Genomic DNA, 57,671 nt, shown 5'->3' with positions numbered 1-57,671 from the left:
AAAACAACACTATTGAAAGCGATTGCAGGCTTGTTGCCATTAAGTTCTGGCGTGATGAGCCTAAATTGCATGCTGATCGATGATGGCAAAAACTGGCTTCCTCCCGAGCAGCGTAATATTGGTATGATCTTTCAGGATTATGCGCTGTTTCCACATCTTACTGTGGCTCAGAACGTTGCGTTTGGGTTACGTGAACTGTCGGTTGCTGAACAGCAAGCCAAAGTGGAAGAGATGCTTGAGTTAGTGCATCTCAATGGTTACGGTGAGCGATACCCACACCAACTCTCAGGTGGCCAGCAACAGCGGGTGGCAATAGCGCGTTCACTAGCGTACAAACCGGATCTTTTGCTGCTCGATGAACCATTTTCTAATATTGATACGCAGGTGCGCCATGAGTTAATTGGCGAGATTCGTAAGATCTTTAAGAAACAGGGTGTCACTGCCATTTTCGTTACTCATAGCCGTGAAGAAGCCTTCGCCTTCGCTGATAAAATGGCGGTGATGAATCATGGCGTGATTGAGCAATATGGTACGGCTAGCGAGCTCTACTATCAGCCTTCAAGTAAGTTTGTTGCTGACTTTTTGGGTGGTGGTAGCTATCTCAAAGCGACTCGGGCTTCTGATTCAGAATATGAGACGCAGCTAGGTATGGTAGAAGCGAAAGCACAGCAGAACATTGAAGTCGGTCAGCATTGCGAGTTATTACTTCGCCCTCAGCATGTCCAGATCAGTGCGGCAGAAGAGAGCAGTGTGACCGTGCTTGAGCAACAGTTTATGGGAGATCATTGCCGTTATGTGATTGACGCGGGTGGTCACCGTTTACTTGCCAGCTCATCTGAACCTTTGAGTATTGGTCAGCAAGTCTCTGTTAAAGTGGAAACGCAAGGCGTACTGGCGTTTTAGCCATTTAGGTTAAATCTGAATCCGTTTGCCACCATTTAGATAGGTGGTACACGCGACACGCAGCAAAGAGGTGAAGTTACCTAACTCACCTCTTTGTTGTATCACTTCATTGTAAATCCGAGTCAAAAATTCTGCGACAGAGATATCCGCATCGCTCGCAATGTCCTCTATTATCTTCCAAAATACCGCTTCCAGCCTGATACTAGTGACGACACCATCGATACGGACTGAACGAGACTTAATGCCCAACCATTTGTAATGCTTGAAAAGGCACCATCAGTTCATAGTCTTCAACAAAGTCACCGACGAGATATGACCAAATCGAGATTTAAAACTGGCATAAGGATCAAGTATTTATGATCCAATAGACCCAATGGGCAAGATGTTCTTTAATATTTTAGCTACTGCTGCTCAGTTTGAAACAGGTTTGATTTGTTTGAGAACTCGTGAAGGAATGAGCGATTGCTCAAGCTAAAGGAAATCAGCCCAAACTTTCAGTTAAACAGCAAAAGGAGCGGTGTCGAATGCACGGAATAAGACAATACTCTAGCCGAGCTGTTTTCCGTATCACGGCCAACAGTATCTAGAACGCTTTCTCGCTATAAAGCCGAATCATAATGAATAAAAACAGGCAGGTATTGTCAATTAACGTAGGATATTTTCCGAATTCCAAATGCCCTGATGGGCGCAAATAGTCAATAAGGAACTCACAATGTCAGCACAAGCAGAAGGTCGAGGTTTAATACACAAAGGTGATAGAACGACGACAGGAGGTGTCGTGACATCGGGTGTCGGTAATGTCATGCATGTGGGAGAAGGAGTCACGCAGATAAAAATGATAGCGACGTGTCCCGCTTGCGAAAAAGGGCAAGGTGAAATCATTCCTTTAGAAACGATTGCGGTCTTTGTCGATAATATTCAGGCCGCATTGCATGGTGATATCGTCGCTTGTGATTGTTCTTGGGGCTCAAATACGCTCATTGCTTCTGCTGGAGCGATGAAATTCTCTCAAAGTAATGGGCAGGTTTATGGATTTAAACCCCATGCCAGTCCACAAGAAATGGAGGCAACTTATCAGAGTGTCGCAAGTTCAATGGGAGGGCGTTATTTAAATGCGGGAACAACGGTTGTAGAGAAAAGAAAGCTAGATAATGAAGTTCTTAAAGCCACAGAAGAGCTTTTGATTTTTCTTCCTGCGCTGAATTTGGAAACGTCAGTACATAGCCAAGCGGTAAAAGAATTTAGTCAAGCATTCGACGTTATCTTGAAAGGGTATAACGGGGGAAATATTTCCTATGAGACTGGATATGACCTCATTCATCAAATCAAAAATGGCTTTATTGATGGGGGTGGCACGCTTAAAAAGCTCGAAGAAAATCGCTTATCACGCCGCACAGAAACGGTAGGTGATTTCTCTCAAGGCGGCAGCTATCGACGTAATCTAGTGGTGAATAATGAATCGTTTAACGTTCGCTTTAAAGCGAGTTGCGCCACGCCTGAATGTCTAATGAGAAATGCCCACATCGACATGGAAGATGATGCCTTTCAGGATTACATCGAGGCAGCGACACAAGATAAACGTTCGGATGTGATGCAGACGATAGGCGTTGCTTTAATTGCTAATCCTTACTTAGCTCTTTTGCAAAGAACGGTTTTAGCTGATGTTGCCTATTCTGGTGTGTTTGAAGGTAATTTTGACCCCGCGTGGGCTTATGCAATGGGGATGGGTACTGCATATCGTTTGAGATTGCTTAATCTACCGAAGCGAGTCCAAGATACATCAGAAAGTGTTGTTAGCTATTTTTCTAGTAACTTTTTAAGTGGCGATAACGATGATGATTAATAAAGGGAAAGTTTGGAGATATATGAATATCTCCGATGGCATATTTATTTTTTGCGTTATTTTAGGCGTGCTGTTTTTTCGTGAGCATGCATTAAATATTGCGGTTGGTTGGTTGGTGGCTTTTCTTTGTTCTGGATTAGGGCTTCGGCTTTATTGCAAAGGGAAAGGGATGATGAGGTATGGGACAATAAATAATGTAGATTCAGACGATCATGATGCTGTTATGAGTTCATATTATTCTCATCGATGGACCATGGTTATATGCACTATTGGAGCTGTAGTTTTTACAATCTATCAAATATACAAAAATTGGATGTAACTACTCTATCTCAACAATAAAGGCTCCTAAAAGCAGTAAATGAGGTTAGATTCCAAAGTGAGGAAAATTCGACTATTTACCAACTTAGTTTTTGGACGGAACCAATGAAAAAAGAAATTGAGAGATTGATTGATGAAAATTAACCGTTTTCGCTCAGGACTATTTTTGGTGTCATGCATTGCATCATCATTACTTATAGTCCCTTTCTCCACAAGTAGCTTTTACGGCTCAGAAAGTCTCCCGAGTGTTGTTAAAATATACAGCCCATTAAATGATGCATCGTTATCAGCTCTTAGCTACGCAATGATCATGGCGTCGTTATTTTCATTGATAGTATTCGTTACGGGCAGATGCTTAAGGTGGCTACCTAAAGTTGTTGTTATAGTTTTAAGCTGCTTATTTTTGGTTTCTTTTGCATATGGTTGGCATATAAATGTATCAACAAAAAAAGAACTTAATGAGAAAGGCTATATAGAATGCACATCTGAGAGAGAGTTTACATTGAAGTACTCAAGCAGAACGTACGTTCTTCCACCGGAAACATGTGATTAACGTTATCTTGAGGATAATCATGTTCTTCTTAACCACTACAGAAGACGATTTAATTGACTAATCATGTTAGATATTTTTAAAAAACTTACATTTTTAATATTCTTTATAGGGTTTGCGGCATGGTGTGGGTTGGGAGTTTATGATTTGAGTCATAGCGTGAAAGGTGTAGGAATTGAACCTGTAATAAAGGTGTCGGGATACCTTAACAATACATCGTCATTTGTATTATTTGGTTTTTTCCTTCCTTCTATCCCAATGGCATTACTCAATGTTGTTACAGGTATTCAACTCCCTAGATTAACTCTAAGGTTAATGCTATTTGGTGCATTAATTGGTGCTCTGATAGGACATTATGTAGATACCTCGTTAAGGGATAAAGTAAAAATATCAAACTACATAGAATGCACATCTGAGAGAGAGTTTGCATTGAAATACTCAAGCAAAACGTACGTTCTTCCACCGGAAACATGTGATTAAAGCTGTGAACTCGGTTGACTATATGCTTCATGATGAAAAGACACTAGGTGAAGTCGTCGGGCAATTTACGGCGGATATATCTAAGGGCGTAGTCGCTGGCGTAGTTGCTCAAGGGGTAACTCTAGTCGCCAAAGGAGCTGTAAGTTTTCTTTTTGCTACACCACCCACAGCAGCCGTATTAGGTTTTTTTGTAATAATGGCTTTTGGTATCGGGTTAGCTGTTTCTGCTATTGACGAACAATATAAATACACTGACCCTATGAAGAGAGAAGTTGAGAGATTAATTGATGAAAGTTAGTCGCTCAAAAGCATTTGTCTTCTTGTTAATTTTTGCATCAATTTTCTTTCTATCAATAAATGATGTTATGGGGATTTTTGATGTTTATACATTACCCAACAACAGAATTGTCATAAGTGGAGCAATCAACGACGCATCTACATTTGCTTTTTCTTGGTCAATGTTTGTTGTTTCTATATTAATGTTTATCTGTTTCATTACTGGGAAAAAGCTACTCTGGATACCTAAAATAGTTTTAATTGTACTAGGAGGAATAACAGTGTTGGCTTTCTTTCTAGGCTGGAGAATGAATGTAACATTAAAAGAAAAGCTCTACGAACAGGACTATATCGAATGTACATCTGAACGAGAGCTCACACTTAAATACTCGAGCAGGACGTACGTTCTTCCACCGGAAACATGTGATTAAAGCTGTGAACTCGGTTGACTATATGCTTCACGATGAAAAGACACTAGGCAAAGTCGTCGGGCAATTTACGGCGGATATATCTAAGGGGTTGTAGCTGGCGTACTCGCTCAAGGGTTTACGTTAGTTATTCGTGGGGTAGCTACCTTTGTTTTTGGTGCATCTTTGCCTATAGCTATAGGTTTAAGTATTTTTGCGGTGTCTGCATTTGTCATAGGGAATAAGGTTACAGAGATAGATGACCATCATGAGTACACAAAGCCAATTAAAAAGAAGATAGAGGAGTTAATTGATGAGAGTGAGTAGGTTCAAAGCTCTTCTTTTTATGTTGGCTTGTAGCCCAATGGTTTGGATTTCTTGGGAGCAATCTGTAAAAGTCATAAGTAATTTTAACCACCAAAGCGATCTAATCAAAGTTAGTGGGGCTATTAATGATGCCTCTTCTTTCGCTGGGTTTATGATATCAACCATAGCATTCACATTTTCAACTATCCCGTTAATTACAGGCCGGCAGGCCAAATGGATTCCTAAAATAGTCTTTATTGTTCTAGGGTTCTTAACCATGTTTGCGTTTGTAATAGGGTGGAATATGAATACAACCTTAAAAAAGAACCTCTACGAACAAGGCTACATCGAGTGTACATCTGAACGAGAGCTTACATTGAAATACTCGAGCAGGACGTACGTTCTTCCACCGGAAACATGTGATTAACGTTATCTTGAGGATAATCATGGTCTTCTTAACCACAGAGCAATAGCCGTTGGCTCAAATAGTTAATGATGATGGTGTTATTGAAGTTGGCAAAGATCATGAAAATATCAGAGCGGAAATTTCGGCGGTTTCGGTGTAGAACATCCAAGATGTTGCAACAAAAAAAGCCCGGCGATTAAGCCGGGCAAGTGTTCTTCACCTATAGGGTAGGATGGGTCATGAGAGCATTACAATTGCAAAAACTCTTTGACTTGTTGAAGAACACATTCCGCTGTCTGTTTATCTTCCATTTCGGCAAAAATGCGCAGTAGTGGCTCAGTTCCAGAGAAACGTGCAATCACCCAACCACCGTTTTTAAAGTAAACTTTTGCCCCATCCTCGTAGCTCACTTTATCAATCTCGAACTCAAATTGAGGCAGTTGCTTTTCTACGTAGATTTTGTCGTACAGAGCTTGTTTCTGCGCTGGTTTAAATGTGCAATCGCCTTCCGCCGTGTAGGCATAGCCGTACTTACCATAAATTTCGTTAAGCAGCTCAGAAAGCTTTTTGCCTGTAACGGAGATCATTTCGACCAGTAAGCTTGAAGCAAAAACGCCATCCTTGCCCTTGATGTGACCACGAATCGTTAAACCACCTGAGCTTTCGCCACCGATAAGAGAGTCATCGGCTTCCATCTGTGAGCTAATGTGTTTGAAACCAACGGGTACCTCAAAGCTCTTCTCTCCATGATCAGCCGCGATCTTATCGAGCAGATGAGTGGTTGCAATATTACGCACGACAGAGCCTTTCCAGCCTTTGTATTCGAGCAAGTAGTAGTAGAGCAGCATCAGAACTTCATTTGGATGAATAAAGTTCCCTTTCTCATCGATAATGCCTAAACGGTCTGCGTCACCATCGGTACCAATGCCGATATCGTATCCTTCAGCCGCGACTAGGTGTTTTAGACGGTACAAGGTTGCGGCACTTGGAGACGGCATTAATCCACCAAAGTCTGGGTTTTTACCGTCGTTGATCACATCAACATCACATCGACCGTTGATCAGTACGGTTTGCAGCGCATTCTTAGCCACGCCAAACATGGGATCGATCAACACTCTTAGATTGGCTTTTTTGATTGCCTCGATGTCGATAAAGTCGATGATCGAGTCAACGAATTCGTTCATCGGATTGATAATTTCGATCAACTTGTCTTCCACGGCTTGCTCAAAGTCGATGGACTGAACTTGTTGTTGAGTCAAGGTGGCGACTTGAGACTCGATCTTTTCAGTAATGATCTCATCCGCATCACGTCCGCCTTCAATAAACACTTTGATGCCGTTGTAATCGGCTGGGTTATGAGATGCGGTAATACATGCAGAGTACGCACAGCCCATCTCTTTAGCTTTGAACATGACGATTGGCGTCGGAACGAACTTGTCGATAAAGCTAACCTTGATGCGGTTAGCCGCGAGAACTTCCGCGAACCAGCGTCCTGCTTTGTCGGACAGGAAACGTCGATCGTAACCGATAACAAAGCCACGTTGGGCAACGTTCTCGTGGTTAATAATATTGGCAACCGCTTGTGCCACTAAACGGACATTATCTTTGGTGAACTCTTCGCCTATGAATGCACGCCAGCCACCAGTACCAAATTTGATCATATGAATAATCCTTTATTGAAAGTAATGAGCCTCTCGAAAGAGGCTCATTGCTGGTGATTAACCAAGCACAACCACCACGTCGTTTACACTGCCTTCAGGCTGAACCGGTACAGATCTTCCTTCCACGGCCTGACCGTTCACTGTGATTGACTTGATGCCTTTGCTTACAGAGCTCGGGTTTTCAACCTTGATGTTGTAGGTTGCGCCAAGCCACTGACGAGTTACTTCGAAGCCTGGCCAGTTAGTTGGAATACAAGGGTCAATCGTTAGACCATCGAAGCCAGTGCGCACACCCAGAATAAAGTTGGTCACGGCAAAGTAAGCCCAACCAGAAGTCCCTGTTAACCAAGGGTGGTTAGCACGACCATGATTTTGGTGGTCTCGACCCATGATGAATTGAACGTACGAGTACGGTTCAGCGATACGTTTTTCGATAATGTCATTCTGGTTATATGGGTTCAGTGCGTCGTAGAACTTCATTGCACGGTCACCGCGACCTAGCTTAGCTTCAGCAACCCATGCCCAAGGGTTTGGATGCGAGAAGATCGCACCGTTTTCCTTCACGCCTTGGTAAACGCGAGTAACAAAACCGATATCGTCGTTTGGCGTTGCAAATGATGGTGAGTTTAGGTGTAGACCGTATTCAGAGAACAGGTTCTCATCTACGGCGTCCATTGCTTTTTTACCACGTTCTTGCGATACCGCGCCAGATAGAACCGCGAGTGTGTTTGATTCTAGGTGAACACGGCCTTCTTTCTGTTGTGCCGTACCAATCTTGTCGCCGTTCTTAGTTAGACCACGGATGTACCAACCACCTTCTTCATCCCACAGGTGAGTTTCACACGCTTCACGTACGTTAGCTGCCATTTCAGTGTACTTAGCCACATCAGCGTCTTTGCCAAGGTATTTAGCAAGGTCGATAAACTCTTGCAGTGCCCAGAAGTGGAGGAAAGAAACCATTGAAGATTCACCGCCACCTAGGTTTAGACAGTCGTTCCAGTCTGCTCGCAGACCTTTACAGATGCCAGTTTGACCTACGTACTCAGCAGAGAAATCTAAAGCGGCTTTCATATGGTCGTAAACACTTGCTTCACCGCCATCTGCGTATGGGATGACTTGATCAAAGAAGCTGTGTTCACCTGTTTCCATTACGTATTTACAGATGGTAGGAACGAGCCATAGATGATCGTCAGAACAAGTATCTTCGATGCCATGGATCTTATCTTCATCTGATGGTGTCGGTACGACTGTTGGTGATTTTGAAGGCTTAACGTCAGCTTTTTCAGGATCAAACCAGTCTGGATCGAATAGGTGCAGACCGTATCCCGCTTTTACCTGACCGCGAAGAAGATCAACAATGCGTTTGCGTGTCATCGCAGGGTTGGCATGTGGGACTGAAATTGCATCCTGAGCGGTATCACGATAGCCAAGACCAGTACGACCACCTACTTCGATGAAGGAAGCAAAACGAGACCAGACAACACATGTTTCAGCTTGGTAAAGAGTCCAAGCATTGATCATGGTATCGAGGCCTTCGTTTGGTGACTTGACTTGGAACTTAGCACAACGTTCGTCCCAGTGAGCTTTGATACCAGCAAATGCTGCATCAACGTTTGCTAGATCCTGATACTTAGCACGTAAGCGCTCGCCGTTGCCTTTACCGATACCCAGAATGTAAGCAAAACGGACTTCTTCACCCGGTTGAATCGTGAATTGTTTATGCAGTGAACCACAGTGGTTGTAACAGGTTTGAGCGCTGTTCGAACATTTACCTGTCTCTACAGCAATCGGGTTTGCTTCGTCGCGGTATAAACCTAGGAAGCTGTCACGCTGACCATCGTAAGAGTCTGGTTCAAATGTAGAAGCTAGGTAGTAGAATCCTTCAAAATCGTTGGTGTTGTAATACAAGTCGTATTCAATCACACCATCTTTGTATGCCGTACCTGCCGAGTATAGAGACATCTGGTGGTTCTGATTGTCCGACTGAATGTGGCTAAATGAGAATTCAACAAACGAGAAGGCGCTGATAGTGCGAGGCTTGTCTGAAGTGTTCTTAATCACAACATCCCAAATTTCTGCATCTTCACCTTTAGGAACAAATAGTGTCTTGGTTGCAGTGATGTCGTTGTACTCACACTTGAACTTCGAGTATGAAAGACCATGGCGAACTTCATAGTTCGCCTCGTCTAGGCTTTTCGCGACTGGTTGCCATGAGATTGACCAGTAATCACCAGTTTCGTCATCACGCAGGTACACATAGTGCCCTGGGCGATCAAATGTCGCGTTCGGGCGGAATTTAGTAACACGGTTATATTCAGGCGAGTTGTAGAAAGAGTATCCCCCCGCGTTATGCGAGATAACCGTACAGAATTTCTCTGTGCCTAAATAGTTCGTCCATGGTGCAGGGACGTCAGGTCGAGTAATGACGTATTCACGATTGTCGTTATCGAAATAGCCGTATTTCATGTTAATTTCCTTTTTACCAAGCTACCACTTTGGTAGCCAAAACTTTAATGCTAGAGAAAACTGCAAATGCCATGCATTTGCACCTTTGTTAATTCCACGGTTGGCGATATTCGATTTGCTGTTTGTCGAGCAAAGGTAAATGGCCTTTCAACCGTGATAGATAGTCGAGCCAATCTCGGCCTGCTCTGTCAGTCCAGCAGGCTTCAGCCAGCGCAGTGAGTCTTGGGAATATCATGTAATCCAATCGTGACTGGTGAGTGACAATTTCACTCCACAGCGCACACTGAATTCCTAGAATACGTTTGCGAATCGGATCGCTATCTGGCACTTGTGCCAATGGCTCATAGCGGTAGGCGTTCTCCAGTGGGATCACTGCCGCCCAATCAACGCCAGGCTCTTCTGGACGATAATCTTGAGTCATGTCGAGATAAGTGGATTGACCCGGTTGGAGAATGACGTCAAAACCTTGCTTAGCGCAGTTAAGAGCCGCTTCTTCACTCAGCCAAGAGTAGATAACCGTGTCTTTGCTGACTTTATTACCGTGTTGAGCCTCTTCCCATCCGACCATACGTTTACCCAGTGAACGCAGTTTCTGTTCTGCATAACGGAGTAGGTGTCCTTGCAGCTCTTTAGCGTTTTGGTAGCCCTCTTGAGCCATCAACGCCTGACAGGCAGGGCTTTCTAGCCAGACACCAGCAGGGACTTCATCAGCACCAATGTGTACCCAAGGAGAAGGGAAGAGTTCAGAAACTTCTTCTAGTACCTTGTCTAAAAACTGATAAGTGCCAGGCAAAGCTGGTGATAGGACGTTATCGTCATAATGTTGAATACTGTGATATTGGGATTGATCAGTAGGATCACACAACAACTCTGGTAGTGATTTGATTGCCGCACGGCAGTGACCAGGGATATCAATCTCCGGAATGACGTTGATGCCTCGTTCTTGCGCGTAAGCGATGACGTCCTTAATCTGCTCTTGGCTGTAGTAACCGCCATAACGTTGATTTAAGTGACTGTATTGTGGTTCCAGCACGGTACCTGGCCCGCGGTAGGCTCCCGACTCGGTTAGTTGAGGAAATGCCTTTATTTCAATTCGCCAGCCCTCATCATCAGTGAGATGCCAATGGAAGGTATTAAACTTGTAGTGTGCCAATTGGTTAATCAGCCGTTTGACCATATCCACCGAGTGAAAGTGACGTGCACAGTCAAGCATCATGCCACGGTATTTAAAGCGTGGTTCATCATGAATTTTCACATAAGGTACCGATAACTCTTTGTTTTGCTCACTGAATTGAATGAGTTGAAGCAAGCTGGCACTGGCATGAACAAAACCTGCATGTGACCCTGATTCTAGTCTGATCCCCGTTCCACTGACGGTAAGATGGTATTCACCTTCGTCAAGGGTTGGATTGTTGCGAAACACGATATCGCTTTGCCCGATGGTCTGTACTGTAAACTCAAACAATCGCTCAAGTTCAACTTGCAGCCACGTCGCGGCTTTTTCAGCCAGCGAAGTTTGCAATGTTATTTGGCTGGAGCGAGTCAGTCGAAAACTTCCGTCCAGTTGCTCAATTTTGTGAGGTCTAGGAATCAATGCAATTGACCTACTCTCGACCTCTGGCAATTGGGTGCGCTCTCTATAGGGAGAGGCAAGCGCTATCGGCGTTAAGGTTACTGGGTACTGCGTTGCACCGTCGTTGGCAATGATCAGGGCATCTTTGAACCCATCAGTGTAAAAACGCAATGGCGCCGTATTGATGCTGAACTCGCAGTAGTAGTGTTGATTAGCCGTCAGAATGTCACATTCAGGCACTACGGTGCAGAAACTACCGATCTGCTTGATCGTCCCGTTAGTGAAACTGTCTGGCAGAATATAGCGATCAGTAATGAATTGGATCTGCCACTGAGCAAGATCCTGATCAGAAAGGTTATGGACAGTTAAGCCAAAGCGACAAAACTGTTTTTGTTCAGCTAGAACGGCGAGTTCGACACGAAAGCTCATGACAGATCCTTAATACAAGTTATGTTCGGGTTTAGCCGCGAACATAAGGGCACCTTCAATGGCATCAAACTGAGCGTCAACCACCCAAGCTTGTACCGGAGGTGATAGCCAAGCCTTGATTCGCTCAGCAATGCTACCCATCAAGCAGATACGAGTGGCTCCTTTTTGGTGTAGAGCGACTAGGAACATCTCAATGTCAGCAGCCGTCTGCTTAAGCATTGAGATAGCAAGGCTGTCGCCTAGGGTTGCATAGTGGAAAATCGCAGGGGAAAACTGACCATAGTCGCGTGGTAACGCGCTTTTAGACCATGTGACGATTTGGTCGATATCATGGTTGAAGTGGTCAAGAACATGCTCGGCAAGTGGCGTTTTCTCGACGATACCATCGTCAGCCAGCAATACTTGTTGAATTAGACGTAGACCCATAACTGCGCCACCACCTTGGTCAGATATCGGAAACTCACGACCTCCAACCACATGCTGCTGATTACCGCTAAGATAGATACCGCACGAACCCGTACCTGCAATCATAATGGCGCCTTCGTCACCGTTATGGGCACCGATACAAGCACCGTATGCATCGGTATTGAGTACGACGGAAGCAAAAGGATGAGGTTGTGCCATAAAGTCTTGCCATGCAGACTTTTGCTCAGCCCCTGCTAAAGCTAAACCCACATGCATCTTGCTGAAATCGGCTTCTGTCAGGCCACCAAGCGTGGCTGCCTGAGCAATCGCATCGATAATCGACTCCATGGCGACGTTGACACCCAGTAAGATATTGGCACTGCCGCTTTTGGCTTCACCGACCAACTGACCTGCCGCATCGCGAATGCGTGCTCGACATGAAGTACCGCCACCGTCTATCCCGACATAGTAAAGCGTCATGTTACTGCTCCTCTTGCTGAGAAAAGTGGCTAAATTGAGTAATTACAGCCAATAGGTACCAAGCACCATGTGGGATCCATTGCTCCCCCCAACGCCAGTTCTGCAACATGTCGTCTTTTTGTCCCGGCGGATTAAAAGCGATATCTTGTGCATCTTCAAAGCCAGCGGTGATACCGTTACAGACACCACCTTTTGCGTTAAAAAATCCATACTGAGGAAGGTAGTCAGGATTGTTGTGTCCGTGTCCATCAAGCATGCACATGTGGTATGGGTTGAGACCAAGGATCCAGTTCAAAGCGTTTTGAGAAAAACGCAGCAGTTGTTGTTTGGTTTCTTGGTTTTGGATATGCGGTAGTGCGAAAAATGCCATTGCACATAAGGACCCTAAACGGGCGTTTTCACCTTGCCACCAGTAACCTGTTTCGTTGTTCTGGGCGACAAAGAAAGCATCGCGTTTTTGTTCTCCCACACCTTTTACATATTGGCGTGGGTAACCAAATGGGTTGGCTGTCGCTTGAGTAATCGCCAGTTCAAACTCAACACTTCGCTGCACAACAGATTGGCTGATAGCCGCCTGTTGTGGGTCGTTTTCAATCGATAAATAGTGGCATAGAGCAAGGGTGGGTAAACCTGCTTCTGCGGCATGGTAATAAGGGCGAGAGCCGTCTTGGTTTGCTGACCAGAAATGTTCAAAGCGGTCATCGCTACACTGCCTGTTGTGAAGCTTTGCAGCCCATTGACGACTTTCACTTAAGTACTCTGATTTCTGTGTCGATTGGTACAACTCAACGGCGGCAAGCAGGGCGCAATATTCATCAATGATGTTCTCTTGCTGATCATTGAGATATTGCGTGTTGCATTCGCGTAAATGCCAGTAGCCTTTTTCTGCGGCTTCAAGGTAATCATTCGATGAGTATTCACCGCTTTCATCAAGGCGTGACGCGGCGGCTAAAGCGGCAATTGAAACGCCGCCACCTTGTCTGAAGCCGGCTTGGAAATCGTCTGATTTATGCCCTTGCTGTGTTTCGTATGCACAGATTTCGCGTTGCTTGGTGTCTTTTGACCACTTATCAAAAATGGTCATATAGAAAAAGCCTTGTTCATTTTGCATTCGAACTAAGAAGTCTGCGCCAAACAGCGCTTCTTCTGTCATGCGTACTTTAGTAAATGCAGCGACTTGCTCATTCTCTTCGAGTTGTTCTAACCCTTGAAGTAGATTCCAGACCACCATAGGGGTTTGCTGAGGGTTGAGATAGTTGGCATAAGAGAGATGACTAAGGTATTTGCTCACATCTCCGGATGCATCATACCAGCCACCGTGTACGTCAACGCGAGTCTCTGAGCCCAGCAGAGGGATCGAATGATCTTGCTTGTCAAAGCGTCCGCCGCAGCGCTGAGACTTAAAGTAGTGCAGGACATCTGAAAGCGTGGTGTTCAACAGTAATCCCTGTGCAATGCTAAAAACTTCAGAGCGTAGGTTATCGACACGCAGGTAGTAACGACCTGAGCGTTCGAATGATGAGAACTCGATGCGGAAAAAATTCCCTTGGTGCCAATTGGCCACTTTTGTGCCTTTTTCGACAGCAAAAGTTGCGACAGTTTGGTGACTATCAGCACAGACTAACAGCGCAGTGGTAGATGAAAGACGTGCTTTACGTGTCATCAAAACAGCCTGCTTTGGCCCAAGGGCTTCATAACCAATATGGTTAGTAAGTAGCAGCATCAAAATCTCCGAAAATAGGGGGTGATTGAGTTGTTGAGCCAAGAGCTTGCGCTCCTGGCTCTTATGGCATTATTTTTCGTATAGGTAACAACGCACAAAGTGGTTGTCAGACAATTGAGTGACTTCTGGTAACTTCTCACTGCACTTATCAGTAGCGTGTTGGCAGCGTCCGGCAAATGGACAGCCCACTGAGGCTGGTGTCCACAACGGAATCTCGCCTTTGTTACCTTTGAGTTTTTCGTGAATCGACTTACTTGGATCTGGTACTGCTGAGACCAAGAGTTGCGTGTATGGGTGTTGAGGATCGTGGATGATCTCGTCAGTATCTCCCCATTCAACCATGTGTCCCACATACATAACTGCCAGATCTTCGGCAATGTAACGAGCGGTTGCGATATCGTGAGTGATGTAAAGCAGAGACATCTGCTTTTCGAATTTCATCTCTTCCATCAGGTTTAGGACACCTGCACGAATCGATACGTCCAGCATTGATGTTGGTTCGTCGGCGAGCACAACTTCTGCACCTACCGCGATGTTACGTGCAAGGTTGACACGTTGACGCTGACCGCCTGATAACTGGTGCGGGAATTTTTGTGATGTCTCTTTTGGCGGGATCAGACCAACTTGTTCAAGCAGGTCATAAACGCGCTCTTCCAGTTCCTTCTTATTGCCAGGTGACACCTTCTTGTGGATAAGCAGTGGTCGTGCAATATGGTGAAAGATATTATGAGTAGGGTTTAGAGAGCCAAATGGGTCTTGCCAAACCATCTGCACGCCTTCACGGTATGCCATCAGATCCGAACGAGAATCGATGGTTTGAATATCACGGCCTTTGTACTCAATCACACCTGATGTTGGTGCGTACATTTTTGCGATCATCTTCGCTGTAGTGGATTTACCCGAACCTGATTCACCCACCACGGATAGGCCGCGGCTTTTGTACATTTTGAACGATACGTCGTTGATCGCACGCATCATAGGTTGGTTTAAGGCATTACTGTTGATCGGGAAATCCTTTACAAGGTTTTTTCCCTCAACAAGTAGTTGGCCAAAATCTTTGCTCATATTTGTCTCCAGTAATCTTTTCTTTGTTTCTCAGCGTCTTGCTAGAGTTTTCTCTGTGCAATCGGCTCGCCATAGAGGTGACAGTTAGAGAAACGATTTGGCTCAATTTGTCTTAGTGCAGTTGGGACTTGAGTACATGTTTCATGCACGCGGTCACAACGAGCTTGGAAGCGACAACCTTGTGGTATCTCTAGAAGATTAAGTGGGTTGCCTGGAATACCAGTAAGCTTCGTTTTTGGGCCAGTTAATGGAGGGAAAGAGCTACCCAGACCTTTGGTGTAAGGGTGGTAAGGACTTTCCAGAATCTGCTTTGATGGTGCGACTTCAATCAACTCACCGGAATACATGATGCCGATGCGATCTGAGAACTCGACCATCAAAGAGAGATCGTGAGTAATGAACAGAATAGAGAAACCAAACTCTTCTTTTAACGCGTAGATCTTTTGCAGTATTTCACGCTGAACCACTACGTCGAGAGCGGTGGTTGGCTCATCCATAATGATCATTTTGGGATTTAGCGCCAGTGCAATCGCGATAACCAGACGTTGACGCATGCCACCAGAGAACTGGTGAGGGTAGTCATTCAAACGGCTAGGGTGAATATCTACGATTTCAAGCAATCCTTCTGCGCGTTTACGAGCCTGCTCACGTGTCATGTTCGTGTGGCGCATGATTACGTCGCAGAACTGATCTTCCATGGTCAATACTGGGTTAAGCGCATTCATCGCACTTTGGAAGACCATAGACATCTCGCTCCAACGGAACGATTGCATGCGTTCATCGCTGTATTTAAGGATGTCTTCACCATTGAAGATAACCTCGCCACCGGTGATAAACGCTGGTGGCTTATGTAGGCGCATCAGAGAGAAAGCAACGGTGGATTTACCACAACCAGACTCGCCTGCTAGGCCGAATACTTCGCCAGGTGCAATATCAAAGCTGACATTGTTACAGGCACGTACGTCACCTGCATCAGTAATGTAGTCAACGCAAAGGTTGCGGATAGAAATGAGTGGTGCTGTCATGATTATTTATCTCCGCTCCATAGTGCATTTTGTGGTGGCAGTTCTGGCTGACGCTCTTTCTTGTCCTGCTCAGCCAGTTTTTTCCAGCGTTTCATACCTTTGTGAGAGCGAAGCTGCGGGTTCGCAATTTCGTCAACTGCAAAGTTCAGTAGAGCAAGACCTGTTACGAGTAGAGTTAAGGCTGCACAAGGTGCAAGAACTTCCCACCAAGCGCCGATTAGCATTGCTGAAGAGGTCTGTACGTTGTAAAGCATGATGCCCCAACTGATGGTGCTAGGGTCGCCTAGACCTAGGAACGAAATAATAGATTCCATGCCGATTGCGTACATAACCGAACCAATGAAGCTCGCGCCTACGATTGGGATAAGGTTTGGTAGGATTTCAACAAAGATGATACGGAACGATGATTCACCGAGAACTTCTGCCGCTTTTACAAACTCTTTTTCACGTAAAGACAGAGTTTGAGAGCGGATTACCCTTGCCCCCCATGCCCAGGATGTACAGCCGATGATGATGGCAATGGTTAACGGGCCTGCTTCACCGATAAAGGCGGCGAGTACGAACAGTAAAGGATACTGAGGAATAACCAACATGATGTTCATTGCTGCGGTCAGGAAATCGTCAACACGGCCACCGAAGTAACCCGCAGAGATACCAATGACCGTCGCTAGGAAACAAACAGTGATACCTGCGCCGAAGCCAACACCTAGAGAGATACGAGCACCGTAAACCAGTTGTGACCAGATGTCGCGACCCATACGGCTAGTACCCAGTACGTGATCTGCTTTTTTCGACAACAGCATAGTACGGCGATCGGTAGCTAGGTTTTGTGCGATCCAGCCATCTGGATTTGCTTTGGCTGACTTAACGACGAAACCTGGGTATTCATGTGGATTGCCCGTGCGCTTATCTGGCGCGTGTTTGGTAATCAAAGGTGCGGCAATCGCCATGAAAATGAACAGTACAACAATGGTTAAGCCCGTACGAGCGTAAGCGTTACCTAGAATCAGTTTAAATAGATCTTTCATAATTATTTCCCTCCCTTACGAAGGCGAGGATCAAGTACTACGTAAAGCATGTCGGCGATAAGGTTAAATGACAGCATAAACATCGTCATGATGATCAATTGACCCTGAAGAACTTGGTAGTCACGAGCGTTGATAGCGTTAAGTAATACAGTACCTAGACCCGGGTAGTTGAAGATGATTTCAACGATTAGCTGACCACCGATGGCCATACCTAGCGACATTGAAAGTGCAGTAACACTAGGAAGTAGAGCGTTACGCGCTGCGTAGTTGAATACCACACGGTTCTCACTCAGACCCTTACCTTTGGCCATCGTGATGTAGTCTTCTGCAAGCAGGTTGATCATGTTGTTACGCATGTTGACTAGGAAGCCACCAATTTGAATGATCGAAGCACAGAATAGAGGTAGCACAGCATGATATGCGGCATCCTTATAGAACGCCCAGCTTGTCCAATCAGGCACGGTGCCTGCGGTATATGCATAGCCAGTTGGGAACCACTTTAGGCCAATCGCAAAGATAAATAGCGCCAACATTGCGATTACAACTTGAGGCACGGCCTGAATAATAAGCATGCCAGGAGTTACGAAGGCGTCATATTTGCTGCCACGTTTCCATGCAGCAAAGATACCTAGTATCGAACCTATTGAGAATGAGAGGATAACGGCGCTACCAGCTAGGAATAGTGACCAACCAAATGCTCCACCCAAAAGTTTGTTAACAGATAGTGGGTAGAACTGGATTGATGTTCCAAGTTCCCAGCTTAGGATGTTTTTCATGTAGGCGATGTATTGAGTAAACAACCCGCCATCAACAAAGCCTAATAGCTCTTTCATTGCAGCGATACGTTCCGGCGTTACTTGGACCGAAGCGTTAGCAAACATCATGGTAACCGGATCACCCGGCATTGCACGAGGAATAATAAAGTTTAATGTCGCAGCAACTAACAATGCGACCAAATAGAACGACAAACGTCTTAAAAAATAACCCATAACTCACCTTACTTACCCAGATTTTCCCTGTTTCTGGTTTCAGGTCGCTCCTAGCGAAAACAAAATTTAGAGCGAACAATCCCCTGACGACTGGCGCCATATAAAGAACACATCAAAACGTTGGGGGATTTTGCGGCATACAGAGCGTATGCCGCATCGTTAGAACAACTACTTATTTAACTGGTTTTAGGTCCAGTACGTGTAGTAGACGCTCTGGGATACCAGCCCAAATGTTTGGACGGCCTTTTGGATTTTCTTCGTTCCACCAACCAGTGAATCGAGTTGTATTGTATTGGTACATGTAAGCACCAGACATTACAGGAATCGTAACTTGGTCAGAAGCGATGATTTGCTGGATGCCGTGAGCGATTTCTAGCTGCTCGTTCTTATCAGCTGTTTTGTAGAAGCTGTTTAGTAGGCCATCTAGCTTGTCATTTTTGTAGAAGTGCATCGCGAAGCGAGGCATACCTTCACCAGATTGAAGTGCTGAGTTGTAAGCACTGTTCCAGTAAGTGTATGGGTCTGCACCGTGGAAGTAGTTTGTGTAAGCTACGTCGTACGTACCTTCAAGCATTGCTTGGTTGTAAACAGAGAAATCTGGAGTACGTGCTTTCGCTTTAATGCCTACGTCAGCAAGTTGCTCAACTGCAAGTTGAACGGTGTTGTTGAAGTCAGTCCAACCGTTTGGAGATTGGATTAGTAGCTCGAAAGACTTACCAGATGGAGTGTCAACGAAACCATCTTTGTTTACATCTTTAAAGCCCGCTTTCTTCAGTAACTCTTTAGCACCTTCAACGTTGTATGTGTTGTAGCCTTTGTACTTGCTGTGAGTCTTTTCGTCAGACCAAGCTTCGAATGCATAGCCAAGGCCAGATGCGAAGTCGTTCACTGTACCGCCACCGTAGAACGCGATGTCGATAATAGTTTGACGGTCTAGAGCCATAGAGAATGCACGACGGAAGTCTACGTTAGTAAGTGCTTCGTTCTTCGCTGCATCAGGGTTTTTGAAGTTAACAACGAATGCCTGAGTACCTGCTGGCGGGTACCAGTACTGGTGATTAGGGCTTGCCGCAGCGTAAGTACGGTCAATGTCAGGAATGAATGAAGACGTCCAGTCCATTTCACTGTTAACAACTTTACCTAGGAACTGGTCGTTGTTTGCAATTTGAGGAACACGTAGACAGTCAACATCTAGGTTGTCTGCATCCCAGTAATTCGGGTTAGCACACTGGATGTATAGCTGAGCAGTGAACGTATCGATTTCTGTAAATGGACCAGAGCCTACAGGGTTCTCGTTAGTGAAGGTTGAAGGATCTTTCACGTCTTTCCAAATGTGCTCAGGTACAACTGGTACTTTAGCAATTTCGTAAGGAACGTTTGAGTTCGCTTCTGTTAGGTTAAATTTAACTTGGTAGTCATTTAGTTTCTCAACAGAAGATACCCAAGAGTTGATACCGCTTTGGTCTAGCTCTGATTTCTCTTTAACTAGGTTGAAAGAGAACACGACATCGTTAGCATCAAATGTTTCGCCGTCAGACCATTTCACGCCTTTACGAATATCGAAAGTTACGCTCTTTAGGTCGTCAGCCATTTTAAAGTTTTCTGCTAAACGGAATACTGGTGTGTTACCGTGCATTTCGTTGAACACAACTAGAGGCTCGTAGATGAAGTCCCAAGTAGTGTGCAAGTGAGTTGCACCTAAGTATGGGTTAAAGTTACGAACAAAAGTTGTGAACTCTTTAGGGTGGATAGTTAGTTCACTACGTTCAGCGGCTGTTGCTACCGATGCGAATCCGGTAGTTGCTGTAGCAATAATTGCTGTTGCTAGTGCTGTTTTTTTTATGTTGGCAAGCATAGCTGTTCCTTACTATTTGCTTTCATTTCACTTATGGAATGGAATGTCATCAATTGATAAACACTCACTAAGGCCCACCTCTTGTTAATGATTTTCAATCGGAGGTGATATGAAAATCCAGAGTGGCCTGTAGGCCTTAGGCACACTAAGAAAACACCTTAACGTCAATTTTCGCAATTGCTATTCCCGTTAAAAACGTCAAAACCATCACCATCTCCGTTAATACTGTTAAAAAAACCAAATTTGATTAAATTGTAATCACGAAAAGGCCTTTGAAGTGAGTCGCAATAGTCCATGTGCACCAGTTTGTTTGTGAGTGGTTGCTAACTTCATTTTCTTTATTTTATAAGGCTTGCTTTTATGGAAGTAAAATGTGAGATGTGGGTCACTTGGAGGTTTTCTGTTAATTTTTGGGGTTAAATTAAAACTGCCGTCTTGTTGTGATTGGCTTCGCAAACTGAGTTCTTTTTACGCATTGTTGGTGGTTTTGTATCAATTGGGGTACCTGCTAGACAAAAAATAGCGGCTAAATGGCGGCAAGCAATAGGTTGTTTTACGAGTCGTAATAACTGTATTTGAGTATTAATCAAGGCAAAATGATGAGAATCAAAAGCCCGCTTACTGCGGGCTTTTTAGTTTGGCATTGAAGGTGTATTAGCTTGTCAGTAAGTGCTGAAGTTTATCTCTTAGCCCTTCAATATGCGTTCTCTCTGGGCCTTGTTCATTGCAGTGCTCTAGGATGTAATCCAGTGAGCTTAGAACCGTTCTCCAGCGTGGTGTTTTCGGTAGCGTCTCGGCACGTAGATATTTGTCGAGTGTGCGCGTTTGCAAAGTACTGCGGTCGAGATAGACGCGCCATAAACCACTTTGTTCTGCGAACGAGAACTTGGTTTGTCCTGTGACGGACTCCCAGTAGTTGAGTGCGCTTGTCATCGCGTCAACTAACACTTCGCGCATAATATCTTGTTTGGATTTACTGTCTCCGGCAACTCGATCAGCCAATCGCGTAAACTCTCCTCCCAGCTCTTTGAGTTCTTGCAGTTTGGCTTTATCACCTTCAAAGGCAAAACTGGACAACGCTTCAATTGCGCTTTCCAAGTTATTAATGCGGCTTGCATTGATGCTGCCGCCAACGTTGAAGATGTAAATCGAACGCAGGCCTGAACCTTGTGGAAGTTTCAAAATATCCGCAGAAAGGTGCTGTCGGACATCTTCGACGTAAACATCAATCGTACCGCAGTAATGCTCTTGTTCAACATTAAGGAATTTGGGTGCGATAAGTTCGTCAGCGCTTGAGCGTTTTAGCTGTTCGGTGGAACGTTTAAATAGCTTTGAAGCCGCCTCATTGGCAAAGCGAATCTTGTTATCTTCACGAATACAGATGATGGCTTCTGGCGCCGTTTCTAGTTGCTCTAGTAGGCGTCCTTGTGTTTCTAACAGGCTGGCTTCAACCATTGCTCGGTGCTTGAGTTCAAGCTGGAGTTGCTGGTTCTCAAGTCGGCGTAGTTCAGCTTTGCTGGCCGTTAGATGGGCAACGATACGGGCAGCAAGCTCTTGCTTGTTAAATGGTTTCGACAGGTAATCGTTAGCCCCAGCGTTAAACCCGCGAATTCGGTCATCCGTTTGATTAAGAGCAGTCAGCATGATGACAGGCAGGGCGGCATGATCGTACTTTTTACGAACCGTTTCACACACCTGATATCCGCTCATACCTGGCATCATAATATCCAGTAACAGTAGCTCTGGTTTCTCTTTCTCAATCGATTCCAGTGCTTCGTGACCATCTTTAGCCGTGCGTACGCGATAGCCTTCCAGTCTTAGGAAACTATCCAAGACTCTAAGGTTCACGGGCTCGTCATCAACTACGAGTAGCAGAGGACCTTCAGGGTTTTCTGGTAGGCTAACAGGTTCGGCTAACTCTATCTCTCCGCTATCCGGCGCGATAAAGTGGGGCGCTTCATAGTGGTTTGCTTGCTGAATTTGCTCTTCACTCGCGATAGGTAATGTAAAGCTGAACGTGGTGCCAACCATAGGCTGACTACTCACATACAAAGAACCTTGCATCAGTTCGATCAACTGACGACTGATAGACAAACCTAATCCTGCGCCTTGACGGTATCGGCTTGAGTCGCTGCCTGCTTGAATCAGAGGCTCAAAAATATGTTCGAGCTGGTCAGCTGGAATACCTTGGCCAGTATCAACGACCTGAACACGAATATGATCGTCGATAACGTTCGCGGAAATGACAATTTTGCCTTCGCTGGTGTATTTGATTGCATTGCCAACCAAGTTATATAGCACCTGTTCAAGTCTTTGCGGGTCGGCACTGACCCACACGGGTTCACTAGGTACTTGGTTGATAATTCTGATGGGTTTGTTGCCTAGCAGATGGGAAGAAAGCTCAAGTACTAAGCGCGTTGAACCGGATAAATCTACGGCACTGGTGTCGATATCCAAGTTTCCATAACGCATCTTATGGTAATCAAGTAAGTCATCAACCAAGGTAGCAAGACGCTGACCACTGCTGATAATGATATCTAACTGGTATTTGTGTTCTGCTGTGATTGGGCCGTTAGCTCCTGAAGTGAGTGCTTCGGCTATCCCCACCATACCGTGTAAAGGCGTTCGTAACTCATGAGAGGTTGTCGCTAAGAATTCATCTTTGAGTTTATTGGCGAGCTGTAACTCATCATTTTGTTTTTGAATGAGTTTGAGGTTGCTTTCTAGCTCTTCATTTTGCTCTTTGATTAAGAGGATCTTTTCGCGAATTGAGCGTTGCATTCGCTCAAAACTGACCGCAAGACGTCCGATTTCATCTTTACGCTGCGTGTTGATCATGGTGGCATCAAGATCGCCAGCAGATACCTTCTCGGCAGCCCAAGTCAATTTAAGAAGTGGGGATGTGATGAAATTGGACAGGTAGTGGGAGGCCATAACAACCAGTAAGATTGCCGTTAACATCGCGAAAATAAACACAGTTTCAAGTTGATGAATGCGAGCAAAGGCAACACTTTCTGGTACTTCAACGACCAGTGCCCAGTCGATACCTTTAACCGAAATCGGGGCGTAGGCGGCAATGATGGCCTCTTTCTCTGAGTTAGAGTAGGTTCCAAAGCTGGTTAATCCAGACAAGGCGAGCTCCACCACTTGTCGACTTTTATCAATATCTTCCTGCTCGTATGCGAGAGTACGGGATTGATGATCGGCACCAACCAAAAGGGTCTTCATCGAAGGGATGTTTTTGGTATCAGCTATGAGCTTGGTGATGCCGTTATTCGGCAGACGAAACATGGCATAGCTGTGCAGATAACCTTGCTGCACAATGGGTGCGCCTAGCCATGCAACTGACTTGCCTTGCTCTTGGGCAAAATCTGAAATAATAACCGGCGTAAAGTCTTCGTTCGTTTTACGTTTTTCAGTGACCAGATTTCTTAGTTTGGTAAAAGTGTGTCCTAAGTTGGCATCTTTATATTTGCCAGTTAGCAAGTTAGTGCCGAAATTGTCATATTTAAACGCCGAGTAAGTGACGTTTCCTTCTCGATCAACCAATAAGATATCATCGAAATCAGAGCGCTTGAGAAGTTCCAGATAAGCCCAGTGATAGCGTTTATGAAGCAAGCGGTAGCGTTCTGTACCATTAAAGAGGCTAGACTGAGGCAAAATAGAGGTTTTGATTTGATCGCCCGAACCTTGGATATAACGCTTTTGTGCGTACTCGCGTGCCTGCTCAATATCAAGGCCTAAGCTGCCAAATGCGTTGACCAAGCCGTAGAATCGACCACCACTCGCATACGCTAACTCTGAGCGTACAAACCCCATGACTTCCGACTCTTTCGCATATAGGTAGTCAACGACTTGCTGCTGCTTGCTATCGCGAACAGAAACCAAATGCAATGTGCTCTGCTCTTGTAAGTCAGTGGTGTGTGACTGCAAGAAGAAGATAGCGATAACGGTAAGAGGCGTGATACTTAAGACCAGAAATGCCAGCATCAGAGTGTTTTGAAGACGCTTAAATTTCTGTTTCCGATACAACTTAAACATGATCTAACTAGAGTTTCCAAGAGTTCGGCTTAAAGGTTGGGGCCTAAAAACCTGTAAGCGGGATAAAAACGTTATTTTCCTATAGTGACAAAATTAACGAGTTTTTTTACTTTGACAAGTAAGTTGCAAGGAAAGCGTGGAGAAAAGCGCAGTTTTTACTTTGGCAGGGGAGATGTTGCCCAATCCTTGGCAAGAATTGGGCAAGTCGACTACTTCTTAGCGTGATAAATCGCGAATTTATTGGTCTTATTTAGCGTCTCGCAATTACTGAAGGCTTGCTCAATAATCGGCTGATATTTAAGAAAACTATTAGCAACGATAAATAGTTGTCCCTGTGGGTTTAGATATTGTGGTGCTTTTGCCAACAGCGTCTCCGTTGCGCTGTAGCTAGTATCGAGACCAGCATGGAAAGGAGGATTACTGATAATGAAGTTGTAATCCTTGCTGGTATCTGAATAAACATCAGAGGCAAACACACGACCAGTCAAACCGTTAGCTTCGAGTGTGGCTTGGCTAGACGCGACCGCGAGTGCGCTGATATCACACATTTCTAGCTCTATGTCTGGATTAAGGAGCGCCATCACGCTGCCGATGACGCCCGCTCCACAGCCAAAGTCTAAAACCTTGCCAGTCAGATCGGGTAGGGTATCGAGCAGCAGTTTACTGCCAATATCAAACTCTCCGTGACTGAACACGCCCGGTAAGCTTTTAATGGTCAGAGTGCGCTCTTTGTAGTTAACCTGATAGGTTTTATACCATTCATCTAGTTGGAAAGCTGCGGGTGTCTGAGTACATTGCCCCCAGTAGAAAGAACAACGGCGTGCGGAGTCGTATTTGGTAATCGGGCCATAGTCCTTAAACATTTTCTCAATGCTTTTAATACCAGAGCGATTCTCACCCACAACCACGATTTCAGTTCCGGTTCCTAGTTTGGACATCAACATGGCCAGCAGATACTCGGCTTCAGCTTTCGCTTTTGGCCAGTAGAGCAGGACCAAATCTGCCTGAGTTTGTTGTGTGAACTCTGCACCAAAGACACGGGTAATTTGCGAATAGGATTCAAGCTGACGATGATAACCATAGTTAGTGGTAAATACTGTTACAGACTGACAGTGTTTCACCAGTTCAACAGGAAATAGGTCTTCAGCTTCACCAGCAACAAGAACGTGTTTACCTTCGAAGTAAGCAAGTTGTCGCTCGGCAATTTGACTTGGCGCGATATAGGCAGACATAGAGCACTCAGTAGAAAAAAATGAGGGGGGATTTTCGCACAATCCTCCCTCATCTTGAAGTATTAAACCGTTTTGCTGTTTAGCTGCGATCTTGTTGATCTAAGAAGCCTTGAAACTCCTCTTCATAGATGTTGAACAATACCATGGTCACAGCAAAGATGATCGGGCCGTAGATTAGGCCAATTAAGCCAAATAAGTGTAGACCACCTAACAAAGAGAAGAAGATCATTAGCGTGTTCATTCCAGCGCTACCTTGCATTAGGAATGGACGGAGCAAGTTGTCTATCGAACCTACCACAGCTACGCTCCAAACGGTCAGGAAGATAGCCCACGTAGTATCCCCTATGAGGAAGAGGTAGATTGCTGCTGGGATCCAAATGAGCGCAGTACCAACAACCGGAATAAATGAAGCAAAGCCCATCATGGTTCCCCAGAATAGACCTGGGAATCCGGCGAGCCACATACCGAGTCCACCCGCGATACCTTGAGCAATTGCAGTCAGGAATGAACCCATGACGGCAGACTTCGCCACCTGCTCAACTTCATCTAGTAGTTTATCTTCTTGGCTGCGTGACAAAGGAAGGATATGGCGGATAGCACTGATGATCTTATCGTGATCTCGAAGTAAGAAAAATAGCACGAATAACATCAGGAGAAAGTCCATTAGGAAGTTAGTCGCATCACCTAAAATCTTCGCGCTGATACCGACCAGATTACTGCCAAAACTCGTGGCAAACTGAGCGACTTTCTGAGCAATCTCTTGAGGCTCTACCTTATCGAAAGGTAAGTAAGTGTTCGCTAAAGACAAACCTTTCACAACCCAAGGGTGTTCGAAGAGTGTTTGGATGCCCCCTTGAGTGACCCATTGATAAACGTTTTGAGAAAATGCAGAGCCTTGCTGAACGATAGCAGCAAAGACAAACAACAGTGGGACGACAATGATAAAGGTCAACACAATACAGGAGAGCAGAGAAACAACATTTTTATGATTTGGCAGTTTGCTCTCAATCCAATCATGAATAGGGAACATCAACAGCGAAATGATAAACGCCATTACGATCGAATTGATGTAAGGCTCTACCAATAAAAAACACGCGAACGCTGCAGCCAACAGGGCTATCACTAGTACCCAGTGACTGGAGGTGATTTTAATTTTATCTGACACAATCTTGTCCAATTGTTTGACGATGTATCAGTATAATGGCTTTAAAACAGGCAGTTATCAATCAAGAATCAGATTTGTATCAGAGGTGAGTCAAAACATGGGATGCTGTAATAATGACAAAGGCTGCAAGTCAGCATCAAAAAGCAAACCTTCTATACCTTGGTTTGCCTTGGTAATGGCAGGATTGGTTTTGTTAGTCTTGTTTAACTGGCAATAAAAAAGGCTGCTCAATGCAGCCTTTTCCATATGCAGTAGAGGTTAAGCTTGTTGTGCGATGATAGCAAAACAGCGATCTGCCGCTTCCAGCGTTGCTTCAATTTCTTTGCTGCCGTGTGCCAGAGAAGTAAAGCTCGCTTCGAAAGCCGATGGCGCAAGATAAACGCCGTGATCCAGCATTAGGTGGAAGAAACGTTTGAAGCGCTCGATGTCGCACTTAGTCACGTCTTCGTAGCTGGTGATGCTTTCTTGATCGGTAAAGAAGAAACCGAACATTCCGCCAACTTGATTGACGACAAGAGGGATACCGTGGTTGTCTGCTAGTTGCTTAAAGCCATCTGCTAGCTGTTTAGTTTTAGAAGCAAGGCGCTTTTCGTTACCTTCTTGTTTGAGTAAGTTCAGACAAGCGAAACCTGCCGCCATCGCTACAGGGTTACCTGATAAAGTACCCGCTTGGTAAACAGGGCCTGTAGGTGCAATGTACTGCATCACTTCTTTGCGACCACCGAACGCACCCACTGGCATACCACCACCAATAACTTTACCTAATGTTGTTAGGTCTGGTTTGATGTTGTAGTAAGCCTGAGCACCACCTAGAGCCACGCGGAAACCTGTCATTACTTCATCAAAAATCAGCAGCGCGCCTTCTTCATCACAGATTTGACGTAGCCCCTCATGGAAACCTTCCACTGGCGGAATACAGTTCATGTTGCCAGCAACAGGTTCAACGATAATACATGCGATTTCACCTTTGTTTGCCGCAAAGAGTTCGCGCACTGAGTCTAGATCGTTAAATGTTGCCGTTAGTGTGTGCTTGGCGAAATCCGCTGGAACACCTGGTGAACTTGGTTGACCAAGCGTTAGAGCACCCGACCCCGCTTTAACTAGCAGGCTGTCTGCATGACCATGGTAACAACCTTCAAACTTCATGATTTTGTCACGACCTGTGTAACCACGAGCAAGACGAATTGCGCTCATGGTTGCTTCAGTGCCTGAACTCACCATACGAATTTGTTCCATCGATGGGACAAGTTCTGAAACCAGTTCAGCCATCGCAATTTCCATTTCGGTTGGTGCGCCAAAGCTCAAGCCGCGCTGCGCTGCGTCAATAACCGCTTCACGAATTACCGCGTGGTTGTGACCAAGAATCATCGGACCCCAAGAACCCACATAATCAATGTACGCTTTGCCGTCAGCATCAAAAATCAACGGGCCGTCAGCTCGTTCAACGAAAATCGGTGCGCCACCAACGCCGTTAAAAGCACGTACAGGAGAGTTCACGCCACCAGGAATGGTTTGCTGTGCTTTCTCAAATAGATCTGCGGATTTGGTCATGGGATATCCTCTTTTGATTGCTCGGACCAATTTGGCACGCATTGTACCTGTCGATTCCCATACAATAAAACGCTTTGCTGCACATTCTGCGTACTTTCACAGCAAATAAAGAAGAATTGGCATAAAAAGTTGCTTCAAAAGTGGTGAATACTTGAACGCTTCACTCAGGTATTAGATAATCCCCCTAATATTAAAAGATGAAGTTCCAGAAAGTTCAGTCATTCTGGAGCCAAACGACTGAGAGAGATCATCGTGAGCGAAGTAAATATTCCACTAACATTTTCAGATGCAGCGGCTCAGCGAGTAGGTGCATTGATTGCTGAAGAAGAGAACCCGAACCTGAAACTGCGAGTTTACATTACTGGTGGTGGTTGCAGTGGTTTCCAATATGGTTTCACTTTTGACGAGAACGTGAATGAAGGAGACACAACCATTGTCAACAGTGGTGTGACTTTGGTGGTTGACCCTATGAGCCTTCAATATTTAGTTGGTGGCCAAGTGGATTACACTGAAGGGCTTGAGGGCTCGCGTTTCTTTGTGAATAACCCAAATGCGACCACAACATGTGGCTGCGGTGCTTCATTCAGCGTTTAAATATCTCTTTCTAGGCTGCAGTCCCTCTGCAGCCTATCGCCTATCTACTATTGGCTTTTCCTTCCTTATTTATCCAGAAACTGAGACCCCAGATAAATAGTTATCAATGTCATTTTATTTTTAGATGGTTAATTTATATCCTAATTGATACATTCGCAGTAGAACACTGTGAATTGCTATATCCACAACGTGTAGCCGTAAATCGCTGCTGTTGTTTGTTTTGGATGTGATATAGAAATAATAAGGATAGTTATGGCGAGTATTTCTCCTCTGCGTTTTCTTGCGGTTAGACCTTATCTTGTGTCACTGATATTGGTATTACTCCTCTCTCTTTGGTTAGGGGTAGGAATGTTGAAAGCACAAGACACCGCGCCTCACCAAGAGACTGAAGACATTCCATTAGCCAAAGTTCAGTTCACCTCCTTTGTCGCCGAATCCACACACAAAACCATTGAGCTTTACGGACGGACTGCGCCGAATAAAAAGGCCAGACTCGGGGCAGAAATTGCCGGCAAAATCGTCCAGTTAAAGGTAAACAAGGGTGAAAGTGTTAAGCAGGGGCAGGTGATTGCGCTGATTGATAAGGGCGATTTAGAGAGTCAGTTGCAGCGTGCCGAAGCCTTGCTGAAAGTGAAAGAGAAAGAATATAAAGCCGCACAGTCTCTCAAAAGTAAAGGCTTGCAAGGTGAGGTAGCATTTACTACTGCTCAGGCCGGTTTAGTCGAAGCGAAAGCGATGGTGAGCAATGCTCAAATCGCTTTGCGTAATACCTCGGTAAAAGCCCCGTTTACAGGCGTAGTGGATCACCTGTTTATTGAAACGGGTGATTTTGTTGGAGTAGGTGATCCTGTCGCGACATTACTCGATTTAAGCAAGATAGTGATTGAAGCAGACGTGAGTGAGCGACACATTCAAGCGTTAGAGCTTAATCAGCAAGCGAGTGTTCGTTTTATTAATGGTGACCAAACCATGGGGGCGGTGCGTTACATATCACGAGTCTCCTCTCCTGCAACCAATACTTTCCCAATTGAAATTGAACTGGCAAACCCTGGGCAGAAAATCCCTGCGGGTGTTAGTGCTGAAGTGAAACTCAACCTTCAAGACCAGCTGGCAATTAAAATTACCCCTGCAATGCTGGCTCTGGATGAAATGGGCAACTTAGGTGTCAAAACACTGGTCGCTAATCAGGTCAAATTTGTGCCAATAAAGCTGGTTAAAGCGGAACAAGATGGGGTTTGGTTAACGGGACTCGGTGAGCAAGTCGATATCATCACTACCGGGCAGGGATTTGTGCGCGATGGTGATAGTGTCATTGCGATTGAGCAAAACAGATAGGAGCCGACACTATGTATGCATTGATTGATGCGGCTCTATCTCGTACTAGAACCATGATGGTGCTTCTGGTTTTTATTCTATTCGCCGGTGCGGGAACGTATATCACCATTCCTAAAGAATCTAGCCCTGACATTACAATTCCGATTATTTATGTGTCGGTAGGCCATCAGGGGATATCGCCATCAGACGCCGAACGATTGCTTGTTCGCCCGATTGAGCAAGAATTGAGAACCATTGAAGGGGTCAAAGAGATGACCTCTACCGCTTCTGAAGGTCATGCCTCAGTCATGCTTGAGTTCAGTGTTGGTGTCGACCTGAACAAAGCGATGGCTGATGTGCGTGAAGCGGTTGATTTGGCAAAACCCAAATTACCCAGCGACAGCGATGAACCGACGGTCAATGAAGTGACTTTAGCGTCGGAGGAACCTGCGCTTTCAATCGTACTTTACGGTACGGTACCTGAGCGGACCATTGTGCAGATAGCGCGTCAGTTAAGAGATAAGCTGGAAAGTTACCGCCAAATCCTAGAAGTGGATATTGCAGGTGATCGCGAGGATATTGTTGAGATCATTGTTGATCCACTACTGATGGAAAGTTATGGCTTAGATCAGGGGGATATCTACAACCTGATCGCACTAAATAACAGAGTGGTTGCCGCAGGTTTCGTTGATACCGGGTATGGGCGCTTTTCGGTTAAGGTTCCTTCGGTCTTCGATTCGCTGAAAGATGTGCTTGAATTGCCTGTAAAGGTTGATGGTAAGCAGGTCATTACCTTTGGTGATGTGGCAACCGTTAGACGGGCATTCCGAGATCCAGAAAGCTACGCACGGCTAGATGGAAAATCTGCCGTTGTACTGGATGCGAAAAAACGCGCTGGCGAGAATATCATCGAGACTGTTGCGTTAATAAAAGCGGTGTTGGCAGAAGCTCAAACGCGTCCAGATTGGCCGAATAACCTGATGGTCAAATACACTTGGGATCAGTCTAAAGATGTTGAGATGATGCTCAGCGATCTACAGAACAATATCTTGTCTGCGATCATTCTGGTTGTGATTGTCATCATTGCCATTCTTGGTGTTCGTACTGCCTTGTTGGTGGGCATTTCGATTCCAGGCTCATTCTTAACCGGTTTGCTGGTTCTGTCTGTTTTTGGTCTAACCATCAATATTGTCGTGCTCTTTTCACTGATTATGGCGGTAGGTATGTTGGTTGACGGCGCTATCGTTGTGACTGAATTTGCCGATCGACGTATGCAAGAAGGCACGCCAAGAAGGGAAGCTTATCGTGATGCCGCCAAGCGAATGGCATGGCCGATTACCGCCTCCACGGCGACCACACTAGCGGCTTTTGCTCCTTTGCTTTTCTGGCCAGATGTCACGGGCGAATTTATGAAGTATTTGCCGCTGACTCTCATTGCTACTTTGAGCGCATCTCTAGCGATGGCGCTACTATTGGTGCCTGTTTTAGGCAGTTTAATAGGACGACCTCAGCATGTTACTAAGGCGCAACGGGAGAAAATGGTTGCGCTACATGATGGCGATTTTTCTAAGGCAACGGGTATCACTAAGCTCTACTTCCATACCTTAGACATTGCGATAAAGCACCCGTTCAAAATCCTCATTAGCGCTATTTTGCTTGCGATTGGCGTTGGTTTTACCTACGCCAAAGCAGGTTTGGGGGCGGAGTTTTTCCCCGAGGTAGATCCACCATTTTTCACGGTTAAAGTTCGATCTTATGGTGATCTTTCCTTGGATGAGAAAGACTTGATTATTCGTGATATTGAAGCGGTAATGCTCAATCATGATGAGTTTGAGAGTGTTTACACTCGCACTGGTGGTGATGATGAAATTGGTCAGATTCAGATTACTCCTGTTGATTGGCAGTATCGCCGTAAGGTCAAAGAGATAATAGAGGAACTCAAGCTCCAAACGGATGGTTATGCTGGTGTCGAAATTGAGTATAAATTCCCTGATGCTGGTCCACCGGTTGAACATGATCTGGTGATAGAATTATCGGCTCGGATCCCTACTGAATTGGACGCGGCGGCTAAAAAAGTTAGGCATTGGGCTGACAATTATCCGGCTTTTACCAATCTCAGTGATACGTCAAGTAAAGACGGCATAGATTGGCAGATCGACATTCGTCGTGATGACGCATCTCGTTTTGCTGCCGATGCTACTTTAGTTGGCAATACCGTCCAGTTTGTGACGAATGGTCTGAAAATCGGTGATTATCTGCCTGATGATGCCAATGAAGAAGTCGACATTTTAGTTCGTTATCCGCAGGACAAGCGCGACATAGGTCGTTTTGATCAGCTTCGAGTCAAAACTCAAGCTGGCTTAGTTCCTATCACTAACTTTGCGACTATCGTACCTGAGCACAAACAAGACACGATACGACGCATTGATGGGCATCGGGTCACCAATATTATGGCGGATATGAAAGAGGGTTATAACTTGGCTCTCGAGTTGCCCAAAATAAATAAAGCGGTCGCTGAGCTCGGTTTACCTGATGGTGTTGAGTTTAAAATTCGTGGGCAGAATGAAGAGCAAGAAAACTCTTCTGCGTTTCTACAAAATGCCTTTCTTGTGGCATTGGTGGTGATGGCGCTTATTCTGATTACTCAGTTCAATAGTTTCTATCAGGCATTCTTAATTTTAAGTGCTGTACTATTTTCAACCGTTGGGGTGTTTGTTGGCTTGCTAATATTCCAGAAGCCATTTGGTATCATAATGTCTGGGATAGGGGTTATTGCGTTGGCTGGCATTGTGGTCAACAACAATATTGTTTTAATCGATACCTATAACCAACTGCGTCATCGTGGCTTAGATAAGCGAGAAGCAATACTGCGAACTGGAGTTCAACGTTTGCGACCGGTGATGCTGACGACGGTAACGACGATTCTTGGCTTACTGCCGATGGTACTGGAAATGAACATCGACCTGATCAACCAAAAAATTGAATTTGGTGCACCCAGTACCCAGTGGTGGTCGCAACTCGCCACGGCGGTTGCTGGTGGCCTAGCGTTTGCCACTGTGCTCACTCTAGTATTGACTCCGTGTCTATTAATGCTGGGCAAAGAGCATAAAGTGGAAGAGCAGGGTAATAGAGTTATTGAAGCCGATTAATGACAAAGGCCCGGATTATCCGGGCCTTTGACTTATGGTGTAGCAAGTAACTCACCGTAGCGATTCAGTTTATCTAATCTGATCTTGGCGTTGGCAATGAAGGTCGCCTTGTCTGAACCTGTGAGTGATTTAGACTGTGGCAATTTGACCGTTCTGGCGTTTTTGTGGACGCCATTAACTAGAAACTCATAGTGTAGGTGTGGACCAGTGACACGACCTGTGCCTCCAAGGGTACCGATTGTCTGGCCTTGCTTAACCCTCTGGCCGGTTTTCACGGTACGTTTTGTTAAGTGGAGATACTTAGTGATGTAAGTATTGCTGTGCTTAATAAAGACGTAGTTGCCGTTGAACTGGTTGTAGCTAGATTTTTGCACAATACCGTCACCCGCAGCCCAAATAGGCGTTCCGACAGGTGCAGCATAGTCTGTTCCTCGGTGGGCAACGACTTTGCCCGTCACTGGATGGCGTCGAGTCGGGTTAAAGTTAGATGTCACACGACGGAAATCAAGGGGAGAGCGCAAGAATGCCTTCTTCATTGCACGGCCATTTTCGTCATAGTAGTTGCCCGTTTTATCATCCAAAATGGCTTTGAATGTATCCCCTTGGTTGGTAAATACCGCTGCAATGATCTTTCCTCTTCCGATGACTTCTCCTTCAACCACCTTCTCTTGATAGAGAATCTTAAAGTTGTCACCACTACGAATATCCAACGCAAAGTCGATATCCCAGCCAAAAATACCGGCTAACTCCATAATTTGGTTTGCGGTTAAACCGGCATTGACGCCTGCATTCCAGAAGTTTGAGGTGATATTCGCTTCAGCGTAGTTGTATTGGTAAAACAGTTCTTTTTTGTCAAATGACGATCGATAACCTGCTTCGGATTTAGTCACTAGAAAGCTCTCATAGGGGCTGAGAGTTCGTTTAATCTGTATCAACTCATTGTCGGTGTCAAAGCCCAGCTCGAAGGTGTCTCCCGGTCTCACTCGAGTCAGTTGCGTCTCAATGTCCTTATTGGTCGAGGTCAGTTGATAAAGCAAACGAGATGATAGCCCAGCACGTTGAAACAGCAGAGCCATACTGTCACCAGATCCAATGGTGTGTTTTTCCCAACGTAAAACGGCAAGTGGGGAAATGGACTCTTGCTGAGAAAGTTGATCGATATTCAGCGTTAAAGGGTAAGCTTTACCCACTTGATAGTTGCTCTCTTCCTGGCGGAGATCGTTAGGGGCAGGCAGAAATAGCGCGATGACAATTAATGCGCTGAAAGAGGTGATAAGGGCTCGATGAATCCAAGGTAGTCGAGCAAAAAGAGACAACATCGTATGTCCGTTCTAAAAAATTCAGTAAAAAAGCTCAGCTGTTTAGTCTAACTGGTTTCAAAAAGCATCGCTATTCAAGTAAGATGGCAAACTAACAAATTTTTGCCAAATCTGTGGGAGTGAACAAGAATGGCGAGCATTGAAGCTGCACTAGCGGAGATTAAGCGCGGTGTTGATGAACTGATTCCAGAAGAAGAACTGATTGCTAAGTTGAAAGAGGGGCGTCCTCTTCGCATCAAACTGGGTGCCGATCCAACGGCTCCTGATATCCACCTAGGCCACACAGTTATTTTGAACAAGCTACGTGCGTTCCAAGAACTTGGCCATGATGTGACGTTCTTAATCGGTGATTTCACTGGTATGGTTGGTGACCCAACAGGTAAGAACACAACTCGCCCACCTCTAACTCGCGAAGACGTACTGCGTAACGCAGAAACGTATAAAGAGCAGGTGTTTAAGATTCTTGAACCAGCGAAAACTAAGATTCAATTTAACTCTGAGTGGCTTTCTGAGCTAGGTGCAGAGGGTATGATTCGCCTTGCTGCAAATCAAACGGTTGCTCGTATGCTGGAACGTGATGATTTTAAAAAGCGTTACACTGGTGGTCAGCCAATTGCTATTCATGAGTTTATGTATCCACTCCTACAAGGTTATGACTCAGTAGCAATGGAAACAGACGTTGAACTCGGTGGTACTGACCAGAAGTTCAACTTGCTGATGGGTCGTGAGCTGCAAAAAGCACACGGTCAGAAGCCGCAGGTTGTTTTAACTATGCCTCTTCTTGTTGGTCTAGACGGCGAGAAGAAAATGTCTAAGTCTGCGCACAACTACATCGGTATTAGCGAAGCACCAAGTGAGATGTTCGGTAAGATCATGTCGATTTCTGATGAATTGATGTGGAACTACTACGAGCTGCTCTCTTTCCGTCCGCTTGAAGAAATCAACGAACTGAAAGCGGGTGTTGAAGCGGGTAAAAACCCACGTGATGTGAAAGTTGCTCTGGCAAAAGAGATCATCGCTCGCTTCCATAGCCAAGAAGATGCAGATGCGGCTGAGCAAGAGTTCGTTAACCGTTTTGCGAAAAACCAAATTCCTGATGAGATGCCAGAGTTTGAGTTTGAAGCTGGCCTGCCAGTGAGCAACTTACTGAAAGAAGCAGCATTGTGCGCTTCAACTTCAGAAGCAATGCGTATGGTTAAGCAAGGTGCGGCTAAGATGGATGGCGAAAAAGTGGCAGACGCTAAGTTTACACCTGAAGCAGGAACTTACGTGTTCCAAGTTGGTAAGCGTAAGTTCGCTCGCGTGACAATTAAATAGTCACTGCCTGAAATTATCGTGAATTAAAGCGCCTTACTAGGCGCTTTTTTTATGTTTGTTATCAAACTTATAGTCTGCTCAAATGTTATGCGTTTTTGTTTAAAAATGACTGATTTTCTTTGATGACTCTGGTACTATGCGCACGCTGCCAGTATGGCAGCTTATTCGGAGACTTTTATGAACAATATCGACCATCCTCCTAGTATGAGAGGGGAAAAATAAACCGCTTCGGTATTGTCGTCTCACGCCTCTACCTAAGTGGTAGAGCATCCTTTCTATTGAACTGTATCCTCACGTTTTTCTCCTCTAAATTCTAGAATCAACACAGTATCTCTCTAGCTTCTTTGGGCTGGTGAGACTGCGTCTTGTGCTTGTACACCACTGTGTTTGATGGTCGTTACCTACTGCCAATCGGGAGATTCGCCATGACGGTAATGAGCAATACTTACATTGAAAACACACCGCACTTTTCTCGTGAATTACTTTTTGGGCATTGCCTGACTAAATTTCACCACATCTTGATAGAACAATGTTTCAAACTTAGTGATAGGAGCGACGGTCGGTTGAGCGTCGCTCTTCGTTTTTGGTGGATGATAGTCAGCGACAAACTGAACAAACAAGGTGCTAGGTTTACCGTTATTATCTAAACCGTAACCCGCCATATTGTAGCTTCCGTAGAGGGAGCCACTCTTGGCAATCAACTCTCCTTTGATCGGTTCCTGGCGCATACTTCGGCGATATTTTAGCGTGCCGTTAGTTCCTGCCTTTGGCATTAAGTCGATCAGTCCCAGTTGATCATCATGTTTCCAGATATAACGTAAAACGGCGGCCATATTTTGGCTGGTAAAGCGATTGTTACGTGATAAGCCTGAGCCGTCTGCCATTGGCGTTTGTTGTAAGTTGATGCCGGTTTTAGCGAAGAGGATCTGTTTGATTGCTTCAGTCCCATTACCAAAACTGCCTGACTGAACAAAGAACTTGCTACCAAGAGTCTTCGTTAGGTTGTCGGCAATCAGGTTATCTGACTGTTTGAGCATTGTTTCGAGCAATTGAGGGAGTGGAGAAGATTGATGGCTTGCTAATGCTTGACCTTGTCGCTGAGGTACGCCCACTTTGATGTCGCCAATAAGTTCAATGTTTAGCTGACTGAGCAGTGTATGGAGTATACGCTGCGTGTAAAGAGCAGGATCTTGAACGGCGAATTTGAGCGGTAGAGGTTGGCTACGGCTTTGTAGGCACCCTTGTAACTGATAGTGGTTGTCTGGTGATGAGAGCAGCTCTAAATCGCATTGAGCGCTCTCTTGTTCAGCTTTAGAAACGGTTTTTGCTAGTGTGGTGACATAAATAGGTTGATGTTCGGGTACATAGACGCGAGTTTTGCCGTCTTGCTGAGTGTATATAGAAGCCTGAACACAATTTCCGTCAAGTGAGATGGCGCTCGCTGGTGCGCTATAGCAAACGCCAAGAATGTCCCAAGGCCAGCCAACCGCACGTTCGTAACCTGTAAAAGCACTATTATCTAACAACAGGTCACCTTCGATTCGCTTTATGCCTTTGCTACGAGCCTGAGATAAGAGTTGTTTTAGATTATCTGTGGTAAAGGTTGGATCGCCACTAAAACGAATCACAACATCCTGACCCGCCTGTTCTATCGCGGTGTGGTAGCGAAACTGATCACCTAACTCGAGTTTTGCAGCAAGAGCGGTCACTATTTTTAATGTGCTGGCTGGTGGAAACAGTTGATCTTGGTTTGCTGAACCTTGGTAGCTCTCTTGACTCTGTAAGCTCTCGACGCGCAATGCCGCTCGGCTACCTGAAGGTAATTCGTTTAATGGCGCATAAGCCGATACTTGCGAAGAAAATAGACCTAAAACCCATAGTAGGGATGAGAAAAAAATTGAGCGTTGCATAGTAATGGGTATCGCAAGTCGTGAGCCAGAAGAAGAGTATAGCGAGTAAAAAAAACGCCCGCTATAGAGCGGGCGTCTTAGATTCTTGACTTAAGGTCAGGAAATTAGAAGTCGTAACGTAGACCTAGAGCGATCTCATCTTCAGCGTCTGCTTTAGTGATACCTTTAGCAGCATCAACATCTAGCAGGTTGAAGTTGTACGATACGTAACCACGGAAGTTAGGCTTGAAGTAGTAAGTTGCATCGATTGCAACGTTGTCTGCTTCGTCAGCTTTAACTCCAGCGTCTTTAGACTCTAGGTAGTTGTATGTTGTTGTGAATACAGTTTGGCCCATAGTGTAAGCCGCCGCGAATTCGTAACCAGTTAGGTCAGTTTTGTTGCCAGTTGCTTTGTCTTTGTCTTGACCGTCAACGAAAGTACCTGCGAAGTATAGGTCGTTGATTGCGTAAGAAGCAGCAAGCATGTACTGGTTACGCTCAGTAAGTTGGTCGAACTTATTTTCCGTAACAGTATCAAGGTACTGGTTACCGTCTGCGTAACCTGCACCTAGTTTAAGGCCAGTTTCGCCGATTGCGTAGATTGCAGATAGAGAGTAGCCGTCAGCATTGTTGTCGCCGTAGCCATCTACACCGTTGTTTTCTGCATCAGCAAAACGGTAGCTCGCTTTAACGCCTAGATCAGCAAATTGGCCTTTGTAAGAGATCATGTTGTCTGAACGGTCAGCTACAGAAATTTTGTATGCAGCAGAGTTACCGTGGTAAGCCATGATATCGGTAAAGTCAGTGATTACACCTAGTGCACCGTCGTTTTTACCGTAAGTGATTTCACCAAATGCGCCACCTAGACCAGCGTATGCGTAACGGTTTGTTAGGCTATCGCTGTTGCTGTCAGTACCTTGACCGTTTTCAGCAGTAGTGAATTCGCCTTCGTAGAAACCAACACCGTATAGGCCGTCAGTGATCTGAGCTTTACCTAGGAAGTTTAGACGTACACGAGTTTTGTCTTCTGCTTTGCCATCTTTAAGAGATAGACGCGCTTCAGCACGGCCGCCCATTTCGATAGAGTTACCGTCTTGGCTGTAGATTTCTGCCGCGTTTGCGCCAGTTGCCACTGCTGCAGCTGAAACTGCTAGAGCAATCAGAGTTTTGTTCATCTTATTAGTCCTAATTTACTGTCCATAAATAGTTGTTATGCGAGTGATGACTCACTTGAGTCAATCCTCTTACTATTACCGCAATGAATCAATGCTCATATGTAAGACTTCTGTCAGAAATACTTTGCACTTGGTATTCACCGAGCGAGTAATTGGTGAGCATTGTTGTACCGCTAAAGTTCCGCCTATTGGTAGTAAAACGATATAAAACAGTTTTTTGAACACTGTTTTATTTTGGATTAAAAAATATCAAAATCATGATTATTAAGGTTTTTTTCTTGTTGTTGAATTTGTTGTCATTAAGAAAAATTTTAGTTTTTTTTATTAACTTGCGGGGTGTTTGAGTGTTTTTAGGTAACGAAAAATAATGAGTAAATCGCTGTGTAAGCACTGTTTTTTTTGAGCGATGGATTTAAGATGATTTAGTCTCCAAGTTTGTTTACACTAAGAGAAATTGATTAGTTAGCTCACTACCTAGTCCAGTGTGGATTAGGTAGTTTTGTTTTGTCCAAAGATTGCTTTGGAATGAGGTACATAATGGAAAAAGTCCCAATGACGTTGCGTGGCGAACAGAAGCTGCGTGAAGAATTAGAAAGACTATTGAAGCTTCGCCCAAAGATTTCTGAAGCGATTGCTGAAGCTCGTGAGCTTGGAGATCTTAAAGAAAACGCTGAGTACCATGCTGCACGTGAAGAGCAGGGTATCTGTGAGGCTCAGATTCGTGATATCGAATACAAACTGTCGGTCGCACAGGTAATCGATGTGACTAAGATGGACAATACTGGCAAGGTTATCTTTGGTTCGACGGTGACTTTGATCGATTGTGATACTGAAGCAGAGAAAACTTACCAAATCGTCGGTGAAGACGAAGCGGATATTAAAGCTGGTCGTATCTCTGTAAGTTCACCGATTGCACGCGGTTTGATTGGTAAGATGGAAGGTGACGAAGTCGTTATTTCTACACCAGGCGGCGACCGTGATTTCGAAATCGATAAAGTTAAATATATCTAAGTTCAGAGATGTGAGAGCATTTCTTTAGAACAGAGATAGCAAAAAGGTCGCAGTCGCGACCTTTTTTGATGTTGCTATTGGTTAGCAATTATTTACGTGGAAGCTCGATTTTGCGATCTTCAGTTTGACGGTACAGGATAAGAGTTTTACCAATTACTTGTACTTTTTCAGCGCCAGTTTCACGTACAATAGCATCAATGATAAGACCTTTAGTCTCACGGTCTTCAGAGGCTACTTTGATTTTGATTAGCTCATGGTGATTTAGAGCAATTTCAATTTCCGCCAGAACAGCTTCAGTAAGTCCATTTGCGCCCATAAGCACAACAGGTTTTAGACTGTGCGCTAGGCCTTTGAGATGCTGCTTTTGTTTAGTGCTTAGGTTCATTACGCGGCCAATTTTCTTTACTATAAGGGTTGAAAAATACCATTTTAACGCCATCTAACCGTGAAGACTATAATTTATTGGGTTAGTTGCTCCCTCTATCTGTTAGGTATCGAATGAGTAAACAAAAACATTCGGCCAGCTCGGGTCGCTGGTTGAAAGAACATTTTGACGATAAGTACGCCAACGAAGCGCGAAAAAAAGGCTATCGTTCACGCGCTTATTTCAAAATGGAAGAGATCCAAACCAAAGATAAATTACTAAAACCTGGTATGACTGTGGTCGATTTAGGTGCAGCACCTGGTGGGTGGTCGCAATATGCTGCTAAGATTGTAGGTGAGGAGGGGCAAATTATTGCTTGTGACCTGTTACCTATGGATCCTATTGCAGGGGTAAGCTTCCTCCAAGGTGACTTCCGTGAAGAAGCCGTACTAGAAGCTCTGCTGGACAGAATCCAACCATCAATGGTTGACGTTGTGATGTCTGACATGGCTCCGAATATTGCTGGTAATAACTCTGTGGACCAGCCAAGAGCAATGTATTTAGTTGAATTGGCTTTAGATATGTGTCGACAAGTTCTAGCCCCTAATGGTAGCTTTGTTGTGAAGGTTTTCCAGGGGGAAGGCTTCGATCAGTTTGTTAAAGAAGTCCGCGATACTTTTAAAGTCGTCAAAGTCAGAAAACCAGACTCATCGCGAGCTCGCTCACGAGAAGTCTTTGTTGTAGCCACTGGTTACAAAGGTTAACTATTTTGCCCCTTGCTGGGCAGGTTAACACTATAGCTACAGGTTATAAACTGTAGTACCCTACCTTTAATTACAATTAGTTATCGAGAGGCTTACACCTTGAGTGACATGGCAAAAAATTTAATTCTGTGGCTTGTTATCGCCGTCGTCTTGATGTCGGTTTTCCAGAGCTTTGGCCCTGGAGAAAGCAATGGCAGAGCGGTGGATTACACCACATTTGTACAGGAAGTTGGCCAAGGCCAGATTCAGGAAGCAACTTTTAAAGACGGTGAAATTTCTTTCACACGTCGTGGCGGCGGCGCGCGTTATGTTACTTACATGCCAGTCTACGACCAGAAGCTACTTGATGACCTAATTAATCAAAATGTGAAAGTACAAGGTACACCTCCAGAAGAGCAAAGCCTGCTAGGTACTATCTTCATTTCATGGTTCCCAATGATCTTACTGATTGGTGTATGGATTTTCTTCATGCGCCAGATGCAAGGCGGTGGCGGCAAAGGCGCGATGTCTTTCGGTAAGAGCAAAGCTCGAATGATGAGCGAAGAGCAAATCAAAACCACGTTTGGTGATGTTGCTGGCTGTGATGAAGCAAAAGAAGACGTCAAAGAACTGGTTGATTTCTTACGTGACCCAAGCCGCTTCCAAAAGCTGGGAGGTAAGATTCCAACGGGTGTCTTGATGGTAGGTCCTCCGGGGACCGGTAAAACGCTACTTGCTAAAGCGATTGCTGGTGAGGCGAAGGTTCCATTCTTTACCATTTCTGGTTCTGATTTCGTTGAAATGTTTGTTGGTGTTGGCGCATCTCGTGTACGTGATATGTTCGAACAAGCGAAGAAAGCTGCGCCGTGTATTATCTTTATCGATGAGATTGATGCGGTAGGCCGTCAACGTGGTGCTGGTGTTGGTGGTGGTCACGATGAGCGTGAACAGACACTAAACCAAATGCTGGTTGAAATGGATGGCTTTGAAGGCAACGAAGGTATTATCGTGATTGCGGCGACTAACCGTCCAGACGTACTAGACCCTGCACTTCTTCGTCCTGGTCGTTTTGACCGTCAGGTTGTCGTTGGTCTGCCAGATGTACGTGGTCGTGAGCAAATCTTGAAAGTTCACATGCGTAAAGTACCACTAGCAGCAGACGTCGAGCCATCACTTCTAGCTCGTGGTACACCGGGTTACTCTGGTGCAGACCTTGCTAACCTTGTTAACGAAGCGGCGCTATTTGCCGCTCGTGGCAACAAGCGTAATGTGTCTATGGTCGAGTTTGAACAAGCGAAAGACAAGATCAACATGGGTGCTGAGCGCAAGTCGATGGTTATGTCGGAAGAGATCAAGGAGTCGACGGCATACCACGAAGCGGGTCACGCGATTGTAGGTTATTTATCTCCTGAGCACGATCCTGTACACAAGGTAACGATTATTCCTCGTGGCCGTGCATTGGGTGTGACGTTCTTCTTGCCTGAGCAAGATGCAATCAGCTACAGCCGTCAGTTCCTTGAGAGTAAGATTGCGACACTTTACGGTGGTCGTATCGCTGAAGATCTGATCTACGGTGCTGATAAAGTATCAACGGGTGCGTCAAACGATATTAAAGTAGCGACAAACCTAGCGCGTAACATGGTGACGCAATGGGGTTACTCTGAAAAACTTGGTCCTCTTCTATACGCAGAGGAAGAAGGTGAAGTATTCCTAGGCCGTAGCGTAACGCAGACTAAACACGTATCTGACGATACTGCTAAGCTGATAGACTCTGAAATTCGTGCCATTATCGACCGCAACTACGATCGTGCACTAAAACTTATCCAAGACAACATGGATATTATGCACGCAATGAAAGATGCGTTGATGAAGTATGAAACGATCGATGCAGGTCAAATTGAAGACCTAATGCAACGTAAAGAAGTCATTCGTGAGCCTGCTGGCTGGGGAAGTAACGCTAATAGCAAGCAAGAAGAAAAGTCTGAACCTGAAGAGAAAAGTGAAGCACAAGATTCTGAAGTAAAATCAGAAGAGCCGACGACTTCTCAAGAAACAACATCAGCAGAAGCAGCAGAGAAAAAAGACTCTGAGTAACTAAGCTTTTAAAAGAAACCCCGAGGCAACTCGGGGTTTTTGTATTTAAAGGTAAAGAGCCCAAGTATGATTCTGAAAGCAAACAATAAATCGCTGGACCTGTCACAACCACAGGTCATGGGAATTCTAAACGTCACCCCTGATTCCTTTTCTGACGGCGGTAGATACCACTCACTAGATAATGCGCTCGCTCAGGCGCAGCGAATGATTGAAGCTGGGGTAACTATCATCGATATCGGTGGTGAATCGACGCGCCCAGGTGCGCCTGATGTCGCGTTGGAAGAAGAGTTGCAACGTGTGATTCCGGTTATTCGAGCGATTAGAAAGCAACACGATGTCTGGATTTCTATCGATACCAGCAAAGCTGAAGTGATGCGCCAAGCGATTGAAGCTGGTGCGGATATTATTAATGATGTCCGTGCTTTACAAGAGCCAGGGGCACTAGATGTCGCGGCTCAATCTGGGTTGCCAATTTGTCTTATGCATATGCAAGGTCAGCCACGGACTATGCAGTCGAATCCTCACTACGAAGATTTACTCAAAGAAGTGGGCGAGTTTTTGCAAGAGCGTATAGAAGCGTGTGAAAAGGTCGGTATCCAGCGTAGTCAGCTTATTCTTGATCCAGGTTTTGGTTTTGGCAAAACTTTACAGCACAACTATCATATGTTGGCGCATTTAGAACAGTTCCATCAATTTGGTTTGCCGATTCTAGCGGGAATGTCGCGTAAATCTATGTTGTTTAAGTTGCTTGATAAAGCACCTGATGAGTGTATTGCAGCGAGTGTCAGTTGCGCTACAATCGCAGCCATGAAGGGCGCACAAATCATCCGTGTCCACGATTTTGAACAAACGCTTGATGCTATGAAGATTGTCTCAATGGTTAGTCAAAACCACTGAGCAGAAAAATGATTATAAAAAGGATTCACTATGTCTGATAAGAGACGCTATTTTGGTACCGATGGTGTACGTGGCAAAGTTGGCCAATACCCGATTACACCAGACTTTGTCCTTAAACTCGGATGGGCTGCGGGCCGTGTACTGGCTAAACAGGGGACGAAGAAGGTCATTATTGGCAAAGATACACGTATTTCTGGCTATATGCTTGAATCTGCTTTAGAGGCGGGCTTAGCCGCTGCGGGACTGAAAGCAACCTTTACGGGCCCAATGCCAACGCCTGCTGTCGCATACCTGACGCAAACTTTCCGCGCAGAAGCGGGGATTGTGATTTCTGCATCTCACAACCCGTATTATGACAACGGTATTAAGTTTTTCTCTTCTGAAGGTACTAAGTTACCTGATGATATCGAGTTAGCGATTGAAGCCGAACTTGATAAAGATATCGAATGTGTTGAGTCAGCCCTGCTAGGTAAAGCCTCTCGTTTAAACGATGCTGCGGGCCGTTACATCGAGTTTTGTAAAAGCACCTTCCCATCAGAGTTAAGTTTGGCGGGTCTTAAAATCGTTGTCGATTGTGCTCATGGTGCAACTTACCATATTGCACCGGCAGTATTTAGCGAACTAGGTGCGGATGTTGTGGCGATGGGCATCGAACCAAATGGTACGAACATTAACCATGAAGTTGGTGCGACGGATGTACGTGCTCTGCAAAAGCGAGTTGTAGAGGAAGGTGCAGTACTTGGTCTGGCTTTTGATGGTGATGGCGATCGTATCATCATGGTTGACCATTTAGGCAATAAAGTTGATGGTGACCAAATCGCGTATATCATCGCTCGTGATGCCATGCGTCGTGGTGAGTTAAAGGGGGGTGTTGTTGGTACGCTAATGACTAACCTTGGTATGGAAAATGGTCTGAAACAACTGGGTATTCCATTTGTCCGCGCGGCTGTTGGTGATCGTTATGTGATGGAGCAACTTCTTGCAAAAGGGTGGAAAATCGGTGCAGAAAACTCTGGTCACGTTATCTTGTTGGACAAGGTAACGACGGGAGACGCTATTGTTGCGGCACTACAGGTTTTAGCGTCAGTTGTGGGCAGCGATATGTCGCTACATGACTTATCTCAGGGAATGACATTGTACCCTCAGGTACTGGAAAATGTTCGATTCCAAGGAGATTCTAATCCACTAGATGCTGATGCCGTCAAGCAAGCGATGGCTGAAGTTGAAGCTGAGTTAGGCGAAAAAGGTCGAGTCTTATTGCGTAAATCAGGCACAGAGCCTTTGATCAGAGTGATGGTTGAAGGCGAGGATGCACAACTGGTTCAATCTTCGGCACTTAAAATTGCCGCGGCAGTGAAAGCGAGCTTCTAACGGCAAATCCAATACAAAAACGCCACCGATATCGGTGGCGTTTGTTTATCGCAGGACGCTATTCTTCATCTTCTTCGGTACGCTTTTTACCCCAAACTTCGATCTTTGCTTTCTTACTGAGGCCGACTGCACTTAGAGTTGTACTTCCCCAGCTATCGTATGTCATCTCAAGTTTCTTAAACTTGGCATCTTTGCCGCCAGGCAGAGTCCAGACTCTGGTTGACATACCTTTGGTTAACGTGCCCATCGATTGAAGTTCTTTGCTACTACCATCAGACATAGTCACCACGATACTCTTTAAGTTAACGGTACCTTGAACGACTTTAATCTTTAGTTTGCTAAAGTTGCGCTGGCTGACGTACGCAAGGGGTTCTACGGTATCAGTTTCAGATTTGTAGTTGACCACTTTATCGCTGATCATTACCCAGTCATCGCTGCTTTGCGCGAAAGTTTGTGGAGCGATAAGGATAATCAGTGAGGAAAGCAAAATGGTGATGAAATGTTTCATAGTGCCTCTTTGTTTTATGTTACGATTGGCTCGTTCAAACCAGTGACGAATCCTTATGCCACAACACGAGCTAGAGTATTTACAAGAGATGGGTATTCAGTGCTATGAGCTGACCCATCCAGAACGACTGCAAGGCTATCAAGCCCCTCGCATCGTTTTGCAAGAGTCTTGTCAACTTGTGCTGATCTCACCCCAATATCCGAAAAATGAGACAGCAATTATGTTTGAAAGGGTATTGAAAAGCATCAATCTAAACTTGGAACAAACACAACACATCTTTCCTCACCAAGTGAGTCAGTTACCTGAGCACCAGTTAGAGTGGGCTTGGTTTGCGGGCTGTGAAGTACAGCCTGATGTGCAAGGGAAGGTATTATCTTCTCCTTTGCTCAGTGATATTGATGGTAATAACGATCAGCGTCGAGCGCTGTGGCAACAAATCTGTTCGTACAAATAGCCATGTTAAACATCTCCCCATTACTGCCAGAACATTTAGATCAAGTCTGGAACATTGAACGTCAGGCACACTCTCATCCATGGTCAGAAAACATGGTTCGAGATATCAATAGTCGTGGTGGTTGCCACCATGTGTTGTGCGATGATAATCAGGTTGTTGGCTATTTTTATGCGCAAAACATTGTAGGTGAAGTCACTTTGCTGAATATTGCCGTTTCTCCCGCTTATCAAGGGAAAGGATATGGCAAACAACTTATGGAAGCTTTTCTCGATATGTGCGAACAAGCACAGGCTGACAGCGCATGGTTAGAGGTAAGAGAAAGCAACCACAATGCTTTTGGTTTGTATGAGTCTATCGGGTTTAACGAAGTCGACCGTCGCCGGAACTACTACCCAACAGCATCAGGCAAAGAAGATGCAATTATCATGAGCTACATCTTCTTTTAGGCCCTGATTACTTTTGCACGGCTTTTACCGGAGTCGGCTCGTCGATTTGGTAGTGGTTTCTCTCGAAGCGCTCTGTCAGTTCTGCTACGGGGAGGGGTTTATCAAACAAATAGCCTTGAAACTGAGCACAGCCCAACTGTTTGAGCGCTTGTAACTCGTAAGCGTCTTCGACACCTTCTGCAATGACTTCCAGTTTTAATCTTTGAGCCGTCATGATGATGGTATCAACTATCGCTTGATCACTCTCATCTAAGTGCAGTTGGGTGACGAATGAGCGATCTATTTTAAGGACGTCGACGGATAGGTGTTTCAGGTAGCGCAGAGATGAGTAACCCGTACCAAAATCATCGATCGATGTCTTTAAGTTGTGCTCTTTAAGCTCCGCCATTTTTTGAATCGCAGCATCGACATTTTCTAGCAGCAAATTCTCAGTGATTTCCAACTCAATATGCTCACCACTGATGCCAGCTTGTGTCAGAGAATCGACGATGTGTTCTACAAAGGAGTTTTGTGAAAACTGCAAAGGGCTGATATTGATGGCTAATCGGCGGAATGTCTCAGGCAGAATATTCTGCTTTTTCCAAGAGGCATACTGATAGCAAGCTTGTTCGATAATCCAGTTACCGATCTGCAATATTTGTCCAGTTTCTTCCGCTATCGGCATAAACACCCCTGGGGGCAACAACCCTTTTTCTGGGTGGTTCCAGCGGATCAACGCTTCGACACCAACGATATGATGCTTTTCATCAACCTGTGGTTGGTAATAGAGTTCCAGTTGTCCTTTATTGATTGCTTCATGCAATCCTTTTTCGATTTCCAGAAACGACTCGACCTGTGCTTGCATCTCTGGTTCGTAAAACATGTATTTGTTACGGCCTGCGACTTTGGCGCGGTAGAGTGCGGTATCGGCTTGACGCAAAACATCGATATTCGTGCTGCCCACCGAAGGGAAAACGGCGATACCAACACTAACGGTGCAGTAAAGTTGGTGATCATCAATAGAATAAGGATTAGAGACGAGTGCCAGTAATTGCTGAGCCAGTTCGTGAGCCTTTTCTGCATTTGTGTGAGGTAACAGTAGGGCAAACTCATCCCCGCCGATTCTCGCAGCCGTGAAGTCTGTCTTCAACCAAGCTTCAATACGTTTTGAGATGGCTTTGATAAGGTTATCACCTATGGTATGCCCCAAAGAGTCATTGATAGTCTTAAAGCGATCTAAGTCGAGGTAGAACAGTGTCCCAGCTTGTTTACTGCCATTGGCATCGTCGATGGCTTTACTCAAAAGCTGTAACAGCAGGCTGCGGTTAGCAAGGCCAGTCAATGAATCGTAATAAGCGAGTTGATTGAGTTTAACCTCGGCCGCTTCTCTGTCCTTCCAAAGTGTATGGAAGGTTTGAGCAAGTTGACCTAGTTCATCATCGCGATACTGAGTTGGAGGCGGGAGATCACTCTTATTGTCTTGGAGTGATCTGACCCATTCAATAAGTGTCACGAGAGGTTTAGACAACTTCTGATAGAAAAACATCAGCAAGATAGAGGTCAGCAAGATGTTACGGAACAGGTCAAACAGTAGAATTTGCGTTGTCTTTGCAATGAAATTTTTCGCGATGTAGGCGCCATTGACTGAGAAGCTTAATGAACCTACCACAACATGAGAGTTCGGTTGATGTAGGTCTGTAGTAAAAACGGGAGCAGTGGGTGTTAGGTACCTGGATAGCGCTTCTGTGAATTTGCTTTGCAGAGAAATATTGCGCTCTTTCTGAGTTAAGGTATCACCAAAGTCATCGACAATTTGGACTTTATATACGGCATTATCCATCATCAGGCTGGAAGCTACCTGTTCAGCAAGCAATTGGTTCAAGTGATAAGCCGCTTGACTCGCATTGGAGTAATTTTGCAGTAACTTGAACTGATAATGCTCTTGAATTCGCTTCTGCTCCTGATGGAGATCCACCAAAATATGGTACAAGCTAAAACAGATCCCCAATATCACCGATACCAAGAAAACGGTTTTAGCTTGCCGAAAAGCTAATGAGTTAATTTTTTTGCTTTTAGCCATAGTTCAGATCAGTTCCCTCTACTCCTTTAGTTATAGCTCATATTTATTGATATTTTAATTTGTAACTAATTTGAAGTGCTTTTTTGCTCATTTTCATTGATGAAGTTGCTCCCCAGTTCAATATAAGCGAAAATACCGCGCAAAATTGAATCGAACCGCTAGGGCTAGAGTAATAGCCCTCTTTAGCTTATAGACAGAAGAAGACTCTCTCATGTCAAATACACCTTTTCTTGGCGAAGTTTCTAAGCGTAGAACTTTCGCAATCATCTCGCACCCAGATGCGGGTAAAACAACTATTACAGAAAAAGTACTATTGTTCGGACGCGCGATCCAAACAGCGGGTACAGTTAAAGGTCGCGGTTCCGCTCAACACGCTAAGTCCGACTGGATGGAAATGGAAAAAGAGCGTGGCATCTCGGTAACAACCTCTGTTATGCAGTTTCCTTACAATGAGTGCCTCGTTAACCTACTCGATACGCCGGGACACGAAGACTTCTCGGAAGATACCTATCGCACGCTTACTGCTGTCGATTCATGTTTGATGGTAATCGACGCTGCGAAAGGTGTCGAGGACCGTACTCGCAAACTGATGGAGGTAACACGTTTACGTGATACACCTATCGTTACTTTCATGAATAAATTGGACCGTGATATCCGCGACCCAATGGATCTGCTAGACGAAGTTGAAAGTGAACTCAAGATGTCTTGTGCACCTATCTCATGGCCAATTGGTTGCGGTAAAGAGTTTAAAGGTGTTTACCATATCCATCGCGACGAAACCATTTTGTATAGCACGGGTCAGGGCCATACCATCCAAGAGTCTCGCATCATTAAAGGGTTGGAGAATCCAGAACTTGATGAAGCCGTTGGTAGCGATCTTGCAGAGCAGCTACGTGAAGAGCTCGAGTTGGTTATTGGCGCATGCCCTGAATTTGACAAAGAGCTGTTCTTGGCGGGTGAATTGACGCCAGTATATTTTGGTACCGCGCTAGGTAACTTTGGTGTTGACCACATGTTGGATGGCTTAACTGAATGGGCACCAGCTCCGATGTCACGTCAGGCTAATGAACGTGAAGTGAAAGCAAGTGAAGAGAACTTCACTGGCTTCGTATTTAAGATTCAGGCGAACATGGATCCTAAGCACCGCGACCGTATCGCGTTCATGCGTATTGTCTCTGGTACCTACAAGCAAGGTATGAAGATGAACCATGTACGTATTGGCAAGCAGGTGAATATTTCTGATGCGGTGACCTTTATGGCAGGTGACCGTTCACGTGCAGAAGATGCCTATGCGGGTGACATCATTGGTCTTCACAACCACGGTACTATCCAGATTGGTGATACCTTCACTCAAGGTGAAACACTTAAGTTCTCTGGTATTCCAAACTTTGCTCCAGAACTCTTCCGTCGTATCCGCTTGAAAGATCCTTTGAAGCAAAAGCAGTTGCTAAAGGGACTTGTTCAGCTTTCAGAAGAAGGGGCGGTACAGGTTTTCCGTCCACTACAAAACAACGATCTTATCGTTGGTGCGGTTGGTGTGCTGCAGTTTGATGTTGTTGTTGCTCGCTTAAAAGCAGAATACAACGTGGAAGCGATTTATGAAGGCGTTAACGTAGCAACAGCACGTTGGATTGAGTGTACAGACGGTAAGAAACTGGATGAATTCCAGCGTAAGAACCAGTCAAACTTAGCACTTGATGGTGGTGACAACCTGACTTACATCGCCCCAACTATGGTCAATCTGAATTTGGCGAAAGAGCGTTTCCCAGATGTGGAGTTCCGCGCAACACGCGAACACTAATCTTCGTCGTATTTGGGGTGATAACTGCGTTAACTTCGCAAATTCACCCCAATCACATAGTGGACTATGCTCATGGGGCCGGATTTGTTCATTGCCTTGCCAGAACTCCAACTATTTTTAGAGTCGAGATCGGGCTTCGCCCTGCGAGAACGCTTCGCTCCGAGAATCGAGTTAGTCGCTAGCTTTTAGTTCTTTTTTGAGCCTAATTGTCTGACTTTAAAAGAAAAGGGTTGGCACTAAGTGCCAACCCTTCAAACTTTTCTCGAAACTCGAAACTCGAAACTCGAAACTCGAAACTCGAAACTCGAAACTCGAAACTCGAAACTCGAAACTATTTCTTTTTCTTAGCGACTTTCTTCTTACCTTTTGCCGCTACTTTTTTCTTGTCATCTTTCTTTTTGTTCTTTTTCTTAAACACAGGTTTTTTATGTTTAGGACGCATCTCTTTAATGAAACGCTCTTTGATCTCTTCTTTAACGTAACGTGCTACACGATCCATCATTGGTTGGTCATGGGCTTCTACTAGAGAAACTGCGTTGCCTTTCTTACCGGCACGGGCAGTACGGCCAATACGGTGTAAGTAAACATCAGCACTGCGTGGCATGTCGAAGTTGATGACGTGACTCACATCTGGAAGGTCGATACCACGAGCGGCAACGTCAGTTGCTAGTAATACGTTTACCGTTCCATCGCGGAAGCGACTGATGGCATTGTTACGACGATCTTGTGGCATTTCACCTTGGATCCAAGCACAAGCAATTTGTGCTTTTTCCAGCTCGACACGCAGCTCGGCGAGACGTTCACGTGTTTTCAAGAAGACGATGGAGCGTTCTGCTTGCTCGGTAAGGATCTTCTTCAGGAGATCCAGTTTGTGCGACATATCGTCTGCGCGGTGGTACCACTGAGAAATTTTCTTGCGCTCGCGACGCGATGGCTCTGCATCAACTTGTGCTGGATCATTAAGTAGATCGGCTGTGAAGCCCTCAACACCTTTGCCTTCTAATGTGGCAGAGAAGAGTAGGGTCTGTTTACGCCAACGACATTCTGATGAGAGACGATCAACGGTTGGACCAAAGCCCATGTCTAACATGCGATCTGCTTCATCCAGAATTAACCATTCGATCGCGCGACAATCAAAGCGCTCAGATTCGATGTATTCCATCAAACGACCTGGTGTCGCAACCACGATATCTTGAGTTGTTGCAAGAATATCTGCGTGTTCTTGGTATTGAACACCACCAGTAATGGTAAATATGTTGAGGCTTGTGTGCTTCGCTAGCGCACGTGCTTGATCGGCTACTTGCATTGCCAACTCACGGGTTGGGGTCAGGACAAGAACACGCGCTGGCCCTGGTTTACGACGCGGAAAATCTTGCAAAAACTGCAATGCAGGCAGCACAAATGCTGCTGTTTTTCCTGTGCCAGTAGGTGCAGAAGCCAATACGTCACGGCCATCTAAAGCTTGTGGGATCGCTTCAGCCTGAATTTGTGTCGGGCGGTCATAACCCATTTCTTCAATTGCGAGGAGTAGATTAGGATCTAACTCTAATTCAGCAAAATTTCTGATCACTATGATGTCTCCACAAGCGAGTTGGTGTGAGCAATAATTTAAGGGGACGTATTATAGAGTGATCGGTGATAAGGATCACACCTTATTTTTTACATCTTGAGATAAAAGTCTTTGGTTAGGTCAATAAACTCACTTGAATAGCCAGTAGCTTGGTGAATTGTCAGGTTTTGATATTGGGTCGCAACGGATTGTTTACTCAGTTCAAATAATAATCGGCTCACCGGCTTGTTGGTGGTTGGTTTGATAGAGCAGCATCTTTTTATAGACCAACCGAGCGATAGCGCGATAGCGATAAAGTGTTCACCTTCAACAATCGGTAGAACAAAACTGGCACAACCTGTCGGGGTTAGCAGTGACCAACAGCGCTCAATGAGGTGAGTGTGATTTAAGCTGTCGGTGTGTCTCGCCAAGGCCCGAGCGCTATTTACTGCTTGTTCTCCATTATTAAAGTAAGGTGGATTACAGATGATGGCATCGAATTTACGATCAAATTGATGTTTGAGAACATCGTTATGATGGAGTGTTATTCGATCAGACCAAGGCGAAGATAAGAAGTTAAAATTCGCGGCTGCAATGGCATTTTTTTCTATGTCGATCGCTTCGATAGACAATGTCGGTTTACGTTGAGCGCACATCAAACTTAGTAGACCTGTTCCCGTGCCCACATCGAGTAGTGATGCGCACTCGCTAAGATCCATCCACGCACCAAGTAAGACTCCATCAGTACTTACTGGCATGCCAGAATAGCCGCCATCAATTTTAAATTGTTTGAACTCAAAGCTTTTAGTTTTATTCATTAATTTTATCTTTATCGTCAATTGATTGTTTTTTGAGTTAATTGATCTGTTGTTAATAATTTGTGTGGTTTATTGTGCTGTTTGTTCTCGGTGTGTAACGGTTTTTGGCTAGTTTATACGACTATTCAATCTGTTTGATGTAGTGATATATGCTGCTTTTTACTTGTGATTATAAATTTATATGGTGTTTTTCGCCTTTGGGTTGCGAGTTGATGAGGTTTTCGTCATTATGCGCGCCTTAATTTAAAGAGTGGACGGCAATTATTGACCATCCAACAAACACAACATTCATTAGATTATAAGTAAAGGGTCGACAGTGAATCAGACTTTAAAATTAACAGATATTCTTGCGGTAGGCTTTATGCTATTCGCTTTCTTTTTGGGTGCAGGTAACATCATCTTTCCACCTCTAGCTGGTCAATTGGCTGGTGAAAACGTTATTCCTGCAATGTCAGGCTTTCTTCTAACTGCAGTAGGTCTACCTCTTATTACTATCGTTGCTATTGCAGTTGCTGGAGGCTCGTGGGAGCATCTGACTAAGGATCTTCCGCAACGCGGTGCCATGATTATGGCTGTGTTGATTTTTATCATCATTGGCCCAGCATTCGCGGCACCACGTACAGGCTTGGTTGCATACGAAATGGCGGTGAAACCTTTCTTTGCTGACGCGGCGCAGTCTCATCTGACTCTATTTTCAATCCTTTTCTTTGCTGTTGCTATGTTCTTTGCATGGTCACAAGGCAAGCTGATTGATGTGATTGGTAAAGTTCTAACACCTGTCTTGTTCCTAGGTCTGATCGTATTGGCTGTTGCGGTATTCATTGATCCACAAGGTCAGTTAATCGCGGCTCAGGGCGAATATCTTACTCATCCGTTGCAAAAAGGTTTCCTTGAAGGTTACAACACCATGGATACCTTCGGCTCATTAATGTTCGGTGTATTGATTGTTGATGCACTTCGCCAGAAAGGCATTACAGAGCAAAAAGCAACGTCTAAGTACTTGATCAGTGCAGCTTGTATTGCTGCGGCTGGCCTGACATTTGTGTACGTATCTCTGTTCTATCTTGGTGCGACAAGTGCAACGGTTGCATCAGGTGCAGATAACGGTGGCGTGATCTTGAGCCTCTATGTGCAGTCTCTGTTTGGTCCTTACGGTCAGCTTGTGCTTTCTGTGATTGTATTGTTAGCGTGTTTGACAACGGCTATTGGTCTTGTGTCAGCGTGTTCAGATTACTTTAGTTCACTGACGCCAATTTCATACAAGACTTGGGTTATTATCAACGGTGTAGCCTGTGCGGTTGTTGCTAATGTGGGTCTTTCACAACTGATCGCTCTGTCGGTACCAGTTCTATTCGCACTATACCCAGTTGCTATTGCGTTGGTTGCACTGACTTTCCTTCGCAAGAAATTACCAAACCCTAAAGCGGCATACCGTGTGGTGATCCTTGTTTCTTTACTGTTTGCATTGATCGACGCTGCGAAGGTTGCGGGTGTTGATGTATCAGCACTAAACATGTTGCCGTTATTTGATATCGGTATGGGTTGGTTACTACCAACGGTTGTGGCTATGGTTGCAATGCTATTTGTTGGCAAAGTTGAACAGCCAGTATTGGCGGAAGAGAACGCATAATTTCTCATCTTATCTAGTTAACAATCCCCTGTCGCGTAAGGCGTGACAGGGGATTTTTTTTGCATTTGAGTTTTTATGCAGCGATAAAAAATTCCTGTATCTTCATCACACTTTTGAGTACAATTCCTCGGTTAAATTCTACTCATAAATGTTGAGCAAACATGTTTGAAATCAATCCTATTAAAAACCGCCTAAAGGATGTGTCTGAGCGCACGAATATCCTGAGGGGGTATCTTTGACTATGACGCAAAACAAGAGCGTCTAGAAGAAGTCAACGCAGAATTAGAACAGCCAGATGTATGGAACGAACCTGAACGTGCTCAAGCACTAGGTAAAGAGCGTTCATCATTGGAAGCGGTTGTAGAAACTATCGACCTTCTCATTCAAGGTGTGGAAGATGTTGAAGGGCTACTTGAGCTGGCTGTAGAAGAAGAAGATCAAGAAACGTTTGATGAGATCGAGCCTGAACTTGCTGAGCTTGAATCTAAGTTAGAAAAGCTAGAATTCCGTCGCATGTTCTCTGGAGACCATGACGCTTCGGATTGCTACATTGATTTGCAATCAGGCTCTGGTGGTACAGAAGCGCAAGATTGGACTTCAATGATGCTGCGCATGTACTTGCGTTGGGCTGAAGCAAAAGGCTTTAAAACTGAGGTTATTGAAGTATCAGAAGGCGAAGTTGCAGGTCTAAAAGGCGCGACGGTTAAGATTTCTGGTGAGTACGCTTATGGTTGGTTACGTACCGAGACAGGTGTTCACCGTTTAGTTCGTAAATCGCCATTCGATTCAAGTGGCCGCCGTCATACTTCGTTTGCTTCTGCGTTTATTTATCCTGAGATTGATGACAACATCCAGATCGACATTAACCCTGCTGATCTGCGTATTGATGTTTACCGTGCATCTGGTGCTGGTGGTCAGCACGTCAACACGACAGAATCTGCGGTACGTATTACTCACGTACCAACCAATACGGTTGTGCAGTGTCAGAATGACCGTTCTCAACATAAGAACAAAGACCAAGCAATGAAGCAGCTTCGCGCCAAGCTTTTTGAACTAGAGATTCAGAAGCAAAATGCGGAAAAACAAGCGAACGAAGACGCTAAATCTGACATTGGTTGGGGGAGTCAAATCCGTTCTTACGTATTGGATGATTCTCGCATTAAAGATTTACGTACTGGCGTTGAAAACCGTAATACTCAAGCGGTTCTTGACGGCGATTTAGATAAATTTATTGAAGCTAGCCTGAAATCAGGTCTTTAAGCTTTTCACCGACACTTACGAAACAGGATACATCGAAAATGACTGATGCTGTTCAAAACGACAACGTACAAGAAGAAAACAAGCTGATTGCAGAACGCCGCTCTAAATTGGACGAGATCCGTAAGAGCTGTAAAGCAAACGGCCACCCAAACGACTTCCGTCGTGACGCGCTAGCGGGCGACCTTCAAAAAGAGTTCGGTGAAAAGACCAAGGAAGAGCTAGAAGAGCTAAACCATGTCGTCGCGGTTGCAGGCCGTATCATGGCTAAGCGTGGTCCGTTCCTAGTGATTCAAGAAACGTCTGGCCGTATCCAAGCATACGCAGATAAAGACGTTCAAAAAGTTCTAAAAGACAAATACCAAGGTCTTGATATCGGCGATATCGTTGGTGTTAAAGGTGCGCTACATAAATCTGGTAAAGGCGATCTTTACGTGAACATGGAAGAATACGAATTGCTAACTAAGGCACTTCGTCCACTTCCAGAGAAGTTCCACGGTCTGACTGACCAAGAGATGCGTTACCGTCAGCGTTATGTTGATCTTATTGTTAACCAAGATTCTCGTGAAGCATTCATCATTCGTTCTAAACTGGTTTCAGCGATTCGTAACTTTATGAGCTCAAAAGGCTACTTAGAAGTTGAAACACCAATGATGCATGTTATTCCTGGTGGTGCGACGGCTCGTCCATTCGTTACTCACCATAATGCACTCGACATCGACATGTACTTGCGTGTTGCGCCTGAGCTATATCTAAAGCGTTTAGTTGTTGGTGGTTTTGATCGCGTATTCGAGATCAACCGTAACTTCCGTAACGAAGGTCTATCTCCACGTCATAACCCTGAATTTACTATGATGGAATTCTACCAAGCATACTCTGATTACAAAGATCTGATGGATCTGACTGAAGAGATGTTAAGTACGGTTGCGATGGACGTGCTAGGTTCGACATCAATGCCTTACGGTGATGAAACGGTTGAGTTTGGTGGTAAATACGCTCGTATGAGCATGTTTGAAGCGATCAAACATTACAACCCTGAGCATGCAGAAATTCAAGCTCTAACGGAAGCGGATCTTCAAGATCGCGACAAGATGGTTGCGATTGCCAAGTCTGTTCATGTTGAAGTGGAAACTTTCTGGACGTGTGGTCAGTTACTTGAAGAGATCTTTGGTGAAACAGCAGAACCTCAGCTAATTCAACCTACCTTCATTACTGGTTACCCAGCGGACATTTCTCCGTTGGCTCGTCGTAGTGATGATAACCCGTTCTTTACTGACCGTTTTGAGTTCTTCATTGGTGGTCGTGAAGTAGCAAACGGCTTCTCTGAGCTTAACGATGCACAAGACCAAGATGAGCGTTTTAAAGCTCAGGTAAATGCAAAAGATGCAGGTGACGATGAAGCAATGTACTACGATGGAGACTACATCACCGCTCTTGAGCACGGTCTACCACCAACAGCTGGTCAAGGTATTGGTATCGACCGTCTAGCGATGCTATTTACCAATACTCATACAATCCGTGACGTAATCTTATTCCCTGCGATGCGTCCTCAAGCGTAAGTACCAATTAGTTAAAAAGCCACCTTCGGGTTAACTCCTATCACTTAACGTGTTTGGAACGAACTGGATAGCGAGTCTTATTCATACGAACGGTCCTTGATTTGGGCCGTTTTTTTCGCTCTGGCAGAATGTAGCGCTTCACTCGCTCTCGCATCGCCCTTAACTTTTTAGGGATC

44 protein-coding genes and 1 pseudogene (1 of these 45 running past the window's edge) are annotated in these 57,671 nt (G+C 45.0%); 21 read left to right on the top strand and 24 right to left on the bottom strand.

The window, feature by feature from the left end; genetic code table 11:
* Positions 1-903, top strand: the 3' portion of a protein-coding gene (locus QTN95_RS06905) for an ABC transporter ATP-binding protein (protein ID WP_138973131.1). The gene continues 129 nt to the left of window position 1, outside the view; only the last 903 of its 1,032 coding nucleotides appear in the window; its start codon lies beyond the left edge, outside the window; the stop codon is at positions 901-903.
* A gap of 9 nt (positions 904-912) precedes the next feature.
* Here the strand turns inward: QTN95_RS06905 and QTN95_RS06900 are convergent, their stop codons facing one another.
* Positions 913-1,152, bottom strand: coding sequence for a ribbon-helix-helix domain-containing protein (locus QTN95_RS06900; RefSeq protein WP_331416894.1), 240 nt, complete (start codon positions 1,150-1,152; stop codon positions 913-915).
* 463 nt (positions 1,153-1,615) lie between these two features.
* Between QTN95_RS06900 and QTN95_RS06895 the strand changes: the two genes are divergently transcribed.
* The 5 genes from QTN95_RS06895 (at position 1,616) to QTN95_RS06875 (ending at position 4,801) form a co-directional block, all read left to right on the top strand.
* A complete protein-coding gene (locus QTN95_RS06895) occupies positions 1,616-2,746 on the top strand; it encodes a PAAR domain-containing protein (protein WP_331416893.1) in 1,131 nt (376 codons plus the stop codon).
* A complete protein-coding gene (locus QTN95_RS06890; RefSeq protein WP_331416892.1) occupies positions 2,736-3,065 on the top strand; it encodes a hypothetical protein in 330 nt (109 codons plus the stop codon). Before QTN95_RS06895 ends, QTN95_RS06890 begins: the two co-directional genes overlap by 11 nt.
* A 615-nt stretch (positions 3,066-3,680) precedes the next feature.
* A complete protein-coding gene (locus QTN95_RS06885; protein ID WP_331416891.1) occupies positions 3,681-4,094 on the top strand; it encodes a hypothetical protein in 414 nt (137 codons plus the stop codon).
* Between the two features lie 22 nt (positions 4,095-4,116).
* Complete coding sequence (locus QTN95_RS06880; RefSeq protein WP_331416890.1) at positions 4,117-4,392, top strand: hypothetical protein; 276 nt, start codon at positions 4,117-4,119, stop codon at positions 4,390-4,392.
* Positions 4,382-4,801, top strand: a complete 420-nt coding sequence (locus QTN95_RS06875) for a hypothetical protein (protein ID WP_331416889.1) — start codon at positions 4,382-4,384, stop codon at positions 4,799-4,801. The genes QTN95_RS06880 and QTN95_RS06875 overlap by 11 nt, the downstream gene beginning before the upstream one ends.
* A gap of 936 nt (positions 4,802-5,737) precedes the next feature.
* Here QTN95_RS06875 and QTN95_RS06870 read toward each other — a convergent pair.
* The 14 genes from QTN95_RS06870 to hemL form a co-directional block, all read right to left on the bottom strand.
* Positions 5,738-7,150, bottom strand: a complete 1,413-nt coding sequence (locus tag QTN95_RS06870; RefSeq protein WP_331416888.1) for a phosphoglucomutase/phosphomannomutase family protein — start codon at positions 7,148-7,150, stop codon at positions 5,738-5,740.
* A 57-nt stretch (positions 7,151-7,207) separates the two neighbouring features.
* Positions 7,208-9,616 carry a GH36-type glycosyl hydrolase domain-containing protein gene (locus QTN95_RS06865; RefSeq protein ID WP_331416887.1) on the bottom strand — a complete coding sequence of 803 codons (2,409 nt, stop codon included), beginning with the start codon at positions 9,614-9,616 and terminating at the stop codon, positions 7,208-7,210.
* A gap of 88 nt (positions 9,617-9,704) precedes the next feature.
* Complete coding sequence (locus tag QTN95_RS06860; protein WP_331416886.1) at positions 9,705-11,618, bottom strand: beta-N-acetylhexosaminidase; 1,914 nt, start codon at positions 11,616-11,618, stop codon at positions 9,705-9,707.
* A 9-nt stretch (positions 11,619-11,627) separates the two neighbouring features.
* Positions 11,628-12,503, bottom strand: a complete 876-nt coding sequence (locus QTN95_RS06855) for an N-acetylglucosamine kinase (protein ID WP_331416885.1) — start codon at positions 12,501-12,503, stop codon at positions 11,628-11,630.
* Between the two features lies 1 nt (position 12,504).
* Positions 12,505-14,226, bottom strand: coding sequence for a glycoside hydrolase family 9 protein (locus QTN95_RS06850; protein WP_331416884.1), 1,722 nt, complete (start codon positions 14,224-14,226; stop codon positions 12,505-12,507).
* Positions 14,227-14,295: 69 nt separating this feature from the next.
* Complete coding sequence (locus QTN95_RS06845) at positions 14,296-15,291, bottom strand: ABC transporter ATP-binding protein (RefSeq protein WP_331416883.1); 996 nt, start codon at positions 15,289-15,291, stop codon at positions 14,296-14,298.
* Positions 15,292-15,332: 41 nt separating this feature from the next.
* Positions 15,333-16,316: an ABC transporter ATP-binding protein gene (locus tag QTN95_RS06840; RefSeq protein ID WP_138972153.1), complete on the bottom strand. Its 984-nt coding sequence runs from the start codon at positions 16,314-16,316 to the stop codon at positions 15,333-15,335.
* A gap of 2 nt (positions 16,317-16,318) precedes the next feature.
* Entirely contained in the window at positions 16,319-17,344 is a 1,026-nt protein-coding gene (locus QTN95_RS06835) for an ABC transporter permease (RefSeq protein ID WP_331416882.1), read from the bottom strand.
* A gap of 2 nt (positions 17,345-17,346) precedes the next feature.
* Positions 17,347-18,333, bottom strand: coding sequence for an ABC transporter permease (locus QTN95_RS06830; protein ID WP_331416881.1), 987 nt, complete (start codon positions 18,331-18,333; stop codon positions 17,347-17,349).
* Between the two features lie 172 nt (positions 18,334-18,505).
* Entirely contained in the window at positions 18,506-20,188 is a 1,683-nt protein-coding gene (locus tag QTN95_RS06825) for an ABC transporter substrate-binding protein (protein WP_331416880.1), read from the bottom strand.
* Between the two features lie 654 nt (positions 20,189-20,842).
* Positions 20,843-24,229, bottom strand: a complete 3,387-nt coding sequence (locus QTN95_RS06820) for a response regulator (RefSeq protein WP_331416879.1) — start codon at positions 24,227-24,229, stop codon at positions 20,843-20,845.
* Between the two features lie 209 nt (positions 24,230-24,438).
* Positions 24,439-25,461 (bottom strand): 16S rRNA (guanine(1207)-N(2))-methyltransferase RsmC, encoded by a 1,023-nt coding sequence (gene rsmC / locus QTN95_RS06815; RefSeq protein WP_331416878.1) that lies wholly within the window; start codon positions 25,459-25,461, stop codon positions 24,439-24,441.
* A 79-nt stretch (positions 25,462-25,540) separates the two neighbouring features.
* Positions 25,541-26,626, bottom strand: coding sequence for an AI-2E family transporter (locus QTN95_RS06810; RefSeq protein WP_331416876.1), 1,086 nt, complete (start codon positions 26,624-26,626; stop codon positions 25,541-25,543).
* A gap of 258 nt (positions 26,627-26,884) precedes the next feature.
* Complete coding sequence (gene hemL / locus QTN95_RS06805) at positions 26,885-28,177, bottom strand: glutamate-1-semialdehyde 2,1-aminomutase (protein ID WP_331416875.1); 1,293 nt, start codon at positions 28,175-28,177, stop codon at positions 26,885-26,887.
* 252 nt (positions 28,178-28,429) lie between these two features.
* Here hemL and erpA point away from each other — a divergent pair, with 252 nt between their 5' ends.
* The 3 genes from erpA to QTN95_RS06790 all read left to right on the top strand — a co-directional run bounded on the left by erpA (position 28,430) and on the right by QTN95_RS06790 (position 33,234).
* Entirely contained in the window at positions 28,430-28,771 is a 342-nt protein-coding gene (erpA, locus tag QTN95_RS06800; protein ID WP_006878298.1) for an iron-sulfur cluster insertion protein ErpA, read from the top strand.
* A gap of 252 nt (positions 28,772-29,023) precedes the next feature.
* Positions 29,024-30,106: an efflux RND transporter periplasmic adaptor subunit gene (locus QTN95_RS06795; protein WP_331416874.1), complete on the top strand. Its 1,083-nt coding sequence runs from the start codon at positions 29,024-29,026 to the stop codon at positions 30,104-30,106.
* Between the two features lie 11 nt (positions 30,107-30,117).
* The gene (locus QTN95_RS06790; RefSeq protein ID WP_331416873.1) at positions 30,118-33,234 is read left to right on the top strand and encodes an efflux RND transporter permease subunit; all 3,117 of its coding nucleotides are present in this window, start codon (positions 30,118-30,120) and stop codon (positions 33,232-33,234) included.
* Between the two features lie 32 nt (positions 33,235-33,266).
* Here QTN95_RS06790 and QTN95_RS06785 read toward each other — a convergent pair whose 3' ends face one another.
* On the bottom strand, positions 33,267-34,553 hold the full coding sequence (locus QTN95_RS06785) for a peptidoglycan DD-metalloendopeptidase family protein (RefSeq protein ID WP_331416871.1): 1,287 nt from the start codon (positions 34,551-34,553) through the stop codon (positions 33,267-33,269).
* 129 nt (positions 34,554-34,682) lie between these two features.
* Here QTN95_RS06785 and tyrS point away from each other — a divergent pair, with 129 nt between their 5' ends.
* Positions 34,683-35,870: a tyrosine--tRNA ligase gene (gene tyrS, locus QTN95_RS06780; RefSeq protein ID WP_331416869.1), complete on the top strand. Its 1,188-nt coding sequence runs from the start codon at positions 34,683-34,685 to the stop codon at positions 35,868-35,870.
* A 479-nt stretch (positions 35,871-36,349) separates the two neighbouring features.
* On the opposite strand, the gene dacB is transcribed toward tyrS, so the two are convergent.
* Positions 36,350-37,780, bottom strand: coding sequence for a serine-type D-Ala-D-Ala carboxypeptidase (gene dacB, locus QTN95_RS06775; protein ID WP_331416868.1), 1,431 nt, complete (start codon positions 37,778-37,780; stop codon positions 36,350-36,352).
* A 104-nt stretch (positions 37,781-37,884) separates the two neighbouring features.
* Complete coding sequence (locus QTN95_RS06770) at positions 37,885-38,934, bottom strand: porin (RefSeq protein ID WP_331416867.1); 1,050 nt, start codon at positions 38,932-38,934, stop codon at positions 37,885-37,887.
* Between the two features lie 537 nt (positions 38,935-39,471).
* Here QTN95_RS06770 and greA point away from each other — a divergent pair.
* On the top strand, positions 39,472-39,945 hold the full coding sequence (gene greA, locus QTN95_RS06765; protein ID WP_331416865.1) for a transcription elongation factor GreA: 474 nt from the start codon (positions 39,472-39,474) through the stop codon (positions 39,943-39,945).
* Between the two features lie 88 nt (positions 39,946-40,033).
* Here greA and yhbY read toward each other — a convergent pair whose 3' ends face one another.
* A complete protein-coding gene (gene yhbY / locus QTN95_RS06760; protein WP_138972138.1) occupies positions 40,034-40,330 on the bottom strand; it encodes a ribosome assembly RNA-binding protein YhbY in 297 nt (98 codons plus the stop codon).
* A gap of 113 nt (positions 40,331-40,443) precedes the next feature.
* On the opposite strand from yhbY, the gene rlmE reads away from it, so the two are divergent.
* The 4 genes from rlmE (at position 40,444) to glmM (ending at position 45,414) form a co-directional block, all read left to right on the top strand.
* Positions 40,444-41,073 carry a 23S rRNA (uridine(2552)-2'-O)-methyltransferase RlmE gene (gene rlmE, locus QTN95_RS06755; protein WP_138972137.1) on the top strand — a complete coding sequence of 210 codons (630 nt, stop codon included), beginning with the start codon at positions 40,444-40,446 and terminating at the stop codon, positions 41,071-41,073.
* A gap of 108 nt (positions 41,074-41,181) precedes the next feature.
* Positions 41,182-43,146 (top strand): ATP-dependent zinc metalloprotease FtsH, encoded by a 1,965-nt coding sequence (gene ftsH / locus QTN95_RS06750; protein ID WP_138972136.1) that lies wholly within the window; start codon positions 41,182-41,184, stop codon positions 43,144-43,146.
* 66 nt (positions 43,147-43,212) lie between these two features.
* The gene (gene folP, locus QTN95_RS06745; RefSeq protein WP_331416864.1) at positions 43,213-44,043 is read left to right on the top strand and encodes a dihydropteroate synthase; all 831 of its coding nucleotides are present in this window, start codon (positions 43,213-43,215) and stop codon (positions 44,041-44,043) included.
* A gap of 30 nt (positions 44,044-44,073) precedes the next feature.
* Positions 44,074-45,414, top strand: coding sequence for a phosphoglucosamine mutase (gene glmM, locus QTN95_RS06740; protein ID WP_331416863.1), 1,341 nt, complete (start codon positions 44,074-44,076; stop codon positions 45,412-45,414).
* 58 nt (positions 45,415-45,472) lie between these two features.
* Here the strand turns inward: glmM and QTN95_RS06735 are convergent, their stop codons facing one another.
* Complete coding sequence (locus QTN95_RS06735; protein WP_331416861.1) at positions 45,473-45,922, bottom strand: hypothetical protein; 450 nt, start codon at positions 45,920-45,922, stop codon at positions 45,473-45,475.
* A 55-nt stretch (positions 45,923-45,977) separates the two neighbouring features.
* Here QTN95_RS06735 and QTN95_RS06730 point away from each other — a divergent pair, with 55 nt between their 5' ends.
* Positions 45,978-46,376, top strand: a complete 399-nt coding sequence (locus QTN95_RS06730) for a DNA polymerase III subunit psi (RefSeq protein ID WP_331416860.1) — start codon at positions 45,978-45,980, stop codon at positions 46,374-46,376.
* A 2-nt stretch (positions 46,377-46,378) separates the two neighbouring features.
* Entirely contained in the window at positions 46,379-46,822 is a 444-nt protein-coding gene (gene rimI, locus QTN95_RS06725) for a ribosomal protein S18-alanine N-acetyltransferase (RefSeq protein WP_331416859.1), read from the top strand.
* 7 nt (positions 46,823-46,829) lie between these two features.
* On the opposite strand, the gene QTN95_RS06720 is transcribed toward rimI, so the two are convergent.
* Positions 46,830-48,881, bottom strand: coding sequence for a putative bifunctional diguanylate cyclase/phosphodiesterase (locus QTN95_RS06720; RefSeq protein ID WP_331416858.1), 2,052 nt, complete (start codon positions 48,879-48,881; stop codon positions 46,830-46,832).
* Positions 48,882-49,092: 211 nt separating this feature from the next.
* On the opposite strand from QTN95_RS06720, the gene prfC reads away from it, so the two are divergent.
* On the top strand, positions 49,093-50,682 hold the full coding sequence (gene prfC, locus QTN95_RS06715; RefSeq protein ID WP_331416857.1) for a peptide chain release factor 3: 1,590 nt from the start codon (positions 49,093-49,095) through the stop codon (positions 50,680-50,682).
* Between the two features lie 331 nt (positions 50,683-51,013).
* On the opposite strand, the gene srmB is transcribed toward prfC, so the two are convergent.
* Both srmB and QTN95_RS06705 read right to left on the bottom strand, forming a co-directional pair.
* On the bottom strand, positions 51,014-52,252 hold the full coding sequence (gene srmB, locus QTN95_RS06710) for an ATP-dependent RNA helicase SrmB (protein ID WP_331416856.1): 1,239 nt from the start codon (positions 52,250-52,252) through the stop codon (positions 51,014-51,016).
* An 89-nt stretch (positions 52,253-52,341) separates the two neighbouring features.
* Positions 52,342-53,049 carry a tRNA1(Val) (adenine(37)-N6)-methyltransferase gene (locus tag QTN95_RS06705; protein ID WP_331416855.1) on the bottom strand — a complete coding sequence of 236 codons (708 nt, stop codon included), beginning with the start codon at positions 53,047-53,049 and terminating at the stop codon, positions 52,342-52,344.
* Between the two features lie 316 nt (positions 53,050-53,365).
* Between QTN95_RS06705 and brnQ the strand changes: the two genes are divergently transcribed.
* The 3 genes from brnQ (at position 53,366) to lysS (ending at position 57,495) form a co-directional block, all read left to right on the top strand.
* Positions 53,366-54,679, top strand: a complete 1,314-nt coding sequence (brnQ, locus tag QTN95_RS06700; protein WP_138972127.1) for a branched-chain amino acid transport system II carrier protein — start codon at positions 53,366-53,368, stop codon at positions 54,677-54,679.
* A gap of 161 nt (positions 54,680-54,840) precedes the next feature.
* A protein-coding gene (gene prfB / locus QTN95_RS06695; protein ID WP_138972126.1) for a peptide chain release factor 2 occupies positions 54,841-55,939 on the top strand; the annotation gives its coding sequence in 2 pieces (ribosomal slippage) (positions 54,841-54,915 and positions 54,917-55,939; 1,098 coding nt in all).
* A 38-nt stretch (positions 55,940-55,977) separates the two neighbouring features.
* Positions 55,978-57,495 carry a lysine--tRNA ligase gene (lysS, locus tag QTN95_RS06690; RefSeq protein WP_331416853.1) on the top strand — a complete coding sequence of 506 codons (1,518 nt, stop codon included), beginning with the start codon at positions 55,978-55,980 and terminating at the stop codon, positions 57,493-57,495.
* Between the two features lie 40 nt (positions 57,496-57,535).
* Here lysS and QTN95_RS06685 read toward each other — a convergent pair.
* Positions 57,536-57,671 (bottom strand): annotated as a pseudogene (locus tag QTN95_RS06685) (IS4 family transposase); the annotation flags it as partial.

The organism is Vibrio sp. M260112 (assembly GCF_036533775.1).
GTDB lineage: Bacteria > Pseudomonadota > Gammaproteobacteria > Enterobacterales > Vibrionaceae > Vibrio.
The sequence above is the reverse complement of the archived record's forward strand: the minus strand, read 5'-3'. Positions and strand labels throughout refer to the sequence as shown.

What these genes read in the sequence shown, in the direction of transcription:
- ftsH (WP_138972136.1), top strand. Translation starts at nt 41,182, where the DNA reads ATGGCAAAAAATTTAATTCTGTGGCTTGTTATCGCCGTCGTCTTGATG.
- QTN95_RS06875 (WP_331416889.1), top strand. Translation starts at nt 4,382, where the DNA reads ATGAAAGTTAGTCGCTCAAAAGCATTTGTCTTCTTGTTAATTTTTGCA.
- QTN95_RS06720 (WP_331416858.1), bottom strand. Translation starts at nt 48,881, where the DNA reads ATGGCTAAAAGCAAAAAAATTAACTCATTAGCTTTTCGGCAAGCTAAA.
- yhbY (WP_138972138.1), bottom strand. Translation starts at nt 40,330, where the DNA reads ATGAACCTAAGCACTAAACAAAAGCAGCATCTCAAAGGCCTAGCGCAC.
- QTN95_RS06835 (WP_331416882.1), bottom strand. Translation starts at nt 17,344, where the DNA reads ATGAAAGATCTATTTAAACTGATTCTAGGTAACGCTTACGCTCGTACG.
- QTN95_RS06785 (WP_331416871.1), bottom strand. Translation starts at nt 34,553, where the DNA reads ATGTTGTCTCTTTTTGCTCGACTACCTTGGATTCATCGAGCCCTTATC.
- QTN95_RS06830 (WP_331416881.1), bottom strand. Translation starts at nt 18,333, where the DNA reads ATGGGTTATTTTTTAAGACGTTTGTCGTTCTATTTGGTCGCATTGTTA.
- rlmE (WP_138972137.1), top strand. Translation starts at nt 40,444, where the DNA reads ATGAGTAAACAAAAACATTCGGCCAGCTCGGGTCGCTGGTTGAAAGAA.
- QTN95_RS06895 (WP_331416893.1), top strand. Translation starts at nt 1,616, where the DNA reads ATGTCAGCACAAGCAGAAGGTCGAGGTTTAATACACAAAGGTGATAGA.
- QTN95_RS06845 (WP_331416883.1), bottom strand. Translation starts at nt 15,291, where the DNA reads ATGAGCAAAGATTTTGGCCAACTACTTGTTGAGGGAAAAAACCTTGTA.
- greA (WP_331416865.1), top strand. Translation starts at nt 39,472, where the DNA reads ATGGAAAAAGTCCCAATGACGTTGCGTGGCGAACAGAAGCTGCGTGAA.
- QTN95_RS06730 (WP_331416860.1), top strand. Translation starts at nt 45,978, where the DNA reads ATGCCACAACACGAGCTAGAGTATTTACAAGAGATGGGTATTCAGTGC.
- QTN95_RS06860 (WP_331416886.1), bottom strand. Translation starts at nt 11,618, where the DNA reads ATGAGCTTTCGTGTCGAACTCGCCGTTCTAGCTGAACAAAAACAGTTT.
- QTN95_RS06885 (WP_331416891.1), top strand. Translation starts at nt 3,681, where the DNA reads ATGTTAGATATTTTTAAAAAACTTACATTTTTAATATTCTTTATAGGG.
- rsmC (WP_331416878.1), bottom strand. Translation starts at nt 25,461, where the DNA reads ATGTCTGCCTATATCGCGCCAAGTCAAATTGCCGAGCGACAACTTGCT.
- folP (WP_331416864.1), top strand. Translation starts at nt 43,213, where the DNA reads ATGATTCTGAAAGCAAACAATAAATCGCTGGACCTGTCACAACCACAG.
- QTN95_RS06870 (WP_331416888.1), bottom strand. Translation starts at nt 7,150, where the DNA reads ATGATCAAATTTGGTACTGGTGGCTGGCGTGCATTCATAGGCGAAGAG.
- QTN95_RS06705 (WP_331416855.1), bottom strand. Translation starts at nt 53,049, where the DNA reads ATGAATAAAACTAAAAGCTTTGAGTTCAAACAATTTAAAATTGATGGC.
- QTN95_RS06850 (WP_331416884.1), bottom strand. Translation starts at nt 14,226, where the DNA reads ATGCTGCTACTTACTAACCATATTGGTTATGAAGCCCTTGGGCCAAAG.
- QTN95_RS06840 (WP_138972153.1), bottom strand. Translation starts at nt 16,316, where the DNA reads ATGACAGCACCACTCATTTCTATCCGCAACCTTTGCGTTGACTACATT.
- QTN95_RS06770 (WP_331416867.1), bottom strand. Translation starts at nt 38,934, where the DNA reads ATGAACAAAACTCTGATTGCTCTAGCAGTTTCAGCTGCAGCAGTGGCA.
- dacB (WP_331416868.1), bottom strand. Translation starts at nt 37,780, where the DNA reads ATGCAACGCTCAATTTTTTTCTCATCCCTACTATGGGTTTTAGGTCTA.
- tyrS (WP_331416869.1), top strand. Translation starts at nt 34,683, where the DNA reads ATGGCGAGCATTGAAGCTGCACTAGCGGAGATTAAGCGCGGTGTTGAT.
- lysS (WP_331416853.1), top strand. Translation starts at nt 55,978, where the DNA reads ATGACTGATGCTGTTCAAAACGACAACGTACAAGAAGAAAACAAGCTG.
- QTN95_RS06795 (WP_331416874.1), top strand. Translation starts at nt 29,024, where the DNA reads ATGGCGAGTATTTCTCCTCTGCGTTTTCTTGCGGTTAGACCTTATCTT.
- prfC (WP_331416857.1), top strand. Translation starts at nt 49,093, where the DNA reads ATGTCAAATACACCTTTTCTTGGCGAAGTTTCTAAGCGTAGAACTTTC.
- hemL (WP_331416875.1), bottom strand. Translation starts at nt 28,177, where the DNA reads ATGACCAAATCCGCAGATCTATTTGAGAAAGCACAGCAAACCATTCCT.
- QTN95_RS06820 (WP_331416879.1), bottom strand. Translation starts at nt 24,229, where the DNA reads ATGTTTAAGTTGTATCGGAAACAGAAATTTAAGCGTCTTCAAAACACT.
- QTN95_RS06790 (WP_331416873.1), top strand. Translation starts at nt 30,118, where the DNA reads ATGTATGCATTGATTGATGCGGCTCTATCTCGTACTAGAACCATGATG.
- QTN95_RS06825 (WP_331416880.1), bottom strand. Translation starts at nt 20,188, where the DNA reads ATGCTTGCCAACATAAAAAAAACAGCACTAGCAACAGCAATTATTGCT.
- QTN95_RS06880 (WP_331416890.1), top strand. Translation starts at nt 4,117, where the DNA reads ATGCTTCATGATGAAAAGACACTAGGTGAAGTCGTCGGGCAATTTACG.
- QTN95_RS06890 (WP_331416892.1), top strand. Translation starts at nt 2,736, where the DNA reads ATGATGATTAATAAAGGGAAAGTTTGGAGATATATGAATATCTCCGAT.
- rimI (WP_331416859.1), top strand. Translation starts at nt 46,379, where the DNA reads ATGTTAAACATCTCCCCATTACTGCCAGAACATTTAGATCAAGTCTGG.
- glmM (WP_331416863.1), top strand. Translation starts at nt 44,074, where the DNA reads ATGTCTGATAAGAGACGCTATTTTGGTACCGATGGTGTACGTGGCAAA.
- QTN95_RS06855 (WP_331416885.1), bottom strand. Translation starts at nt 12,503, where the DNA reads ATGACGCTTTACTATGTCGGGATAGACGGTGGCGGTACTTCATGTCGA.
- QTN95_RS06735 (WP_331416861.1), bottom strand. Translation starts at nt 45,922, where the DNA reads ATGAAACATTTCATCACCATTTTGCTTTCCTCACTGATTATCCTTATC.
- QTN95_RS06865 (WP_331416887.1), bottom strand. Translation starts at nt 9,616, where the DNA reads ATGAAATACGGCTATTTCGATAACGACAATCGTGAATACGTCATTACT.